Origin of the sequence: Geobacillus thermopakistaniensis (assembly GCF_000498995.1) — a bacterium.
GTDB classification, from domain to species: Bacteria; Bacillota; Bacilli; order Bacillales; family Anoxybacillaceae; genus Geobacillus; species Geobacillus thermoleovorans.
In genome coordinates, this window is the sequence record NZ_AYSF01000034.1 from 115344 (window position 1) to 172281 (window position 56938).

The 56938-nt window shown below is 55.3% G+C and carries 53 protein-coding genes, 1 tRNA gene, 1 other RNA gene and 4 pseudogenes (1 of these 59 running past the window's edge); 52 read left to right on the plus strand and 7 right to left on the minus strand.

Going from position 1 to position 56938, the window contains the following annotated elements:
- Positions 1-48: 48 nt before the first annotated feature.
- The 27 genes and pseudogenes from T260_RS133120 to T260_RS133000 all read left to right on the plus strand — a co-directional run bounded on the left by T260_RS133120 (position 49) and on the right by T260_RS133000 (position 26286).
- Positions 49-1221 carry a PDZ domain-containing protein gene (locus T260_RS133120; RefSeq protein ID WP_023633679.1) on the plus strand — a complete coding sequence of 391 codons (1173 nt, stop codon included), beginning with the start codon at positions 49-51 and terminating at the stop codon, positions 1219-1221.
- A 13-nt stretch (positions 1222-1234) separates the two neighbouring features.
- On the plus strand, positions 1235-1459 hold the full coding sequence (locus tag T260_RS133115; protein WP_011232557.1) for a CsbA family protein: 225 nt from the start codon (positions 1235-1237) through the stop codon (positions 1457-1459).
- Between the two features lie 249 nt (positions 1460-1708).
- Complete coding sequence (gene uvrB, locus T260_RS133110) at positions 1709-3685, plus strand: excinuclease ABC subunit UvrB (RefSeq protein WP_023633680.1); 1977 nt, start codon at positions 1709-1711, stop codon at positions 3683-3685.
- 7 nt (positions 3686-3692) lie between these two features.
- Positions 3693-6560, plus strand: coding sequence for an excinuclease ABC subunit UvrA (gene uvrA, locus T260_RS133105; RefSeq protein ID WP_023633681.1), 2868 nt, complete (start codon positions 3693-3695; stop codon positions 6558-6560).
- Positions 6561-6688: 128 nt separating this feature from the next.
- Positions 6689-7015 (plus strand): magnetosome magnetite crystal formation protein family, encoded by a 327-nt coding sequence (locus T260_RS133100; RefSeq protein ID WP_011232554.1) that lies wholly within the window; start codon positions 6689-6691, stop codon positions 7013-7015.
- Between the two features lie 102 nt (positions 7016-7117).
- A complete protein-coding gene (locus T260_RS133095; RefSeq protein WP_023633682.1) occupies positions 7118-7480 on the plus strand; it encodes a phage holin family protein in 363 nt (120 codons plus the stop codon).
- A 248-nt stretch (positions 7481-7728) separates the two neighbouring features.
- Entirely contained in the window at positions 7729-8664 is a 936-nt protein-coding gene (gene hprK / locus T260_RS133090; protein ID WP_011232552.1) for an HPr(Ser) kinase/phosphatase, read from the plus strand.
- 59 nt (positions 8665-8723) lie between these two features.
- Positions 8724-9536 carry a prolipoprotein diacylglyceryl transferase gene (gene lgt / locus T260_RS133085; RefSeq protein WP_011232551.1) on the plus strand — a complete coding sequence of 271 codons (813 nt, stop codon included), beginning with the start codon at positions 8724-8726 and terminating at the stop codon, positions 9534-9536.
- A gap of 99 nt (positions 9537-9635) precedes the next feature.
- On the plus strand, positions 9636-10574 hold the full coding sequence (locus T260_RS133080) for a nucleoside recognition domain-containing protein (RefSeq protein ID WP_011232550.1): 939 nt from the start codon (positions 9636-9638) through the stop codon (positions 10572-10574).
- Positions 10571-11239 carry a pyrophosphatase PpaX gene (ppaX, locus tag T260_RS133075; protein WP_011232549.1) on the plus strand — a complete coding sequence of 223 codons (669 nt, stop codon included), beginning with the start codon at positions 10571-10573 and terminating at the stop codon, positions 11237-11239. Before T260_RS133080 ends, ppaX begins: the two co-directional genes overlap by 4 nt.
- Positions 11236-11634: pseudogene (locus tag T260_RS0119910) on the plus strand (acyltransferase); the annotation flags it as partial. The gene ppaX and the pseudogene T260_RS0119910, both read left to right, overlap by 4 nt.
- A gap of 607 nt (positions 11635-12241) precedes the next feature.
- The gene (locus T260_RS133070; RefSeq protein ID WP_011232547.1) at positions 12242-13426 is read left to right on the plus strand and encodes an ATP phosphoribosyltransferase regulatory subunit; all 1185 of its coding nucleotides are present in this window, start codon (positions 12242-12244) and stop codon (positions 13424-13426) included.
- Entirely contained in the window at positions 13416-13577 is a 162-nt protein-coding gene (locus T260_RS1000000139790; RefSeq protein ID WP_156484087.1) for a hypothetical protein, read from the plus strand. The genes T260_RS133070 and T260_RS1000000139790 overlap by 11 nt, the downstream gene beginning before the upstream one ends.
- Positions 13578-13604: 27 nt before the next feature.
- Positions 13605-14228 carry an ATP phosphoribosyltransferase gene (gene hisG, locus T260_RS133065; protein WP_015375795.1) on the plus strand — a complete coding sequence of 208 codons (624 nt, stop codon included), beginning with the start codon at positions 13605-13607 and terminating at the stop codon, positions 14226-14228.
- A gap of 496 nt (positions 14229-14724) precedes the next feature.
- Positions 14725-15999, plus strand: a complete 1275-nt coding sequence (hisD, locus tag T260_RS133060) for a histidinol dehydrogenase (RefSeq protein WP_011232545.1) — start codon at positions 14725-14727, stop codon at positions 15997-15999.
- Positions 16000-16002: 3 nt separating this feature from the next.
- A complete protein-coding gene (hisB, locus tag T260_RS133055) occupies positions 16003-16590 on the plus strand; it encodes an imidazoleglycerol-phosphate dehydratase HisB (RefSeq protein WP_011232544.1) in 588 nt (195 codons plus the stop codon).
- A 225-nt stretch (positions 16591-16815) separates the two neighbouring features.
- Entirely contained in the window at positions 16816-17457 is a 642-nt protein-coding gene (gene hisH / locus T260_RS133050; RefSeq protein ID WP_014196729.1) for an imidazole glycerol phosphate synthase subunit HisH, read from the plus strand.
- Positions 17457-18194: a 1-(5-phosphoribosyl)-5-[(5-phosphoribosylamino)methylideneamino]imidazole-4-carboxamide isomerase gene (gene hisA / locus T260_RS133045; protein WP_015375791.1), complete on the plus strand. Its 738-nt coding sequence runs from the start codon at positions 17457-17459 to the stop codon at positions 18192-18194. Before hisH ends, hisA begins: the two co-directional genes overlap by 1 nt.
- Positions 18191-18949, plus strand: a complete 759-nt coding sequence (gene hisF / locus T260_RS133040) for an imidazole glycerol phosphate synthase subunit HisF (protein WP_011232541.1) — start codon at positions 18191-18193, stop codon at positions 18947-18949. The genes hisA and hisF overlap by 4 nt, the downstream gene beginning before the upstream one ends.
- Positions 18946-19593: a bifunctional phosphoribosyl-AMP cyclohydrolase/phosphoribosyl-ATP diphosphatase HisIE gene (gene hisIE, locus T260_RS133035; RefSeq protein WP_011232540.1), complete on the plus strand. Its 648-nt coding sequence runs from the start codon at positions 18946-18948 to the stop codon at positions 19591-19593. Before hisF ends, hisIE begins: the two co-directional genes overlap by 4 nt.
- Before the next feature lie 152 nt (positions 19594-19745).
- Positions 19746-21218 (plus strand): tetratricopeptide repeat protein, encoded by a 1473-nt coding sequence (locus tag T260_RS133030; protein WP_023633684.1) that lies wholly within the window; start codon positions 19746-19748, stop codon positions 21216-21218.
- A gap of 75 nt (positions 21219-21293) precedes the next feature.
- Positions 21294-22250, plus strand: a complete 957-nt coding sequence (gene trxB, locus T260_RS133025) for a thioredoxin-disulfide reductase (RefSeq protein WP_011232538.1) — start codon at positions 21294-21296, stop codon at positions 22248-22250.
- 339 nt (positions 22251-22589) lie between these two features.
- Complete coding sequence (locus tag T260_RS133020; protein WP_014196721.1) at positions 22590-23066, plus strand: NUDIX hydrolase; 477 nt, start codon at positions 22590-22592, stop codon at positions 23064-23066.
- 18 nt (positions 23067-23084) lie between these two features.
- Positions 23085-23981, plus strand: a complete 897-nt coding sequence (rapZ, locus tag T260_RS133015; protein WP_011232536.1) for an RNase adapter RapZ — start codon at positions 23085-23087, stop codon at positions 23979-23981.
- The gene (mgfK, locus tag T260_RS133010) at positions 23978-24931 is read left to right on the plus strand and encodes a gluconeogenesis morphogenetic factor MgfK (protein ID WP_011232535.1); all 954 of its coding nucleotides are present in this window, start codon (positions 23978-23980) and stop codon (positions 24929-24931) included. Before rapZ ends, mgfK begins: the two co-directional genes overlap by 4 nt.
- A gap of 120 nt (positions 24932-25051) precedes the next feature.
- Positions 25052-26014 (plus strand): DNA-binding protein WhiA, encoded by a 963-nt coding sequence (gene whiA / locus T260_RS133005; RefSeq protein WP_011232534.1) that lies wholly within the window; start codon positions 25052-25054, stop codon positions 26012-26014.
- A gap of 14 nt (positions 26015-26028) precedes the next feature.
- On the plus strand, positions 26029-26286 hold the full coding sequence (locus tag T260_RS133000) for an HPr family phosphocarrier protein (RefSeq protein ID WP_011232533.1): 258 nt from the start codon (positions 26029-26031) through the stop codon (positions 26284-26286).
- A gap of 126 nt (positions 26287-26412) precedes the next feature.
- On the opposite strand, the gene clpP is transcribed toward T260_RS133000, so the two are convergent.
- Positions 26413-27003, minus strand: a complete 591-nt coding sequence (gene clpP / locus T260_RS132995; RefSeq protein WP_011232532.1) for an ATP-dependent Clp endopeptidase proteolytic subunit ClpP — start codon at positions 27001-27003, stop codon at positions 26413-26415.
- Between the two features lie 314 nt (positions 27004-27317).
- Here clpP and T260_RS132990 point away from each other — a divergent pair.
- The 10 genes from T260_RS132990 (at position 27318) to eno (ending at position 37102) form a co-directional block, all read left to right on the plus strand.
- A tRNA-Arg gene (locus T260_RS132990) sits at positions 27318-27389 on the plus strand.
- A 240-nt stretch (positions 27390-27629) separates the two neighbouring features.
- Positions 27630-27794, plus strand: coding sequence for a hypothetical protein (locus tag T260_RS1000000139800; protein ID WP_014196720.1), 165 nt, complete (start codon positions 27630-27632; stop codon positions 27792-27794).
- A 519-nt stretch (positions 27795-28313) separates the two neighbouring features.
- Positions 28314-29621, plus strand: coding sequence for an RNA polymerase factor sigma-54 (gene rpoN, locus T260_RS132985; protein ID WP_023633685.1), 1308 nt, complete (start codon positions 28314-28316; stop codon positions 29619-29621).
- Between the two features lie 50 nt (positions 29622-29671).
- Positions 29672-29917 (plus strand): glutaredoxin family protein, encoded by a 246-nt coding sequence (locus T260_RS132980; protein ID WP_014196719.1) that lies wholly within the window; start codon positions 29672-29674, stop codon positions 29915-29917.
- Between the two features lie 123 nt (positions 29918-30040).
- A complete protein-coding gene (locus tag T260_RS132975; RefSeq protein WP_011232529.1) occupies positions 30041-31060 on the plus strand; it encodes a sugar-binding transcriptional regulator in 1020 nt (339 codons plus the stop codon).
- Between the two features lie 42 nt (positions 31061-31102).
- On the plus strand, positions 31103-32110 hold the full coding sequence (gap, locus tag T260_RS132970) for a type I glyceraldehyde-3-phosphate dehydrogenase (RefSeq protein ID WP_011232528.1): 1008 nt from the start codon (positions 31103-31105) through the stop codon (positions 32108-32110).
- Between the two features lie 122 nt (positions 32111-32232).
- Complete coding sequence (locus T260_RS132965; protein ID WP_023633686.1) at positions 32233-33417, plus strand: phosphoglycerate kinase; 1185 nt, start codon at positions 32233-32235, stop codon at positions 33415-33417.
- 61 nt (positions 33418-33478) lie between these two features.
- Positions 33479-34240, plus strand: a complete 762-nt coding sequence (gene tpiA / locus T260_RS132960; protein WP_011232526.1) for a triose-phosphate isomerase — start codon at positions 33479-33481, stop codon at positions 34238-34240.
- Entirely contained in the window at positions 34233-35768 is a 1536-nt protein-coding gene (gpmI, locus tag T260_RS132955; protein WP_020279529.1) for a 2,3-bisphosphoglycerate-independent phosphoglycerate mutase, read from the plus strand. The genes tpiA and gpmI overlap by 8 nt, the downstream gene beginning before the upstream one ends.
- A gap of 41 nt (positions 35769-35809) precedes the next feature.
- A complete protein-coding gene (eno, locus tag T260_RS132950; protein WP_011232524.1) occupies positions 35810-37102 on the plus strand; it encodes a phosphopyruvate hydratase in 1293 nt (430 codons plus the stop codon).
- 161 nt (positions 37103-37263) lie between these two features.
- On the opposite strand, the pseudogene T260_RS1000000139475 reads toward eno, so the two are convergent.
- A pseudogene (locus tag T260_RS1000000139475) lies at positions 37264-37410 on the minus strand (IS4 family transposase); the annotation flags it as partial.
- A gap of 356 nt (positions 37411-37766) precedes the next feature.
- Here T260_RS1000000139475 and T260_RS132945 point away from each other — a divergent pair.
- Positions 37767-39266 carry a carboxylesterase/lipase family protein gene (locus tag T260_RS132945; RefSeq protein WP_023633689.1) on the plus strand — a complete coding sequence of 500 codons (1500 nt, stop codon included), beginning with the start codon at positions 37767-37769 and terminating at the stop codon, positions 39264-39266.
- Positions 39267-39298: 32 nt separating this feature from the next.
- Here T260_RS132945 and T260_RS132940 read toward each other — a convergent pair whose 3' ends face one another.
- On the minus strand, positions 39299-39514 hold the full coding sequence (locus T260_RS132940; RefSeq protein ID WP_014196712.1) for a hypothetical protein: 216 nt from the start codon (positions 39512-39514) through the stop codon (positions 39299-39301).
- 499 nt (positions 39515-40013) lie between these two features.
- On the opposite strand from T260_RS132940, the gene secG reads away from it, so the two are divergent.
- From secG to ssrA, 5 genes are all read left to right on the plus strand, one after another.
- Positions 40014-40250, plus strand: coding sequence for a preprotein translocase subunit SecG (secG, locus tag T260_RS132935; RefSeq protein ID WP_011232516.1), 237 nt, complete (start codon positions 40014-40016; stop codon positions 40248-40250).
- A gap of 74 nt (positions 40251-40324) precedes the next feature.
- Positions 40325-41065 (plus strand): carboxylesterase, encoded by a 741-nt coding sequence (gene estA / locus T260_RS132930; RefSeq protein WP_023633690.1) that lies wholly within the window; start codon positions 40325-40327, stop codon positions 41063-41065.
- Positions 41066-41087: 22 nt separating this feature from the next.
- On the plus strand, positions 41088-43364 hold the full coding sequence (gene rnr, locus T260_RS132925) for a ribonuclease R (protein ID WP_023633691.1): 2277 nt from the start codon (positions 41088-41090) through the stop codon (positions 43362-43364).
- Between the two features lie 81 nt (positions 43365-43445).
- Entirely contained in the window at positions 43446-43913 is a 468-nt protein-coding gene (gene smpB, locus T260_RS132920) for an SsrA-binding protein SmpB (protein ID WP_011232513.1), read from the plus strand.
- Between the two features lie 365 nt (positions 43914-44278).
- Positions 44279-44630: a transfer-messenger RNA gene (gene ssrA / locus T260_RS1000000138630) on the plus strand.
- A gap of 470 nt (positions 44631-45100) precedes the next feature.
- On the opposite strand, the gene T260_RS132915 is transcribed toward ssrA, so the two are convergent.
- From T260_RS132915 to T260_RS132905, 3 genes are all read right to left on the minus strand, one after another.
- Entirely contained in the window at positions 45101-45550 is a 450-nt protein-coding gene (locus T260_RS132915) for a staygreen family protein (RefSeq protein ID WP_013524577.1), read from the minus strand.
- Between the two features lie 126 nt (positions 45551-45676).
- Complete coding sequence (locus T260_RS132910; protein WP_011232511.1) at positions 45677-46102, minus strand: DUF6114 domain-containing protein; 426 nt, start codon at positions 46100-46102, stop codon at positions 45677-45679.
- Between the two features lie 21 nt (positions 46103-46123).
- The gene (locus T260_RS132905) at positions 46124-46714 is read right to left on the minus strand and encodes a DUF6230 family protein (protein ID WP_011232510.1); all 591 of its coding nucleotides are present in this window, start codon (positions 46712-46714) and stop codon (positions 46124-46126) included.
- 227 nt (positions 46715-46941) lie between these two features.
- On the opposite strand from T260_RS132905, the gene T260_RS132900 reads away from it, so the two are divergent.
- The 4 genes from T260_RS132900 (at position 46942) to T260_RS132885 (ending at position 50914) form a co-directional block, all read left to right on the plus strand.
- Positions 46942-48117 (plus strand): helix-turn-helix domain-containing protein, encoded by a 1176-nt coding sequence (locus T260_RS132900; RefSeq protein WP_023633692.1) that lies wholly within the window; start codon positions 46942-46944, stop codon positions 48115-48117.
- 125 nt (positions 48118-48242) lie between these two features.
- Positions 48243-49613 (plus strand): PepSY-associated TM helix domain-containing protein, encoded by a 1371-nt coding sequence (locus T260_RS132895; RefSeq protein WP_023633693.1) that lies wholly within the window; start codon positions 48243-48245, stop codon positions 49611-49613.
- 144 nt (positions 49614-49757) lie between these two features.
- The gene (locus T260_RS132890; RefSeq protein ID WP_013144273.1) at positions 49758-49994 is read left to right on the plus strand and encodes a YuzF family protein; all 237 of its coding nucleotides are present in this window, start codon (positions 49758-49760) and stop codon (positions 49992-49994) included.
- A gap of 20 nt (positions 49995-50014) precedes the next feature.
- A complete protein-coding gene (locus T260_RS132885; protein WP_023633694.1) occupies positions 50015-50914 on the plus strand; it encodes a manganese catalase family protein in 900 nt (299 codons plus the stop codon).
- 126 nt (positions 50915-51040) lie between these two features.
- Here the strand turns inward: T260_RS132885 and T260_RS132880 are convergent, their stop codons facing one another.
- The gene (locus tag T260_RS132880) at positions 51041-51955 is read right to left on the minus strand and encodes a LysR family transcriptional regulator (RefSeq protein ID WP_011232505.1); all 915 of its coding nucleotides are present in this window, start codon (positions 51953-51955) and stop codon (positions 51041-51043) included.
- A gap of 156 nt (positions 51956-52111) precedes the next feature.
- Here T260_RS132880 and hpaB point away from each other — a divergent pair, with 156 nt between their 5' ends.
- The 5 genes and pseudogenes from hpaB to T260_RS132865 all read left to right on the plus strand — a co-directional run.
- The gene (hpaB, locus tag T260_RS132875) at positions 52112-53590 is read left to right on the plus strand and encodes a 4-hydroxyphenylacetate 3-monooxygenase, oxygenase component (RefSeq protein ID WP_021321751.1); all 1479 of its coding nucleotides are present in this window, start codon (positions 52112-52114) and stop codon (positions 53588-53590) included.
- A 42-nt stretch (positions 53591-53632) separates the two neighbouring features.
- Positions 53633-54391, plus strand: a pseudogene (gene hpaD / locus T260_RS0119920) (3,4-dihydroxyphenylacetate 2,3-dioxygenase); the annotation flags it as partial.
- 41 nt (positions 54392-54432) lie between these two features.
- Positions 54433-54789, plus strand: a pseudogene (locus T260_RS1000000140755) (VOC family protein); the annotation flags it as partial.
- Positions 54790-54920: 131 nt separating this feature from the next.
- Positions 54921-55862 carry a 2,4-dihydroxyhept-2-ene-1,7-dioic acid aldolase gene (hpaI, locus tag T260_RS132870; RefSeq protein WP_020278416.1) on the plus strand — a complete coding sequence of 314 codons (942 nt, stop codon included), beginning with the start codon at positions 54921-54923 and terminating at the stop codon, positions 55860-55862.
- A 357-nt stretch (positions 55863-56219) separates the two neighbouring features.
- Positions 56220-56938, plus strand: the 5' portion of a protein-coding gene (locus tag T260_RS132865; RefSeq protein ID WP_025039297.1) for a fumarylacetoacetate hydrolase family protein. 61 nt of this gene lie beyond the right edge of the window; only the first 719 of its 780 coding nucleotides appear in the window; its start codon is at positions 56220-56222; its stop codon lies off the right edge, out of view.

Below are 56938 nucleotides of genomic sequence, written 5' to 3' on the forward strand. Positions count from 1 at the left end.
GGTAGAATAGAAGATAAAGAATGATGAACGACGCAAGGGGTGAAGCGGATGGCAACATGGTGGCTGGAATGGCTTGAGGGCGTCGCGTCGGTTTGGCGGCAGCCGCTTCTTTATTATGGCGCCGCGCTCGCTTTGGCCGTCGGTTGGCGGCGGGTGAAGCGGGAGCGCCGCGATTTTCATGTGCGCGTCTACAGCCTATGGCAAGAGTGGCGCGGGCTTTGGACGAAGGGATGGATGGCTGGAGCGATGTTGTCGGCGGCGGCCGTCGGCATCGGGATCGCGGTGCCGCAGGAAGCGGTTTGGACGGTGACGGTGCTGACGGTGCTCTTTAGTTTGACGATGGAAGCGCGGTTGCTGTCGCCTGCTTATACGGTTGGCGGCGCGCTTCTCGTGCTCGGTTTGGCGGAGCGAAGCAGCGCGTTGTCCCGATGGCTTCCCGATGGCATGGCGGCCGCGCCCGCTTTGGCGGTGTGGCTTGCGTTGCTTTTGCTTTCGGAAGGATGGCTCATCATTCGCACGCGAAACGAGGCGGCCTCGCCGCAGCTTGCGAAAAGCAAGCGAGGGATGACGGTCGGCCTGCAATGGACGCAACGTCTTTGGTTTGTGCCGGTTGTGCTGCCCGTATCAGGCGGCGCGCTGCCTCCGGCTTCCTGGTGGCCGCTCGTTTCGACGGGAGACAGCTATTCATTTTGGCTCGTGCCGTTTCTTCTCGGCTTTTCCCAGCGCCGCCAGCACATGCTGCCGGCGGAAGCGGCGCGCGCGGAGGGGCGGCTTGTTGTTCGGCTGGCGTTCGTTGTCGCCCTGTTGGCCGCTTCCGGTATATGGTATCCACCGCTCGCGGTGGCGGCGGGGGCTATGGCCATCATCGGCCGCGAATGGATCGCGTTTTCCGGGCATCGCGCCGACCGCGCCCGCCCGCCCCGCTTTGCCCGCCATCCGCACGGCTTGGTGATTGTCGGCGTGCTTCCCGGCTCGAAAGCGGAAAAAATGGGGCTTTCGATCGGGGAAGTCATCATCAAAACAAACGGCGCCCCGGTGCGGAGTGAAACCGAGTTTTACGAGGCGCTCCAACGCAACCGCGCGTTCTGCAAGTTGGATGTCGTCGGACATAACGGCGAAGTCCGTTTCGTCCAAGGGGCGCTCTATGAGGATGAGCATCATGAACTCGGGCTGCTGTTCGTCCGTGATCGGAACGCATCAGCGTCTGAAGCTGTTTCGTAAAGGAGAATGGATCATGTGGTTTTTGGCGGCACTCATCATTCCGTGCCTATTGGTGCTGTTGTTTGCGCGGGTGACGTACAATCGGTACATCGCTGTGCTGTTGACGACGGCGCTGCTTGTCGCTTCCTACTTGAAAGGCTATACGGACGAGCTGCATGAAATCGTCGCTGACATTGCATCGACGATCGCCGGCTTTCTTTGGGCCGGCCGCATGCTCGACTATCTGAAGCAAAAATGAAGCGGCGTTGTCGGTTCAACCGTCTGTTTTTGGAAAAAGGCATCGTCGGCTGAACCTCGGATTGTCGAAACGGAACGGAGCGAAGACGCGGACCTTGGGCATAAATGGGTCCGCTTTTTCGCGTTTTTCGGTGCGAAGCGATGGAAAACACTGAGTGGGTTGGTACGAATATGAGTTCGCATTTTTGATGCATGGATCATCACGATGTGATACAATGGGGAAAGATGGTACGAAGGAGGAGGCGAAACGGTGGAGGGCCGTTTTCAATTAGTGGCGCCATACGAACCGCAAGGCGATCAGCCGCAGGCGATCGCCAAGCTCGTTGACGGCCTGCGCCGCGGGGTGAAGCATCAAACGCTGCTTGGGGCGACGGGGACGGGCAAAACGTTTACGATCTCGAACGTGATCGCCCAAGTCAACAAACCGACGCTTGTCATCGCCCACAACAAAACGCTCGCTGGCCAATTGTACAGCGAGCTGAAAGAGTTTTTCCCGCACAACGCCGTCGAATATTTTGTCAGCTATTACGATTACTATCAGCCGGAAGCGTATGTGCCGCAGACGGATACCTACATTGAAAAAGACGCGAAAATCAACGATGAAATCGACAAATTGCGGCACTCGGCGACATCAGCCTTGTTTGAGCGCCGGGACGTGATTATCGTTGCGAGCGTGTCGTGCATTTACGGTTTAGGGTCGCCGGAAGAGTACCGCGAACTGGTCGTATCGCTGCGCGTTGGGATGGAGATCGAGCGCAACGCGTTGCTTCGGCGGCTCGTTGACATCCAATACGACCGCAATGACATCGATTTTCGCCGCGGCACGTTCCGCGTCCGCGGCGATGTTGTCGAAATTTTCCCCGCGTCGCGCGATGAACATTGCATCCGCGTCGAATTTTTCGGCGATGAAATCGAGCGCATCCGCGAGGTGGACGCCTTAACCGGCGAGGTGCTCGGCGAGCGCGAGCATGTCGCCATTTTCCCGGCGTCGCACTTCGTGACGCGCGAGGAGAAAATGCGGCTCGCCATTCAAAACATCGAACAAGAGCTTGAGGAGCGGCTTGCCGAACTGCGCGCGCAAGGGAAGCTCTTAGAGGCGCAGCGGCTTGAGCAGCGGACGCGCTATGACCTTGAAATGATGCGCGAGATGGGCTTTTGTTCCGGCATCGAAAACTACTCGCGCCATTTGGCGCTGCGGCCGCCGGGCTCAACGCCGTATACATTGCTTGACTATTTTCCGGACGATTTTTTGATCATCGTTGATGAGTCGCACGTCACCTTGCCGCAGCTGCGCGGCATGTACAACGGCGACCGGGCGCGCAAGCAAGTGCTTGTCGACCACGGCTTCCGTCTGCCGTCGGCGCTTGACAACCGGCCGCTCACGTTTGAAGAGTTCGAGCAAAAAATCAATCAAATTATTTACGTCTCAGCGACGCCGGGGCCGTATGAGCTTGAACACAGCCCGGGCGTTGTCGAACAAATCATCCGCCCGACCGGGCTTCTCGACCCAACGATCGACGTCCGCCCGACGAAAGGGCAAATCGACGATTTGATCGGCGAAATTCGCGAGCGCGTCGAGCGGAACGAGCGGACGTTGGTGACGACGCTGACGAAAAAGATGGCGGAAGATTTGACCGATTATTTGAAAGAAGCGGGGATCAAGGTGGCGTATTTGCATTCGGAAATTAAGACGCTCGAGCGCATTGAAATCATCCGCGATTTGCGGCTCGGCAAATACGATGTATTGGTCGGCATCAACTTGCTTCGCGAAGGGCTCGACATTCCGGAAGTGTCGCTTGTCGCCATTTTGGACGCCGACAAAGAAGGGTTTTTGCGCTCGGAGCGCTCGCTCATCCAGACGATCGGCCGGGCGGCGCGCAACGCGAACGGCCATGTGATCATGTACGCCGATACGATCACGAAATCGATGGAAATCGCCATTCAAGAGACGAAGCGGCGCCGCGCGATTCAAGAAGAGTACAACCGAAAGCACGGCATCGTGCCGCGCACGGTGAAAAAGGAGATTCGCGACGTCATCCGCGCGACGTATGCGGCGGAAGAGACGGAGATGTACGAGGCAAAGCCGGCGGCAGCGATGACGAAACAAGAGCGGGAAGAGCTGATTCGAACGCTCGAAGCGGAAATGAAAGAGGCGGCCAAAGCGCTCGACTTCGAGCGGGCCACCCAGCTGCGCGATATCATTTTCGAATTGAAAGCGGAAGGGTGATGGCCGGATGAACGGAATGGATAAAATTGTCGTCAAAGGGGCGCGCGCCCACAACTTGAAAAACATTGACGTCGAAATCCCGCGCGGCAAGCTCGTCGTCTTGACCGGGCTGTCCGGGTCGGGGAAGTCGTCGCTGGCGTTTGATACGATTTACGCGGAAGGCCAGCGCCGCTACGTCGAATCGCTGTCGGCGTATGCCCGCCAGTTTTTAGGGCAGATGGAAAAACCGGACGTCGATGCGATTGAAGGGTTGTCGCCGGCCATTTCGATCGATCAAAAAACGACGAGCCGCAACCCGCGCTCAACCGTCGGCACGGTGACGGAAATTTACGATTATTTACGGCTGCTGTTCGCCCGCATCGGCCGCCCAGTTTGCCCGACGCACGGCATTGAAATCCAATCGCAGACGATCGAGCAAATGGTCGACCGGCTGCTCGCTTACCCGGAGCGGACGAAAATGCAAATTTTGGCGCCGATCGTCTCGGGAAAAAAAGGGACGCACGCCAAGACATTGGAGGATATTCGCAAACAAGGGTATGTGCGCGTCCGCATTGACGGCGAGATGCGCGAGTTGACGGAGGACATTGAGCTGGAAAAAAACAAAAAACATTCGATTGATGTCGTCGTCGACCGCATCATCATCAAAGACGGCATCGCCGCCAGGCTTGCCGATTCGCTTGAGACGGCGCTGAAGCTCGCCGACGGCAAAGTGGTCGTTGACGTGATCGGCGAGGGGGAGCTCTTGTTCAGCGAAAAGCACGCTTGTCCGTACTGCGGCTTTTCGATCGGGGAGCTTGAACCGCGTCTGTTTTCGTTCAACAGTCCATTCGGCGCCTGCCCGGACTGCGACGGGCTCGGGGCGAAGCTCGAAGTGGATCTCGATTTGGTCATCCCGAACGATGAGCTGACGTTAAAAGAACACGCCATCGCTCCGTGGGAGCCGCAAAGCTCGCAATATTACCCGCAGCTGCTCGAAGCCGTGTGCCGCCATTACGGCATCCCGATGGACGTGCCGGTCAGAGATTTGCCAAAAGAGCAGCTCGATAAAATTTTGTACGGCAGCGGCGGAGAGCCGATTTATTTCCGCTATACGAATGATTTCGGACAAGTGCGCGAACAATACATCGCATTTGAAGGCGTCATTCCGAACGTCGAACGCCGCTATCGCGAGACGAGCTCGGACTACATCCGCGAGCAGATGGAAAAGTATATGGCGGAACAACCATGTCCGACATGCCAAGGCTACCGGCTGAAAAAAGAAAGCCTGGCCGTCCTTGTCGGCGGCAAGCATATCGGCGAGGTCACCGCCATGTCGGTGACCGAGGCGCTCGCCTTTTTTGACGGGCTCGAGCTGACCGAAAAAGAAGCGCAAATCGCCCGCCTTATTTTGCGTGAAATTCGCGACCGGCTCGGCTTTTTGCAAAACGTCGGCCTCGACTATTTGACGCTCAGCCGCTCGGCAGGAACGCTCTCCGGCGGCGAGGCGCAGCGCATCCGCTTGGCGACGCAGATCGGCTCGCGGCTGACGGGGGTGCTGTACGTGCTCGACGAGCCGTCGATCGGGCTTCATCAGCGCGACAACGACCGGCTGATCGCGACGTTGAAAAGCATGCGCGACCTCGGCAATACGCTCATTGTGGTGGAGCACGACGAGGATACCATGCTGGCCGCGGACTATTTGATTGACATTGGTCCGGGGGCGGGCATCCACGGCGGCGAGGTCGTCGCCGCCGGCACGCCGGAAGAAGTGATGAACGACCCGAACTCGCTCACCGGCCAGTATTTATCGGGGAAAAAATTCATCCCGATTCCGGCCGAGCGTCGCCGTCCGGACGGACGTTGGCTTGAGGTCGTCGGCGCGCGCGAGCATAACTTGAAAAACGTATCGGTGAAAATCCCGCTCGGCACGTTTGTCGCTGTCACCGGGGTGTCGGGCTCGGGCAAAAGCACGCTCGTGAACGAAGTGTTGTATAAGGCGCTGGCGCAAAAGCTGCACCGGGCGAAGGCGAAACCGGGCGAACATCGCGGCATCCGCGGGCTGGAGCATCTCGATAAAGTCATTGACATCGACCAGTCGCCGATCGGCCGCACGCCACGCTCGAACCCGGCGACGTACACCGGGGTGTTTGACGACATCCGCGACGTGTTTGCCTCGACGAACGAAGCGAAAGTGCGCGGCTACAAAAAAGGGCGGTTCAGCTTCAATGTCAAAGGCGGGCGCTGCGAGGCGTGCCATGGCGATGGCATCATCAAAATTGAGATGCACTTTTTGCCGGACGTGTACGTCCCGTGCGAAGTGTGCCACGGCAAACGGTACAACCGCGAGACGCTCGAGGTGACGTATAAAGGAAAAAACATCGCCGAGGTGCTCGACATGACGGTCGAAGATGCGCTCGACTTTTTCGCCTCGATCCCGAAAATCAAACGCAAGCTCGAGACGCTCTATGACGTCGGGCTCGGTTATATGAAGCTCGGCCAGCCGGCGACGACGCTCTCGGGCGGCGAGGCGCAGCGTGTCAAGCTCGCCGCTGAGCTTCACCGCCGCTCCAACGGCCGGACGCTCTACATTTTGGACGAGCCGACGACCGGGCTTCATGTCGATGACATCGCCCGGCTGCTTGATGTGCTCCATCGGCTCGTCGACAACGGCGATACCGTGCTTGTCATTGAACATAACTTGGACGTCATCAAAACCGCGGACTATATCATTGACTTAGGTCCGGAAGGCGGCGACCGCGGCGGACAAATCGTCGCCGTCGGCACGCCGGAAGAGGTGGCCGAGGTGAAGGAGTCGCACACCGGCCGCTACTTGAAACCGATTCTCGAGCGCGACCGGGCGCGCATGCAGGCGCGGTATGAAGCGGCGAAGGCGTAAAGGCCTTTGCGGCTTTGTCCGCCGCTTGGGACACCGGCGGCCGCCGCCTTTTTTTGCCGTCGGCAGGAAACTTTTCCTAGCGGCCGTCGTATATACAGGTAAAGGAAACTTGGAAAGGGGATTGCCGATTGTCGACGAACAAAGTGTTATCCGCGCTTTGTTATTTCAGCGTCTTTTTTGCGCCGTTCATTTTGCCGATTGTCGTCTATTTTGTTGTCGAAGATCTTGAAGTCAAACGCCATGCGAAGCGGTCGCTCGTGTCGCATTTGATTCCGGCCGTTACGATCCTCTTGTTCATTGCGTTGGCCGCGTCGCCGGTGCTGTTCGGCCATTGGGGCGAGGAATCGCTTCTTTTTGGCGGCGGGCTCGTCTGGCTTGGGTTCCTCGTTGCTGGGGCGGTGAATCTTGTTGTCATCGTTTGGAATGTCATAAAAGGGATTCAAGTGTTAAAATAAGAGAAAGCGCCCGTTTGCCGGCGAATGCCGTGGCCCCGTTTCTTTGGGACTGTAACAAGGTGTGGCCGGCGGGCGCGAGACTCGAATAAAGATGGTGATGGGATGCTCAATTGGCTGATCGGTGTGTTGATCAATACGGTGCTGCTCATGGCGATTGACGGCTATTTTGACGATATTCACTTCAGCGGCATCGGCGCGGCGTTTTTGGCGAGCGTCATTTTGGCGGTGCTCAACGCCGTCGTCCGCCCTGTGCTCATCTTGTTGACGCTGCCGGTGACCGTGTTGACGCTCGGTTTGTTTTTGTTTGTCATTAACGCCATCACGCTCATGATGACTGCAGGGCTGATGGGCGATGCGTTTCAAATCGGCGGCTTTGGCACGGCGCTGCTTGCGTCGATCGTCTTGTCGTTTTTCCACCTGCTCGTGCAAAAAGCGGTGATCGAGCCGCTGCGCAACCGGTCGTAACGGGGCGTGATCCATTGGAAGGCCGGTGGTGCCATGGTTTTCCGTGATCGTGTGAAAAGATGGCGAATGCGGCAAGGGGTTGCAATGGGAGAAACGATGCGGTGAAGATCGTTTCGGTTTGATGTGTTTGGCTTGATCGGGACGGGGGGAGCCGTCCCTCTTTTGTTTCTGCGGAATGTTTTCCATTCAACGGCGGAACGAAACGTGTTACAATGGAAAAAGATGAAGAAAGGAGCGAAAGGCGACGTATGCCGAAAGTGCGGACGAAAGACATCATTGAACAGTTCCAGCTCGAGCTTGTGAGCGGCGCGGAAGGCATTTACCGCCCGATTACGACGAGCGACTTGTCGCGACCGGGGATTGAAATGGCCGGCTATTTCGCCTATTACCCCGCTGAGCGCCTGCAGCTGCTCGGACGGACGGAGCTGTCGTTTTATGAAACGTTGACGCCGGAAGAAAAAAAATCACGGATGGAACGGCTTTGCACCGACATTACGCCGGGGATCATCGTCTCGCGTGGACTTGAGGTGCCGCCGGAGCTGATCGAAGCGTCGGAGCGCCAGTCGGTGCCGGTCATGCGCTCGACGATGAAAACGACCCGCCTGTCGAGCCGATTGACAAACTATTTGGAAAGCAAGCTCGCCCCCACCACCGCGGTGCACGGGGTGCTCGTTGATGTGTACGGCGTCGGGGTGTTGATCACGGGCAAAAGCGGCGTCGGCAAAAGCGAAACGGCGCTCGAGCTTGTCAAGCGCGGCCATCGGTTGGTCGCCGACGATTGTGTGGAAATCCGCCAAGAAGATGAAGATACGCTCGTCGGCAGCGCGCCGGAGCTGATCGAGCATCTGCTTGAAATTCGCGGCCTCGGCATTATTAATATGATGACGCTGTTCGGCGCAGGGGCGGTGCGGACGCATAAGCGCATTTCGCTCGTCGTCGACTTGGAGCTTTGGGATCCGGAGAAGCAGTACGATCGGCTCGGGTTGGAAGAAGAGAAAGTGAAAATTTTGGATACCGAATTGCCGAAATTAACGATTCCGGTCCGCCCAGGGCGCAACTTGGCGGTCATCGTCGAAGTGGCGGCGATGAACTTCCGGCTGAAGCGGCTCGGGGTCAACGCGGCTGAGGAGTTTTCGGCGCGATTGAGCGACGCCATCGAAGACGGCGCGCACGATTACGACTGATGTTTCTTGCGTCAAAGGAATGGATCTCGTTTGGGCATGGAGCATAGGAGGTGGAAACGATGGAATCGACGATTCAGCCGCTCGACCGCGTGTTTTTGCACCTTGGCCCCATTACGATTTATTGGTATGGGGTCATTATCGGCACCGGTGTGTTGATTGGGCTATGGCTCGCGACGCGCGAAGCGGTGCGGCGCGGCTTGCCGAAAGAGACGTTTGTCGATTTGGTGTTATTTGCCGTGCCGATCGCCATTGTCTGCGCGCGGGCGTACTACGTGCTGTTTGAATGGCACTATTATTCAAAGCATTTGTCCGAGATTCCAAAAGTTTGGCAAGGCGGCCTCGCCATTCACGGCGGTTTGATCGGGGCGGTGGCGACGGGCGCGGTGTTCGCCCGCGCGCGCGGGCTGTCGTTTTGGAAGCTCGCCGATATTGCCGCACCAAGCATCATTTTAGGCCAGGCGATCGGGCGCTGGGGCAATTTTATGAACCAAGAGGCGCACGGCGGCCCTGTGTCGCGCCAGTTTCTTGAAAATTTGCATTTGCCGGATTGGATCATCAATCAAATGTACATTGACGGCCGTTATTGGCATCCGACTTTTTTATATGAGTCCCTTTGGAACCTCGTCGGCTTTTTCTTGCTTCTTTGGCTGCGGCGCGTCAATTTGCGGCGCGGCGAGCTGTTTTTGTCCTATTTGATTTGGTATTCGGTTGGCCGTTTCTGGATTGAAGGGATGCGCACCGACAGCTTGATGCTGGCCGGCAGTCTGCGCGCGGCGCAAGTCGTATCCGTGACGCTGATCGTGTTGTCGATCGCGCTGTGGATCGTGCGCCGGGCGAAAGGATGGGCAAAAGCAAGGTATCAAGACGAATAGCCGTCCTTATCCGTTGACGGATGACTAGGGAAAAAGAGAGGCGGCGTGTGGTGAAAAGGTCACACGGCGGCATGAAGACAAGCGAAGGAGAGAGGAGATATGGTAGGAACATTGCAGCGCGGCGTCATCGCCGGACTGAAGACGTCATGGGCGCTCGGCAAAATCATTTTTCCAGTGACGCTCATTTTAGCGCTGTTGCAGCCGACCCCTTTATTTTCATGGTTGATCGACCTTGTCACTCCCCTGATGAAGTGGTTCGGCTTATCCGGCGACGCGGCCGTGCCGCTGGTGCTCGGCAATTTGCTCGGGCTGTACGCCGCGATCGGGGCGATGCTGACGATCGAGTTTACAGTGAAAGAAGTGCTCATTCTCGCTGTCATGCTTTCCTTTTCTCACAACTTGATCGTCGAGTCTTCCGTCGCTTCGCGGACGGGTATGAGCGTTTGGCTCATGCTCGCCGTGCGCATTGGCTTGGCCGTTGTCTCCGGTTTGTTGATCGCCCATCTATGGGATGGGGGGCAGGAACTCGCTCAATATGGGTTTGTCTCGCCTGAAGCCGCCTCGCCGTCCGGCTGGGGAGAGATCATCTTGGCGGCGCTGAAAAAAGCGGCGACCGGCATCGTCCAGCTGGTTGCGATTGTCATTCCATTGATGACGATCATTCAAGTGTTGAAAGAACGCCACTGGATTGAGACGTTTTCGCGCTGGATGGCGCCAGCGACCAAGATGCTCGGCATGAGCGCGAACACATCGCTCACCCTTGCCGCCGGTTTTGTGTTCGGCCTCGCTTATGGGGCGGGGGTGATGATTCAGGCGGCGAAAGAAGACGGCGTCTCGAAGCGCGATTTGACGTTGGCGTTTATTTTTCTCGTTTCTTGCCATGCGGTTGTCGAAGACACGCTCATTTTCGTTCCGCTCGGCATCCCGGTCTGGCCGTTGTTGGTCATTCGCCTCGTTACGGCTGTGCTGTTGACGATGGCGGTGGCGTTCCTTTGGCGCCGTTTTGAACACCCGATGAGAAAGGAAGCCGCATCATGACGATTCGCACGATTTTATTTGACCTTGACGGAACGTTGATTGATACGAATGAGCTGATCATCCAGTCGTTTTTGCATACGCTGGAGAAGTATTATCCGGGCCGCTACGGGCGTGAGGACGTCTTGCCGTTCATCGGCCCGTCGCTGTATGAGACGTTCAGCTCGCTCGATCCGGAACGGGCCGAGGAGATGGTGAAGACGTATCGCACCTTCAACCATGCCCGCCATGACGAACTGATCCGCGAGTTTGACACCGTGTATGAGACGATCGAAACGCTGCACCGCCATGGCTTCCGCCTCGGCGTCGTGACGACGAAAATGCACGACACCGCCCTGATGGGGTTAAGAAAAACGCGGTTGGAACCGTTTTTCTCGTGCGTCATCGGCCTTGATGACGTCAGCCGCCCCAAACCGGATCCCGAACCGATTCATAAGGCGCTTGAGGCGCTTCAGTCGAAATCGGACGAAGCGCTGATGGTCGGCGACAACTACCACGACATTTTGGCCGGCAAAAACGCCGGCGTCAAAACGGCCGGCGTCGCTTGGGCGATTAAAGGCCGCGGCTATTTGGAACAATATGAACCGGACTATATGCTGGAAAAAATGAGCGATTTGCTGGCCATTGTCGGCATCAACGAACGGAAGGAGGAAACGTCCTCCCAGTGAGACGAACGACAAAATACCCTGTCCACGGGGCGAACTCGCTCTGGCAATTGTACCGCACCGTATCGTTTTGGAAAGTGCTGAAAAACGTCATCATCATTCAAATCGGGCGCTACACGCCGTTTTTGCCGCTGAAAAACTGGCTGTACCGCACGTTTCTCGGCATGAAAATCGGCGAACAAACGGCGCTCGCCTTTATGGTCATGCCAGATATTCTCTTCCCTGAAAAAATCCGCATCGGCCGCAACTGCGTCATCGGCTACAACACGACGATTCTCGCTCACGAATATTTGGTTGACGAATACCGCCTCGGCGATGTGGTGATCGGCGATGAGGTGATGATCGGCGCGAACTCGACCATTTTGCCTGGTGTGGTGATCGGCGACCGCGCAAAAGTCGGCCGAAAATNAAGCAAGGCGATAAAACGGAGCCGAAAAATGAACCGCCTTCCAATTGAATGGGGGCGAGGTTTTGTTTGGAAAAATGAAGATTTCCAGAAAAAGTGATAAAAAGATTGGAACACAAAAAACATTTATAATGCGACTGATGAAGATCGTCTGACGGGCGTAGGTTTTCTATATAGGTGCAATTTGAATCTTTAACATTTGTAGTTTTTACAGAGCGATTGGATCGACTGTCGGGCGAGCGAACAATGCCGCTTCCGGAACCATGTATGGGGCTGCGAAGCGGGTGATTGTTCGGTCACCGCCAGTCGAAAAGTGGATAAGCGACTTTTCCGTCAATGATATGTTAAACTTTTTCGTTGCATGTATATAAATAAGTACTCTACTTTTTTAGGTATTTATTCCATTATTGTGGATAATCGCCTATGCGACATGGAACGAAATGGACAAGCGCTTCCTTTTTTGAAGCGATCTTGTCCGTTTTGTTATTTATAAAGCATTCCCCCCCTTGACGCTGTGGCCGCAAAGGAGTAAACTACTAATAACTTCACTTCTCTACCATATTAGCAAACTAAAGCATCTCGATAAAGGGCGTGGGGACATGGCAAAAAAGCTGTTCATGTTTGAAAAACCGTTAGGCATGCGCGATACGCTGCCGTTTTTATATGAGTTGAAAAAACAAGTGCGTTCGGTGATGGCGGAAGAAATTGAGCGCTGGGGGTACGAGTTTATCGAAACGCCGACGCTTGAGTATTATGAAACGGTCGGGGCGGCGTCGGCGATTGCCGATCATCGGCTGTTTAAGCTCCTCGATCAGCAAGGGCATACGCTCGTATTGCGGCCCGATATGACGGCGCCGATCGCCCGGGTGGCGGCGTCGCGGTTGTATGACGACGGCAATCCGCTCCGGCTGGCGTACAACGCCAATGTGTTCCGCGCCCAGCAGCGCGAAGGCGGGCGGCCGGCGGAGTTTGAACAGATCGGTGTGGAGTTGATCGGCGACGGCACGGTGACGGCCGACGCCGAGGTGATCAGTTTAATGGTCGCCCTGCTGAAGCGGACGGGACTCGGGCGGTTTTCGGTGGCGGTCGGCCATATCGGTTATGTCAATGCGCTGTTTTTGGAGATTTTAGGGAATGAGGAGCGGGCGAGTGTATTGCGCCGTTTTTTATATGAGAAAAATTACGTCGGCTACCGTGAACATGTGAAGTCGTGGCCGCTTTCGTCGATCGATCAAAAGCGGCTGTTGGATCTTCTTTCCTTGCGCGGTGGAACGGACGTGATTGAACAGGCGAAAACGCTCGTCACAAGCGAGAAGGGGCGGCGGGCGGCTGATGAGCTGGCGGTGCTCATGGCGGTGCTTCGGACGTATGGAGTGGCCGAGGCGGTGAAGCTCGATATGGCGCTTGTCAGCCATATGAGCTATTACACTGGCATTTTGTTTGAAGTGTACGCCGAGCAAGTGGGATTCCCGATCGGCAACGGCGGGCGGTATGATGATTTATTGGCGAAGTTCTCGCGCCCGGCGCCGGCGACGGGGTTTGGGTTGCGCGTCGATCGGTTGATTGAGGCGATTGGGGAAACGGATGTGCGCGATGACATCGAGTGCATCGTGTTCAGCCAAGAGCGGCTGGCGGAAGCGGTGGAATTGGCCGAAGCGAAACGGGCGGAAGGCAAGCGCGTCGTCTTGCAGCACATTGCCGGCATTCGTGATATTGACGCCTACAGCCAGCGCTACCGGTCGATCGTGTATTTGCTTGGCCGCAGCGGGCGCGATGGGCAGTGAACATAACAGAGAAGGCGCCGCCGGTTGGTCATCGACGCTGTTGAAAACGGCAGCGATTGGCGGGACAGAGCGGATGCGAAGAACGGACGGGAAAGGCTGCCCATGGCGGTGGAGAGCATGCGGTGTACTCGAGGCCCAGCGCCGCATTTGACATGATGAGGAGCAAGGAGGAAGAATGATGCTGACGATTGCCATGCCAAAAGGGCGCATTTTTGAAGAGGCGGTCGAGTTGCTGCGGCGGGCGGATTATGCGCTGCCGCCGGAATTTACCGAGTCGCGCAAGCTCGTCATTGATGTGCCAGAGGAAAACATGCGCTTTATTTTGGCGAAACCGATGGATGTCGTCACCTATGTCGAGCATGGGGTCGCGGATTTGGGCATTGCCGGCAAGGACGTGCTGATGGAAGAAGAACGGGATGTGTACGAACTGCTCGATTTGCACATCAGCCGCTGCCATTTGGCGGTCGCCGGGCTGCCCGGCGCCAAGATGAACGAAATCGCACCAAGGGTGGCGACGAAATACCCGAACATCGCGTCAACGTATTTTCGCGAGCAAGGCGAGCAAGTCGAAATCATCCGCCTGAACGGATCCATTGAACTCGCCCCGCTGATCGGCCTTGCCGACCGGATCGTGGACATCGTTTCCACGGGGCGGACGCTCAGAGAAAACGGGCTTGTCGAACTTGAACGGATCGCCGAGGTGACGTCGCGCCTGATTGTCAACCCGGCGAGCTACCGGCTAAACGGCGGGGACATTGAACGGTTGGTCGACCGATTGGCGGCGGTCATTCCCCAGCCGTAGGAAAAAAGGTGTGACAGAGCGGAAATGGGCGGTTTCCGAAGAATGGGTTGGTGGAGATTCGGGAATGGCGGAGCGGCGTTGACAACGCCGTTGGAAAATAGCATATAGATGCAACGAAGAACTTTAACATATCCTTGACGGAAAAGCGGTTTGTCCATTTTCGACTGACGGAGGATCGAACAACCGCCTGCTTCACAGACCCATATATGGGTCTTTAAGCGGCGTTGTTCGGTCGCCCGACAGTCGATCAAATACTCGGTAAAAGCTGCAAATGGTAAAGCTTCAAATTGCATCGATACAGATTGCCAATGGACGNGAGGATCGAACAACCGCCTGCTTCACAGACCCATATATGGGTCTTTAAGCGGCGTTGTTCGGTCGCCCGACAGTCGATCAAATACTCGGTAAAAGCTGCAAATGGTAAAGCTTCAAATTGCATCGATACAGATTGCCAATGGACGAAAACCGATGGACGTCACAGAAAGGGGAGCGAACGATGAAAATCGAACGGATCCGAGGCGGCGTCTCGCTGCGGCGCACGATTGAAAGCGGAACGGAGGAGCAGCGGCGCGCGGTGCTTGATATCATCGCCAATGTGCGCGACCGCGGCGATGCGGCGCTGAAAGAATATACGGAACGGTTTGACGGCGTCAAGCTGGATTCGCTCAAGGTGACGGAAGAGGAAATGAAGCGCGCGCATGCGGCGATGGACGCGGAGATGCTGGAGATCATTCGCCAAGCGGCGGCCAACATTCGCGACTACCACAAACGGCAAAAGCGCGAATCATGGTGGATGACGAAAGAAGACGGCACAATTCTCGGACAAAAGGTGACGCCGCTCGATGCGGTCGGGTTGTACGTGCCAGGCGGGACGGCCGCTTATCCGTCGTCTGTGCTGATGAACGTTATTCCCGCACAAGTGGCGGGGGTGAAACGGATTGTCATCACCTCGCCGCCAAACAAAGACGGCACGCTCCCGGCTGGGGTGCTGGCCGCCGCCTATGAACTCGGCGTGACGGAAATTTACAAAGTCGGCGGCGCGCAGGCGATCGCCGCGCTTGCTTACGGGACGGAAACGATCCGGCCGGTTGACAAAATTTTCGGGCCGGGCAATATTTATGTGGCATTGGCGAAGCGGGAAGTGTTCGGGCATGTGGCGATCGACATGATCGCGGGGCCGAGCGAAATTGTCGTGCTGGCGGATGAAACGGCCCGACCGGATGAGATTGCGGCGGATTTGTTGTCGCAAGCCGAGCATGACGTGCGGGCGTCGGCCATTTTGGTGACGCCGTCGATGAAATTGGCGCTGGCGGTGGCGAGCGAAGTCGAACGGCAGCTGGAAACGCTGCCGCGCCGCGACATTGCCCAAGCGGCGCTCGAGAACTACGGCGCCATTTACGTCACCGAGACGCTTGAGGAAGCGGTGGATGTCGTGAACGAACTGGCGCCGGAGCATTTGGAAGTGATGACGGCAGAACCGCTCGCGCTTTTCGGCCGGCTCCGCCATGCGGGAGCGATGTTTTTCGGCCGCTTCAGCTCCGAGCCGGTCGGCGACTATTTCGCCGGGCCGAACCACGTGCTGCCAACCAACGGCACGGCCAGATTCTCAAGCGGCTTGAGCGTTGACGAGTTTGTGAAAAAATCAAGCGTGATTGTTTACAGTGAAACCGCATTGAAACAACATGGCGACAAAATCGCCGCCTTTGCCCGCCTCGAGGGGCTGGAGGCGCACGCGCGCGCCATTGAGGTGCGGCTCGAGAAAGGGGAATGAATGATGGCAAGGGAAGCGATGATCGCAAGAACGACGAACGAGACGAGCATTCAGTTATCGCTTTCGTTGGATGGCGAAGGGAAGGCGGAACTGGAAACGGGCGTGCCGTTTTTAACCCATATGCTCGATTTGTTCGCCAAGCACGGCCAGTTCGATTTGCACATTGAGGCCAAAGGCGACACGCATATTGACGACCACCATACGACGGAAGACATCGGCATTTGCCTCGGGCAGGCGATCAAGGAAGCGCTTGGCGACAAAAAAGGAATCAAGCGGTACGGCAACGCGTTTGTGCCGATGGATGACGCCTTGGCGCAAGTTGTGATCGACTTGAGCAATCGCCCGCATTTTGAGTTTCGCGGCGAGTTTCCGGCAGCGAAAGTCGGCGCGTTTGATGTCGAACTCGTGCATGAGTTTTTATGGAAACTGGCGCTTGAAGCGCGGATGAACTTGCATGTCATCGTCCATTACGGGCGCAATACGCACCATATGGTCGAAGCGGTGTTTAAGGCGCTCGGGCGGGCGCTCGATGAAGCAACGATGATCGACCCGCGCGTCAAAGGCGTTCCGTCGACAAAAGGGATGCTGTAGCCGATGGAGTGGGGCGCCCCCCGTGGGGAAAGAGTTCCGCAGGCGCAGGAAAGGCGGTCGGATCGAGGCAGCGCTTCCTGCGGGAAAAGCTCCATGGATGCAGGAAAGGCGACCGGATGCCAAGGAGAGGTTTGCACATGGAAGGAGCGCCGTAAAAAAGCATGCCGCCATACCGTTGTTCATTGAACAAGGGGATGGGCATGGATCAGGGAAGAAAGGAATGGGATGACGATGATCGGGATCATCGACTATGGCATGGGCAACTTATACAGCGTCAGCAAAGCGCTCGAGCGGCTCGGCTGTCCGTATGTCCTAAGCGGCGACAAAGAGGAGCTCGAGCAGGCGCGCGGGCTGATTTTGCCCGGTGTCGGCTCGTTTCGCGATGCGATGCACATTTTAAATGAGACAGGCCTAGCTGCTTTCATCCGTTCGGCGGTTGAAAACGGCACGCCGCTGCTCGGCATTTGTTTAGGGATGCAGCTGTTGTTTGACGAAAGCGAAGAAAACGGGCCGACAAAAGGGCTTGGCTTGCTTCGCGGCCGCGTCGTCCGTTTTCCGGGCGTCACGAAAACCGGCGAGCCATACAAAGTGCCGCACATGGGCTGGAACCGGCTCCGCTTTCATCGTCCGTCGCCGCTCCTTCGTGGCGTCGAGGAAGGGCATGTCTATTTTGTCCATTCGTATTATGTCATTCCAGGGGATGAGGACGTCGTGCTCGCGAGCAGTGAATATGACGTTGATGTTCCGGCGGTCGTCGGGCGCGGCTGTGTGTTTGGCACACAGTTTCATCCGGAAAAAAGCGGTGCGGTCGGCATGAGCATCTTGAACAATTATGTCGGCATCGCCACGGGAAGGGGGAACGGCTGATGGCGGCGTTTACGATTTATCCGGCGGTCGATATGCGCGGCGGCAAGTGCGTCCGCCTGCTGCAAGGCGATTACAACAAAGAAACGGTGTACGGCGATTCGCCGGTCGCGATGGCCGAGCAATTCGCCGCTCAAGGGGCGGAGTGGATTCATATGGTCGATTTGGACGGAGCGAAAGAAGGGCGCCGCGTCAACGACCGGTTTGTCATTGAAGCGGCCCGTCGTCTTTCCGTCCATGTGCAAGTGGGCGGCGGCATCCGGACGGAAGAGGATATCGTGCATTATTTAGAAAATGGGGTCGCCCGCGTCATTTTAGGAAGTGCGGCCATTTCCGACCCGCCGTTTGTGAAAAAGATGCTCCAAAAATACGGCCGCCGCATCGTGATTGGCATTGACGCCCGCGACGGCTTCGTGGCGACGGAAGGGTGGCTTGCGACGTCGAACGTCAAGGCGGAAGAGCTCGGGCGGATGCTCGCTGAGGCGGGGGCGGAGACGTTTATTTTCACCGATATTGCGACCGATGGCACGCTGTCGGGCCCGAACATCGCCGCCGCGGTCCGGTTGGCCGAGGCGACGGGAAAAGAAGTGATCGCTTCTGGCGGCGTCAGCTCGCTTGACGATTTGCGCGCGCTCTGCCAATATGCTGGACAAGGCATCGGCGGCGCGATCGTCGGCAAGGCGCTTTATACGAATCAGTTTACGCTCGCGGAAGCGCTCAAGGCGGTGAACGAGCGATGATCACGAAGCGCATCATCCCGTGCCTCGATGTGAAAGACGGGCGCGTCGTCAAAGGAGTGCAATTTGTCCAGCTGCGCGATGCCGGCGATCCGGTGGAGCTCGCGAAGGCGTACGATGAGCAAGGGGCGGACGAGCTCGTGTTTTTGGACATTTCCGCTTCCCATGAAGGGCGGAAAACGATGGTCGATGTCGTCGAGCGCGTCGCCGCCCAGCTAGCGATTCCGTTTACGGTCGGCGGCGGCATCCACTCGCTTGAGGATATGAAGCGGATGCTTCGCGCCGGGGCCGACAAAGTGTCGCTCAACACCGCCGCGGTGCTCCATCCGACCTTGATCACCGAAGGGGCGGACTTTTTCGGCTCGCAATGCATCGTCGTCGCCATTGACGCGAAATACGATGAAACGCTTGGTTCATGGCGCGTCTATACGCACGGCGGCCGCAACGCCACGAACTGGGAAGTCGTCGCTTGGGCGCAGGAAGCGGTCCGTCTTGGCGCCGGGGAGATTTTGCTGACGAGCATGGACGCGGACGGCGGCAAAAACGGTTTTGATATTGAGTTGACGCGGCGGGTGAGCGAAGCGGTCCCGGTTCCGGTCATCGCCTCGGGCGGCGCCGGCAAGGCGGAGCATTTCCTCGAAGCGTTCGAAAAAGGGAAAGCAGACGCGGCGCTCGCGGCATCGATTTTCCATTACAAAGAAACGTCAGTCGGACAAGTGAAAGCGTACTTGAAAGAAAAAGGGGTGAACGTGCGATGACGGCGGACATTCGCTTTGATGAAAAAGGGCTTGTACCTGCCATCGTCCAAGATGCGCAAAGCAAGGAAGTGCTCACGCTTGCCTATATGAACAAAGAGTCGCTTAAAAAAACGCTGGAGACCGGAGAAACATGGTTTTACAGCCGCTCGCGCCAAGAACTATGGCATAAAGGGGCGACATCTGGAAACGTGCAGCGCGTTGTCGACATCCGCTACGACTGCGACGCCGACGCCCTGCTCGTTCTCGTCGAGCCGGCCGGCCCGGCTTGCCATACCGGGTCGTATTCCTGTTTTTCCCGCTCGCTGGACGGCGCGGCGCGCACGCCGGCGGCCGACCGGTTCGCGATTTTGCATGAGCTTGAACAAATCATCGCCCAGCGCGACGCCGAACGGCCGGAAGGGTCGTACACGACGTACTTGTTTGAAAAAGGCGTCGATAAAATTTTGAAGAAAGTCGGCGAAGAAGCGGCGGAAGTCATCATCGCGGCGAAAAACCGGAGCCATGACGAATTGAAATGGGAAGCGGCCGACTTGTTGTACCATTTGCTTGTACTGTTGCGCGAACAAAAGCTGCCGCTTGACGCGGTGCTTGCGACGCTTGCCGAGCGGCACGCGCAAAAGGTGGAAGCGGGCGACAAAAAATAACAAGATGGTTAGGTGAGAAAAAGGAACGTCTGCCATCGCGCCGGCGTTCCTTTTTTGCACGGAAAAACCGCATTCCTAAAGTTTCTTGCTTGTTTTCGCCGCCGATATGGTATACTGTTGTTCGACGAATTTTACGGACGACGGAGGACAGAATGGGAAAACAACTGAAGCGATCATCACGAAAAGCGACGATTGTACCGTTCATCCAAAGCGGAGATTACTTTTTTAAAAAAGGAATGAAAGCATACGACCGAGGCGATTTGGAAAAGGCGAGGAAATATTTTGAGCGCGCCGTCCGTTTGGATGAGCGCGACGCCTCATTCGCCTTGCAGCTTGCCCTTGTGCTGTCGGAGCTTGGTGAATATCAATTTTCCAATCAATGGCTGTTCAAAATTATCCATGATTTGGACGAAACGATGTACGACTGTTTGTATTTTTTGGCGAACAATTTCGCCTGCCTCGGCTTGTTTCGTGAAGCAAGGCAATACGCGGAACGTTATTTGGCGCATGAGCCGGCCGGAGAGTTTGCCGACGATGCTGCTGACTTGCTTGAGCTGCTTCGGCTCGATGGCTCGGAATGGACGGAAGAAGAGGAGCAGCTGATGGTGCTGGAGGATCGGGCTCGCCGTTTGCTTGAGGAGGAGCGGTTTGCGGAAGCGATTGAAGCGCTTGAAGCGCTCGTCGCGCGCTATCCGGACGTTTGGTCGGCGCATAACAATTTGGCGCTTGCTTATTTTTACAGCGGCGATGTCGACAAAGCGAAACAGAAAGTGCGTGAAGTGCTCAAACGCGATCCCGGCAATTTGCATGCGCTTTGCAACGCGCTTGTCTTCGCCTATTACTTGCGTGAGGAAGAACAGGCGGCCGCGCTTTGCGAGACGCTGGCCGGTTTGTATCCGTTTTTTCGCGAGCATCAATACAAGCTCGGGGCGACATTCGCGCTTGTTGGGCGGTTCGATTTGGCGTTCCGTTGGCTGCACCGTTTGTATAAACAAGGCTTTGGCGGTGATGGGCCATTTTATTATTGGCTCGCTTGCGCTGCCTACTATACTGGCCATGAGCCGCTCGCTCGGCAAATGTGGGAGGTGCTTGCCACCCTCCATCCCGAAAAACGGGGTGAGGAGCCGTGGGCCGTTTCAGCGCCGGTGGATGAGGCGCTTATCCGCTTGATGGCTTGGCTGGAGGGCGACGAGCTGGCCGACCGTCTGTACGGATTGTACTTGTTCAGCCGCTCGCCGCAGGCGAAAGAGCCATCGATGTCGCTTGCGGTATGCCGCCTCTTGCCGTCTGATCCCCGTCTGCGCCCGTTTATCGACTGCTTTTTGTTCGGCTTAACCGACGGCCCGTCCGCTTGGGTGGCGAACATCGGCCGCATGGTCGATGCGCTTTCGGCGCATAATGAGGAAAAGGAAGCGCTCTGCCGCTTCGCCTTCGCGATGGCCGTCCATCCGTCGGCTGATCGCGAGCCATTTGCGAACGGAGCCGCGTGGGCGGCGGCGATCGAATACATGTGGCGCCGACAGCAAGGAGAGCGTGTGACGCAAAGAGAGATGGCGGCCAAATACGGCGTGTCGGCGTCGACGGTGCAAAAATACGTGCAAAAAGCGCGCCGGCTCTATACATGAGCAAATCAATAGACAGGGCGAATCGACTTCTATACGATGAAAATGGAATGATTCTCAAGCGAGGGAGTGGACGGTGTGGCAGACGAAAAAATTTACGATGTCATTATTGCCGGAGCCGGGCCGGCTGGGCTGACGGCGGCTGTCTATACATCGCGCGCCAATTTGTCGACGCTGATGATCGAGCGCGGCGTTCCGGGCGGGCAGATGGTCAACACTGAGGAAGTCGAGAACTATCCCGGCTTTGAAACGATTTTAGGCCCGGAATTGGCGGCGAAAATGTTTGAGCATGCGAAAAAATTCGGCGCGGAGTACGCATACGGCGATGTGAAAGAAATCATCGACGGCGAGGCGTACAAAACGGTCATTGTCGGCGATAAAGAGTACAAGGCCCGCGCGGTCATCATCGCCACCGGAGCGGAATATAAAAAACTCGGTGTACCGGGTGAAGCGGAGCTCGGCGGCCGCGGCGTTTCGTACTGTGCGGTGTGCGACGGTGCGTTTTTCAAAGGAAAAGATTTGGTCGTCGTGGGTGGGGGCGACTCGGCGGTCGAAGAGGGCGTTTATTTGACGCGGTTTGCCAATAAAGTGACGATCGTTCACCGCCGCGACAAGCTGCGGGCGCAAAAAATTTTGCAAGACCGGGCGTTCGCCAATGAAAAAATTGATTTCATCTGGAACCATACGGTGAAACAAATCAACGAAAAGGACGGAAAAGTCGGCAGCGTGACGCTTGTGCATACGCAAACGGGCGAGGAACGCGAATTTCCGTGCGACGGCGTTTTCATTTACATCGGGATGGTGCCGCTCTCGAAGCCGTTTGCCAATCTTGGCATCACGAATGAAAACGGCTATATCGTCACGAACGAAAAGATGGAGACGAAAGTGCCGGGCATTTTCGCCGCCGGTGATGTGCGGGAAAAAACGCTCCGGCAGATCGTGACGGCTACCGGCGACGGCAGCATCGCCGCGCAAAGCGCCCAGCATTACGTTGAGGAACTGAAAGAAAAGCTCAATAAGCAAGGGGTCAGCTGATCCGGTAACCAAATCGCAATCAAATCGTAATGGTTATTTAACCCAGATGTAACACGGGCGCAACACATTTGTCGTATGCTATAAGTAAGTAATTGACCCCCTTTTATATAGATCCTTGATTCGGCGCGGGCGTTTGTCCGCGTCTCTTTTTTCTTTGCCTGCGCGCTTGCATCCTGCCGCCCCGCTCGAAACGGCGGGGGATGGCGTCTTTCGGCTGGAAGCGGAATGTTGGGCCCCCGAGGTTTTTGCAGACGGGAAGCGGACGGTTTCCAGCGGTTTGAAGGTGGAGCGGCCTAACTATTTATGGTAAAATAAAGATGATTATGTGCGTGTTTGCGGATGGTTGGGGTGAACGAATTGCAACGGGTGACAAACTGCGTATTATATAAAGACGGCCAAGTGCTGCTTTTGCAAAAGCCGAGGCGCGGCTGGTGGGTCGCTCCGGGCGGGAAAATGGAGCCCGGCGAGACGGTGCGTGAAGCATGCATTCGTGAATACCGGGAAGAGACGGGCATTTATTTGAAAAATCCAGAGCTGAAAGGCGTCTTTACGATCGTGATGAAAAATGGGAATGAAACGGTGTCGGAGTGGATGATGTTTACGTTTTTCGCCGACGACTTCATTGGTGAAAACGTGCCGTCTTCCGAAGAAGGGACGCTTGCTTGGCATCAGGTGGAGACGCTTTCGACGCTGCCGATGGCCCCTGGAGACTATCATATTTTGGATTACGCCTTGAAAGGCAAAGGGGTCATGTACGGGGTGTTTGTCTATACAGAGGAATTCGAGCTGCTTTCATATCGGCTCGATCCGAGCTGATGGAGAGGAGGGGCGGAGATGGGACAAAACGGGGCGCTGCAGCCGATTCAGCTCGTCATCATCACCGGTATGTCCGGCGCGGGAAAGACGGTGGCGATTCAAAGCTTCGAAGACCTCGGCTTTTTTTGTATTGACAACTTGCCGCCGACGCTGCTGCCGAAATTTTTGGAGCTCGTCAAAGAATCCGGGAATAAAATGAACAAAGTCGCCCTTGTCATGGATTTGCGCAGCCGCGACTTTTTCGATCATTTGTTCGCCGCGCTCGATGAGCTGGCTGAGCAAGCGTGGGTCATCCCACAGGTGTTGTTCTTGGACGCCCAAGATTCGACGTTGGTGGCCCGCTACAAAGAAACGCGGCGGACGCATCCGCTTGCGCCGAACGAGCCCCCGCTTGAAGGAATCCGTTTGGAGCGGAAGCTGCTCGAAGAACTGAAAGGGCGGGCGCAGATCATTTACGATACGACGGGGCTCAAGCCGCGCGAGCTGCGGGAGAAAATCATCCGCCAGTTCTCATCGCACGCTCAATCCGGGTTTACTATCAACGTCATGTCGTTTGGGTTTAAGTACGGCATTCCAATTGATGCAGATTTGGTGTTTGACGTTCGCTTTTTGCCGAACCCGCATTACATTGAACATATGCGTCCGAAAACCGGGTTGGATGACGACGTATCGTCCTACGTGCTCAAGTGGGGGGAAACGCAAAAGTTTTTGGAAAAGCTCATTGACTTGTTGTCGTTTATGCTGCCGTATTACCAGCGCGAAGGAAAAAGCCAGCTGGTGATCGCCATCGGCTGCACGGGCGGGCAGCACCGTTCGGTGGCGCTCGCAGAATATATCGCCCGCCATTTTTCAGATGATTATAAAACGGTTGTCTCGCACCGGGACATGGAGAGGAGAAAGGACATACACCGATGAGAAACGAACGAGCAGCGAAACTGGTCGTCATCGGCGGCGGCACCGGGCTTCCCGTCCTGCTGAGGGGGCTGAAGCAGCATGAATTGGATTTGACCGCCATTGTCACCGTCGCCGATGATGGAGGGAGTTCCGGGCGGCTGCGCGATGAGCTGCACATTCCGCCGCCCGGGGATGTCCGCAACGTATTGGCCGCGCTGTCTGACGTCGAACCGCTCATTGTCGAGCTGTTCCAGCACCGTTTTCAAAACGGCAACGGCTTATCCGGCCATTCGCTCGGCAATTTGATTTTGGCGGCGCTCACATCGATCACCGGCGACTTTGTGAAAGCGATCCGTGAGATGAGCAAAGTGTTGAACGTGCGCGGCCAGGTGCTGCCGGCAGCGAACAAGAGCGTCGTTTTGCACGCGGAGATGGAAGACGGTTCCATCATCTCTGGCGAGTCAAAAATCCCGAGTGCGGGAAAAAAAATTAAGAGGGTGTTTTTAACGCCGGAAGACATTGAGCCGCTGCCGGAGACGGTTGATGCCATCCGCCGCGCCGATTTGATTGTCATCGGGCCGGGCAGCCTATACACAAGCATCTTGCCGAATTTGCTCGTGCCGAAAATCGGGCAGGAAGTATGCAAGGCGAAGGCGAAAAAAGTATATATATGCAACATTATGACTCAGGCCGGCGAGACGCCGCACTATACGGTGAGCGACCATGTGGAGGCGCTTCATGCTCATCTTGGCGGCCCGTTTTTGGACGCGGTGATCATCAACAGCGGAGCGATCCCGGAAGCGATCCGCCGCCGCTACGAGGCGGAGCGGGCCGAGCCGGTGCGTGACGACAGCAGCGGGCTTTCGTTGCAAGTCATCCGCGACGATATTGTCACGTACGAGGATGGGGTCATTCGCCATAATACGGCGAAAGTCGCCGCCCTTCTTCTCGGGCTTCTCCCTCACCGTTAAAGGCGGGACCCGAGTAGGCCGCAAAGCGCCATTATGGGCGGTGATGCTCCCGATGGCCGCGCCGAAAGTCAGGCACCTCCAACCGGCCGGATGCGGGGAACGAATGGAGGTGGAGCGATCGTGTCTTTTGCATCGGAAACGAAAAAGGAATTGACCCATTTAGAGGTGAAGCCTTGCTGCTTGCGCGCGGAGCTGTCGGCGCTTTTGCGCATGAACGGTTCACTGTCGTTTTCCGGCGGGCGAATGGCCATCGATGTCCAGACGGAAAATGCGGCGATCGCTCGGCGCATTTATACGTTATTGAAAAAGGGCTACGATGTCGCCGTCGAGCTGTTTGTCCGCAAGAAAATGCGCTTGAAAAAAAACAACGTCTACATCGTCCGCGTGACCGACGGTGCGGCTTCTTTGCTTCGTGAACTTCACATTGTCAACGGCGATTTTTCGCTCATCCATGACATTTCCCCGGAGCTCGTCAAGAAAAAATGCTGCAAGCGCTCGTATTTGCGCGGCGCGTTTTTGGCCGGCGGTTCGGTCAACAACCCGGAGACGTCGTCCTACCATTTGGAGATTTTTTCGCTGTATGAGGAGCATAACCGGGCGTTATGCGAATTGATGAACAGCCACTTTTTTTTAAATGCGAAAACGTTGGAACGGAAAAAGGGGTTTATTACGTATTTAAAAGAGGCGGAAAAAATCGCCGAGTTTTTGAACATCATCGGCGCCCATCAAGCGCTGCTCCGCTTTGAGGACATTCGCATCGTCCGCGATATGCGCAACTCGGTCAACCGGCTTGTCAATTGCGAAACCGCCAATTTGAACAAAACGATCGGCGCTGCGCTTCGCCAGGTGGAGAACATCCGCTACATCGACGAGACGATCGGCCTTGATTCACTGCCGGCCAAGCTGCGGGAAATCGCGAAACTTCGCATCGAGCATCAAGACGTGACGCTGAAAGAGCTCGGGGAGATGGTTGCCGGTGGAAAAATCAGCAAATCCGGCATCAACCACCGGCTGCGCAAAATTGATGAGATCGCGGAGCGGCTGCGGGCTGGAAAGCCGGTCGATTTCCATAAATCGCTGTAAAGGGGAGATGGAGAATGGTGGAAAAACAAGTGGAAGTGAAATTAAAAACCGGGCTGCAGGCGCGCCCGGCGGCGTTGTTCGTCCAAGAAGCGAACCGTTTTTCCGCTGATGTGTTTTTGGAAAAAGACGGAAAACGGGTCAACGCGAAAAGCATTATGGGCTTGATGAGCCTCGCCATCGGCCATGGAGCGGTGATCACGCTCATTGCCGACGGTCCGGATGAGCAAGAAGCGATCGAAAAGCTCGCCGCCTATGTGCAAAAGGAAAAGTAAAGCAGCGTGTGGGGCTGGCGGGGAAAGGAATGGAAAAGGCTGCTCCGTTTTTGTCGGAAGCAGCCTTTTTTCGTCAATGTCGGTGCAGGCGCAGCTCTATAGCGGTTCTGCCAACGTGTGCATGCCTTATTTTTCATCAGCGCGCGTCAGCACGCGGTCAATGATGCCGTATTCCATTGCTTTTTGCGCGGTCATAAAGTTGTCGCGGTCCGTATCGCGCTCGATCACTTCGATCGGCTGGCCGGTGTTTTCCGATAAAATGCGGTTCAATTTGTCGCGCAAGAACAAAATGCGCTTCGCTGCGATTTCGATTTCCGTCGCTTGCCCTTGGGCGCCGCCGAGCGGTTGGTGGATCATGATTTCACTGTTTGGCAAGGCGAACCGTTTCCCTTTCGCACCGGCGGCAAGCAAAAACGCCCCCATGGAAGCGGCCATGCCGATGCAAATTGTCGATACGTCCGGTTTGATGAACTGCATCGTGTCGTAAATCGCCAGGCCAGCTGTGATCGAGCCGCCCGGGCTGTTGATGTACAAGGAAATATCTTTGTCCGGGTCTTCCGCCGCCAAAAACAACAGCTGCGACACGATCGAGTTGGCCACTTGGTCGTCGATCGGGCTGCCAAGGAACACGATTCGGTCTTTCAATAAGCGCGAATAAATGTCGTACGCCCGCTCCCCGCGGTTCGTCTGTTCGATGACAGTCGGAATCAAATACATCAAAAACGCCTCCTTTTCCATCCTAATGGATCAATATGTACGCCTTAATCATACACGAATGGTCAATGAAGGTCAAACAAAACGACCTTCCCCATTCTTTATAACATATTCGCGGCTAGCGGGAACATCCCTCTTTTCATCATAACCGCTTTTTTATTTTTTTAACCAGTTGCCTGTGGCGGTGGCATTGATGTGGAAGGAACAAAGGCCTAATTTTTCCTGTTTTTTTATTGCATTTTCCCCTTGCATTTTTGCACGATCCTGCTATAATAAAACATGCGACGGAACGAAATAGAGAAATCATGAACTTCCATGCCCTCGTAGTGTAGTGGATAGCACGAGAGATTCCGGTTCTCTTAGCGTGGGTTCGAATCCTGCCGAGGGCGTTCCAACGATCCGACAAGTTCGGATTGAGATTCCCAAATCCCTTGATACGACCGCGTTTGCGGTCGTTTTTCATTTTTTGGGAATCCCGAAAAAACCGATAGAATCCGAAAAAATTTTGTACGAATTTTGCACGGCTATTTGGTACGATCCAGTTCCGCCATCGCGAGATCGACCTGCCGGGATTCTTTTTGTTCCATCTCATCTAAAATATGCGAGTACGTTTGCAGAGTAGTGACAATATGGCGGAACAGGAAACGAGTTTGGAGCAGCTGGCTTCGATTCGGTTTCGCCAACCGTCGATCACAATTCGGACTTTGTCCGCAGACAAAGCGTATGGCGCCACGGAGTATCTGGAAGCGCTCTTTCTTCATCCAGACTACAGTTTTTTGTTTTTTGTCGTGTAAATGCCACTAATAAGTGAAAGGTGCAAACCGAATCCTCCTTCCGTTGCGTCACCCGATTGGGCGGCGCTGTAGGTGAGGTGATACACGTGTAGAAGTTGCACGAGGTATTGAACGATAACAAAAGCTAAACCACATGAAGAAAAAGGACGGAATGACCTGGGGCGACTGGATGGAGATCATGGGGTCCGGCGCGATACGTATAAACGAGTGCGCGGGGCGGTGAGGAGGAAATGGGAAGGAATAAAGACCCTTAGGTTAAAAAACATATACTTGGTATATGGTTGTAATCCTGCCGAGGCAAAACAGCCGCCTAGGCGGCTGTTTTTCTTTTAGATCAGCAGCGGACGCGCCGCTTTCCTCGAGAGGGTTCCCAAATCAAGGGCTCGGGCGGGGCATTGGGTTTTTTCGTCTGAACAGGCGCCGGTTCGGGCGGTCGCCAAGGCCGCTTTCCGCCGTCAAAAATTTCTCCTACCCCCTCCCGCTCCCGTTGTGTACAATAAAAGAAAGGGAGGCGTGACGATGAGGGCGGAGTTATGGCAAGAGCAGCGGCTGCAGTTGTCGCTGACAAAGGAACTTGTGCAGGCGATTGAACTGTTGCAATATTCCGCAGTGGATTTGGAAGCGTTTTTATATGAACAGTCGCTGGAAAACCCGTTTTTGGAAATTCGCCGCACCCGGGTGCGGCAACGGCCAAGCCGGACAGAAAGAGACCAAAAGCAATGGCTCGAGAACATTGGCGCCCGCGCAGAGACACTTGTTGGCCATTTGCTTTCTCAGCTGCCTGCGTTGAAGCTGGCCGATCGGGAAGAGCGCATCGTCCGTTATCTCATTGCCTCGCTCGATGAGGATGGCTATTTGCGCGTGCCGCTTGCCGAGCTGGCGGCGCGGTTTTCCGCATCGGAACAAGAGATGGAACGGGGGCTGCGCCTTGTGCAGTCGCTCGACCCGCCGGGAGTCGGCGCCCGCGATTTGGCGGAATGCCTCTTGCTGCAACTGGAACGTCTTCCTGAGCGCGACGAGCTGGCGGAGATGATCGTCCGCTACCATTTTGTCCCCTTTGCGGAAAAGTCGTGGAAAACGCTGGCCAAGCAGCTTGGCGTCAGCCTTGGAGAACTGCAACGCGTCTTCGAGCTCATTCGCACACTCGAGCCGCGGCCAGGCATTCACTATTCGAGCGAAACACCGCCTTTGGTCGTGCCGGATGTCATCGTCGTCCGCGGGGCGGAAGGGGACTGGATGGCCGCCTATAATGATGACATCCATCCGGAGCTCGGATGGAATCGGGATTACGAGCGGCGCATCGCTGCATCCGGCGACCGGCATGCCGAACAGTTTATCAAAGAAAAATATCGGCAGTTTACATGGCTCGCGAAAAGTTTGGAGCAACGGAAACAGACGCTTCTCCATTTGACGGCCGTCATCATCGACCGCCAGCGCTCGTGTTTGGAGTTTGGGCTTTCGGCGCTCAAGCCGATGACGATGCGCGAGGTGGCCGAGGAGCTCGGCGTTCATGAATCGACGGTGAGCCGCGCGGTCCGGCATAAATATGTGCAAACGCCGTTTGGCACCGTGGAGTTGCGCCGTTTCTTTTCAAACGCCGCGACGGCCGCAGGGGATGAAGCGGCATCGTCCGCCCGCGTGAAAGCGATCATTGAGGCCCTTATTTCCGAGGAAGATCGGCGGGCGCCGCTGTCTGACCAACAGCTTGCTGATTTGCTTCGCGATCGGCACGGCATCGCCATTTCGCGCCGCACGGTCGCCAAATACCGCGAGCAGCTGCGCATCCCGTCTTCGGCAAAGCGGAGGCAATATATCGGCCTGCCGTAACGGGCGGCCAATCGAAACGGCAACTGCTGTAGAAAGAGAGGAAGAAATGAATGCATATCCGATTGTATACGAAAACGAATTGCCCGCTCTGCGACAAAGCGAAAGCCGTTTTGACGGAGCTGCGGGCGGACTATTCGTTTACGCTGGAAGAAATTGATATTTACAAAGATGATGAACTGCTGGAAAAATATCAGCTGATGATCCCGGTTGTGGAATTGGATGGCGAAGAAATCGGCTGGGGAGCGATTGAAAAAGAAGCGGTGAGAAAACGGTTGCGGCGGGCGCAAAACAGTTGAACGGCTATCGTCCTCCTGCTATAATGAAAATGGCGCGGGAGGAATTTTTTATGGCACTGCGGGACATAATATGTCATACCGGGACATAAGATGTCCCTATATTCAATCGAGGAGAAAGGATCCATGCAGCCGTTATTGGAGGCACAAAAAAAATTATTGCCTGACTTGCTTGACGTTATGCAAAAACGATATCAAATTTTGCACTCCATTTCGCTTATGGCGCCGATCGGGCGGCGGGCGCTGGCGGCGAGCCTCGGCATGAGTGAGCGGGTGCTCCGGTCGGAAACAGAATTTTTGAAAGGACAAAACTTGCTTTCCGCCGATGTGTCGGGCATGCGGTTGACGGAGGAAGGCCAGGCGCTCCTTCATACGCTCAATGATTTGATGCGGGAAGCGCTCGGACTCAAAGAGCTGGAAGCCGCGCTGCAGGAACAGCTCGGCATTCCGCGGGTGATTGTCGTTGCCGGGGATAGCGACCGTTCCCCTTGGGTAAAAAAAGAAATGGGTAGAGCGTGTGTCGCCTGCATGAAGGAGCTGCTTGAGCCCGGGGACATCGTCGCCGTGGCCGGCGGAACGACGATGGCGGCGGTCGCGGAGATGATGACGCCGGATTCGAAGCTTCGCGATGTGTTGTTCGTGCCGGCGCGCGGCGGCCTTGGCGAAGATGTCGAGAATCAGGCGAACACGATTTGTGCGAAAATGGCGGAAAAAGCGATGGGCCGCTATCGGTTGCTGCACGTGCCTGACCAGCTGAGCGATGAAGCGTACGCGTCGCTTGTCGAAGAGCCGGCGGTGAAAGAAGTGCTTGAGCTCATCCAATCATGCCGCATGGTCGTCCATGGCATCGGTGAAGCGGTGACGATGGCCAAGCGGCGGAAGACGCCGCCTGTAGAGATGGAGAACATCATCGCCCGCCATGCGGTCGCCGAGGCGTTCGGCTACTATTTCAACGAGTACGGCGACGTCGTCCATAAAGTGAAAACAGTCGGCATTCAACTTGAACACCTCCCGCATGTCGAGCATGTCATCGCCGTCGCCGGAGGGGCGTCGAAGGCGAAAGCCATTCGCGCGTACATGAAACGGGCGCCGCACTCGCTATTGGTGACGGACGAAGGAGCCGCAAAAGCGTTCGTAGGGGAGTAATCTCCCTTGCTGATACAATCCAATCGCAAGGAGGAAAATAAGATGGCAGTCAAAGTGGGAATCAACGGATTTGGCCGCATCGGACGCAACGTCTTCCGCGCGGCATTGAAAAACCCGGACATTGAAGTGGTGGCGGTGAACGATTTAACCGATGCGAATACGCTTGCTCATTTGTTGAAGTACGACTCCGTCCATGGCCGTCTGGATGCCGAAGTGTCGGTGAACGGCAACAACTTGGTCGTCAACGGCAAAGAAATCATCGTCAAGGCGGAACGCGATCCGGCGAACTTGGCGTGGGGCGAGATCGGCGTTGACATCGTCGTTGAGTCGACCGGCCGCTTCACGAAACGCGAAGACGCCGCCAAACATTTGGAAGCGGGTGCGAAAAAAGTGATCATTTCCGCACCGGCGAAAGACGAGGATATTACGATCGTCATGGGCGTCAACCAAGACAAATACGATCCGAAAGCCCATCATGTCATCTCGAACGCTTCGTGCACGACGAACTGCTTGGCGCCGTTTGCCAAAGTGCTGCATGAAAAATTCGGCATCGTCCGCGGCATGATGACGACCGTTCACTCGTACACGAACGACCAACAAATTTTGGACTTGCCGCATAAAGATTTGCGCCGGGCTCGCGCGGCCGCGGAATCGATCATTCCGACGACGACCGGGGCGGCGAAAGCTGTTGCGCTTGTCTTGCCGGAATTGAAAGGCAAATTGAACGGCATGGCAATGCGTGTGCCGACGCCGAACGTATCAGTTGTCGACTTGGTGGCGGAATTGGAAAAAGAAGTGACGGTCGAAGAAGTGAATGCCGCGTTGAAAGCAGCAGCGGAAGGCGAGCTGAAAGGCATTTTGGCCTACAGCGAAGAACCGCTCGTGTCGCGCGACTACAACGGCAGCACCGCTTCGTCGACGATCGACGCGTTGTCGACAATGGTCATTGAAGGCAAAATGGTGAAAGTCGTTTCGTGGTATGACAACGAAACGGGCTATTCGCACCGCGTCGTCGACTTGGCCGCCTACATCGCCTCGAAAGGGCTGTAAAACCAGCTTGGCGTTGAGTTTTCCATCCGTTCAAGTCTATAATAGGGAAATGGAGGGGAGCGGGGAAATGATCCCCACTCCTTTTCCTTTGTCCAAACTGCAGCCAAAAGGGGGCACGAACGATGAACAAGAAGACGATCCGCGACGTTGAGGTGAGGGGAAAGCGCGTCTTTTGCCGCGTCGATTTCAACGTTCCGATGGAGCAAGGCGCCATCACCGATGACACGCGCATTCGCGCCGCACTCCCGACGATCCGCTATTTGATCGAGCACGGGGCGAAAGTCATTTTGGCGAGCCACCTCGGCCGCCCGAAAGGAAAAGTGGTCGAAGAATTGCGTTTGGATGCCGTTGCGAAGCGGCTCGGCGAGCTGCTTGAACGGCCGGTCGCCAAAACGAATGAAGCGGTCGGCGATGAGGTGAAAACGGCGGTCGACCGTTTGAACGAAGGCGACGTGCTCTTGCTTGAGAACGTCCGTTTTTACCCTGGCGAAGAGAAAAACGATCCAGAGCTGGCCAAAGCGTTTGCGGAGCTCGCGGATCTGTATGTCAACGATGCGTTCGGCGCCGCCCACCGCGCTCATGCGTCGACGGAAGGCATCGCCCATTACTTGCCTGCGGTGGCCGGGTTTTTGATGGAAAAAGAACTCGAAGTGCTCGGCAAAGCGCTCTCGAATCCGGACCGCCCGTTTACGGCGATCATCGGCGGCGCGAAAGTGAAAGACAAAATCGGCGTCATCGACAATTTGCTTGAAAAAGTCGACAACTTGATCATCGGCGGCGGACTGGCGTATACGTTCGTCAAAGCGCTCGGCCATGACGTCGGCAAGTCGCTGCTTGAGGAGGACAAAATCGAACTCGCCAAATCGTTTATGGAAAAGGCGAAAGAAAAAGGCGTCCGTTTTTATATGCCGGTGGACGTGGTCGTCGCCGACCGGTTTGCGAACGACGCCAACACGAAAGTCGTCGCCATCGACGCCATTCCGAGCGATTGGGAGGCGCTTGACATCGGCCCGAAAACGCGCGAATTATACCGCGATGTCATTCGTCAATCGAAGCTCGTTGTCTGGAACGGCCCGATGGGCGTCTTTGAAATGGAAGCGTTCGCCCATGGGACAAAAGCGATCGCCGAAGCACTGGCGGAAGCGCTCGACACCTATTCGGTCATCGGCGGCGGGGATTCGGCGGCGGCGGTTGAGAAATTCGGCTTGGCCGACAAAATGGATCATATCTCCACCGGCGGCGGCGCTTCGCTCGAGTTTATGGAAGGAAAACAGCTGCCGGGTGTCGTCGCGCTCGAAGACAAATGACCCACGGCGCCGGATTTGGCGCATGGCGGCTGACGCCGCCCATTGAAAGGAAGGGTGAACGATGAGAAAACGCATCATTGCAGGCAACTGGAAAATGCATAAAACATTGGCGGAAGCCGTTCAATTTGTCGAGAACGTAAAAGGGCACGTGCCGCCGGCCGACGAAGTCGATTCCGTCGTTTGCGCGCCGTTTCTCTTTTTGGATCGGTTGGTGCAAGCGGCAGACGGCACGGATTTAAAAATCGGGGCGCAAACGATGCACTTTGCCGATCAAGGGGCGTACACAGGCGAAGTGAGCCCGGTCATGCTGAAAGACCTCGGCGTCACGTACGTCATCCTCGGCCATTCGGAGCGCCGGCAAATGTTCGCCGAAACAGATGAGACCGTGAACAAAAAAGTGTTGGCCGCCTTCACCCGCGGGCTTATACCGATTATTTGCTGCGGCGAATCGCTTGAGGAGCGGGAAGCGGGGCAGACGAACGCCGTTGTCGCCTCGCAAGTGGAAAAAGCGCTCGCCGGCTTGACGCCGGAACAAGTGAAGCAAGCGGTCATCGCTTACGAGCCGATTTGGGCGATCGGGACGGGCAAATCATCAACACCGGAAGACGCCAACAGCGTCTGCGGCCATATCCGTTCGGTTGTTTCGCGCCTGTTTGGCCCGGAGGCGGCGGAAGCGATCCGCATCCAATACGGCGGCAGCGTCAAACCGGACAACATCCGCGACTTCTTGGCGCAAGAACAGATCGACGGCGCCTTAGTCGGCGGGGCGAGCCTCGAGCCGGCTTCATTCTTGCAATTGGTGGAGGCGGGCCGCCATGAGTAAACAACCGGTTGCGCTCATCATTTTAGACGGATTTGCGCTGCGCGACGAAACGTACGGCAATGCGGTCGCTCAGGCGAACAAACCGAACTTTGACCGCTATTGGAACGAATACCCGCACACAACGCTCAAGGCGTGCGGCGAGGCGGTCGGGCTTCCGGAAGGGCAGATGGGCAACTCGGAAGTCGGACACTTGAACATCGGCGCCGGGCGCATTGTGTACCAAAGCTTAACGCGGGTCAACATTGCCATTCGCGAAGGCGAGTTTGACCGGAATGAAACGTTTTTGGCGGCGATGAACCATGTGAAACAACATGGGACAAGCTTGCATTTGTTCGGCTTGCTTTCCGACGGCGGGGTGCACAGCCATATTCACCATTTGTACGCCCTCTTGCGCTTGGCGGCGAAAGAAGGCGTGAAGCGTGTGTACATCCACGGCTTTTTGGACGGCCGCGACGTCGGCCCGCAAACAGCGCCGCAATACATCAAAGAACTGCAGGAAAAAATCAAGGAATATGGCGTCGGCGAAATCGCGACGTTATCGGGCCGCTACTACTCGATGGACCGCGACAAGCGGTGGGACCGCGTCGAAAAGGCGTATCGGGCGATGGTGTACGGGGAAGGGCCGACGTACCGCGATCCGCTCGAATGCATCGAGGACTCGTACAAACACGGCATTTACGACGAATTCGTCCTGCCGTCGGTCATCGTCCGCGAAGACGGCCGGCCGGTGGCGACGATTCAAGACAATGACGCGATTATCTTCTATAATTTCCGCCCTGACCGGGCGATCCAAATTTCAAACACGTTTACGAACGAAGATTTCCGCGAGTTTGACCGCGGCCCGAAACATCCGAAGCATTTGTTCTTTGTCTGCTTGACCCATTTCAGCGAAACGGTGAAAGGGTACGTGGCGTTCAAGCCGACGAACCTTGACAACACGCTTGGGGAAGTGCTGTCGCAGCACGGACTGCGCCAACTGCGCATCGCCGAGACCGAAAAATATCCGCACGTGACGTTTTTTATGAGCGGCGGCCGCGAAGAGAAATTTCCAGGCGAAGACCGGATTTTGATCAACTCGCCGAAAGTGCCGACGTATGACTTGAAGCCGGAAATGAGCGCCTATGAAGTGACCGATGCGCTGCTCAAGGAAATTGAAGCCGATAAGTACGATGCGATCATTTTGAACTACGCCAACCCGGATATGGTCGGCCATTCGGGCAAGCTCGAACCGACGATCAAGGCGGTGGAGGCAGTGGACGAATGCCTCGGCAAAGTCGTCGATGCCATTTTGGCCAAAGGCGGCATCGCCATCATCACCGCCGACCACGGCAACGCCGATGAAGTATTGACGCCGGACGGCAAGCCGCAAACGGCTCATACGACGAATCCGGTGCCGGTCATCGTGACGAAAAAAGGCATCAAGCTTAGAGACGGCGGCATCTTAGGCGATTTGGCGCCGACGATGCTCGATTTGCTCGGCTTGCCGCAGCCGAAAGAAATGACGGGGAAATCGTTGATTGTCAAATAACGATGATCTTGAGAAAACGATACGAAAAGGAGTGTGTTCCCATGTCTGCCATTATCGATGTCTACGCTCGCGAAGTGCTCGATTCGCGCGGCAACCCGACGGTGGAAGTGGAAGTGTACACAGAAGACGGCGGCTTCGGCCGCGCCTTGGTGCCGAGCGGCGCCTCGACCGGGGAATATGAAGCGGTCGAACTGCGCGACGGCGATAAAAACCGCTACCTCGGCAAAGGGGTGTTAAAAGCGGTCGAAAACGTCAACGAAATCATCGCGCCGGAAATCATCGGCCTGGAGGTCGCCGACCAAGTGGCGATCGACCGGAAGCTGATTGAATTAGACGGCACGGAAAACAAAAGCAAGCTTGGCGCCAACGCCATTTTGGGCGTCTCGCTCGCCGTGGCCCGCGCGGCAGCGGACGAGCTTGGCCTGCCGCTGTACCAATACTTAGGCGGCTTTAACGCCAAAACGCTGCCGGTGCCGATGATGAACATTTTAAACGGCGGCGCGCATGCGGACAACAACGTCGACATTCAAGAATTTATGATCATGCCGGTCGGCGCGGAAAGCTTCCGCGAAGCGCTGCGCATGGGGGCGGAAATTTTCCACAGTTTAAAAGCGGTGCTGAAAGCGAAAGGCTACAACACCGCCGTCGGCGATGAAGGAGGCTTCGCCCCGAACTTGAAATCGAACGAAGAAGCGCTGCAAACGATCATCGAAGCGATCGAAAAAGCCGGCTACAAACCGGGCGAACAAGTGATGCTCGCGATGGACGTCGCGTCGTCCGAGCTGTACAACAAAGAAGACGGCAAATATCATCTTGAAGGCGAAGGCGTTGTGAAAACGTCGGAAGAAATGGTCGCTTGGTATGAAGAGCTTGTATCGAAATATCCGATCATCTCGATCGAAGACGGGCTCGATGAAAACGACTGGGAAGGCCATAAACTGCTGACCGAGCGGCTCGGCAAAAAAGTCCAGCTTGTCGGCGACGACTTGTTTGTCACAAACACGAAAAAACTGGCCGAAGGCATTGAAAAAGGCGTCGGCAACTCGATTTTGATCAAAGTGAACCAAATCGGCACGCTCACCGAAACGTTTGACGCCATCGAAATGGCGAAACGCGCCGGCTACACCGCCGTCGTCTCGCACCGTTCCGGCGAAACGGAAGACAGCACGATCGCGGACATCGCCGTCGCCACCAACGCCGGCCAAATCAAAACGGGCGCGCCGTCGCGCACCGACCGCGTCGCGAAATACAACCAGCTGCTCCGCATTGAAGATGAACTCGGCCACACGGCCATTTACCAAGGCATCCGCTCGTTTTACAATTTGAAAAAATAACGGGAACAGGCGTCCCCAACGGAGGGGGCGCCTGTCGTTTTGACGGAGGCGAAAAGAGAATCGAATGGCTGGCGGTGATCAAGACGTCTTGACGCATTCAGGAAAGCTGCGCCTCTTCATCAGATGGGATCGTAAATAGTCGTTTTATGATGACGCGCTTAATACATCTCGGCAATCTTTTCCGCCGATGCCTTCAAGAGGTTCGTGACCACACGGATGTCATGCTCGTTCGCATCCTGAAAGATCACGACGCGATGGCGCTTTTTGGAACGACATTGTTTTGTTCCGAATTGACAAGTAAAATCCGATCCTCATCAGAAACAATTTTTTGCATCAAATTTGGGAGTGTGGTATGCTTGTGCACAGAGAGCGCCTCCTAGGTTTGTTTGCGTCGTTACTTACATTCTACAGGAAAGGTGCTCTTTTTTCTATGCTTTTTATGGATATTATTGGTTAATCAACACGCCTGGAACGAAACCATCGATGCTTAGTATGATAGGGCTCATCATCGCCCAATTTGGCCTGGAAAGTAAGAAATCTTTAGGTGCTGTTCCCTTTCCTATTCAAATGAGCTGACATTGTCCCGCATAGGACAAAGCAATGGACGGAGGTGGTTTGTTCGTTTATAATATTTTTGAATCATCAGAATATTAAGGGGATGGGGATGGAACAAATGATTGTCGAGACGCGGTATGGACGGTTGCGCGGGGGGACGAATGAAAGCGTTTTCGTTTGGAAAGGAATTCCGTATGCGAAAGCGCCGGTCGGTGAACGCCGTTTTTTGCCGCCGGAACCGCCCGATGCGTGGGATGGGGTGCGTGAGGCCACATCGTTTGGGCCGGTTGTCATGCAGCCGTCGGATCCGATTTTCAGCGGATTGCTCGGGCGGATGAGCGAGGCGCCAAGCGAAGACGGGCTGTACTTGAACATTTGGTCGCCGGCGGCGGATGGGAAGAAGCGCCCGGTGTTGTTTTGGATTCATGGCGGCGCCTTTTTGTTCGGTTCGGGTTCTTCGCCGTGGTATGACGGGACGGCGTTCGCGAAACACGGCGATGTCGTTGTCGTGACGATCAACTACCGAATGAACGTGTTTGGCTTTTTGCATCTGGGGGATTTGTTTGGCGAAGCGTACGCGCAAGCCGGGAATCTCGGCATTTTGGATCAAGTGGCGGCGTTGCGCTGGGTGAAGGAGAACATTGAGGCGTTTGGCGGCGATCCGGACAACATCACGATTTTCGGTGAATCGGCCGGAGCGGCGAGCGTCGGCGTGCTGTTGTCGCTTCCGGAGGCCAGCGGGCTGTTTCGGCGCGCCATTTTGCAAAGCGGTTCGGGAGCGCTTCTCCTTCGTTCACCGGAGACAGCCATGGCGATGACCGAGCGTATTCTCGAGCGCGCCGGCGTTCGTCTAGGCGACCGCGGCCGGCTCTTGTCGATTCCCGCCGAGGAGCTGCTGCGGTCGGCGCTGTCGCTCGGCCCAGGAATCATGTACGGTCCGGTGGTGGACGGCCGCGTATTGCGCCGCCATCCGATCGAAGCGCTCTGCGATGGGGCGGCCAGCGGCATTCCGATTCTCATCGGCGTCACGAAAGACGAGTACAACCTGTTTACCTTGACGGATCCATCGTGGACAAAGCTTGGCGAAAAAGAACTGCTTGACCGGATCAACCGTGAAGTCGGGCCCGTGCCGGAGGCGGCGATTCGCTATTATGCAGAGACGGCGGAGCCGTCGGCGCCCGACTGGCAAACGTGGCTGCGCATCATGACGTACCGTGTTTTTGTCGAGGGGATGCTGCGGACAGCGGACGCCCAAGCGGCCCACGGAGCGGATGTGTACATGTACCGGTTTGATTATGAGACGCCGGTGTTCGGCGGACAGCTGAAAGCATGCCACGCGCTCGAGCTGCCGTTTGTGTTTCACAATCTCCATCAGCCGGGCGTCGCGAATTTCGTCGGCAATCGGCCGGAGCGCGAGGCGATCGCCAACGAAATGCATTATGCCTGGCTTTCGTTCGCCCGCACCGGCGACCCGAACGGCGCGCATTTGCCAGAGAAGTGGCCGATCTATACGAGCGAGCGCAAACCGGTGTTTGTCTTTTCAGCCGCCAGCCATGTCGAAGATGATCCGTTTGGCTGCGAGCGTGCGGCGTGGATGACGCGCGCATAAGGAAAAAGGAACGGCCAACCGCCGTTCCTTTGTTATTCGTTCGCCCCCTGAGAAGGAAGCCCGAACTGCTCCGCCAGCGCCGGGTCGCGGTCGATGGCCTCGATGAGCTTGCGCATGACGTTGACGTCAAACGTAAAGTTCGCCCCGATCGGCGAGGTGACGAAAATTTTTCCTTTCTTCGCCTCCCGCGCCCGTTTGAATTGATAGCCGTCAATCGCGATGATGACTCGTTCGTCTGGTCTTGCCATTGAAGTCCCTCCAGTCGTTGCCGATTTGCTTTCTATTGTAACGTATTTCGGCTGCGGACGACAATGATCATACCGCGCCCGAGGCATGGAGCGTCAAGCAGATGGAGGATGAAACGTTCCCCCATCTATGCAAAGGGGTAGAGGCAGGGAATTTTTTTGGCCCCCGCCCTCCGATTCAGCTGTCTTGCAAAGACAGGAAACGCAGTCTTTCCTTCAACACCGTTCCATTCTTCCGTTGCCTCCAGGCCGATCAGATCAGGTCAGATACGTTGCGATTTTTGCCAGGCATTCGTCAATGATTTCATCGATTTCCTCCATTTGAGCATCTTCTGGCTTGTATTTTTTTAAAATTTTTAGATGACGGGCTTTCCAATCTAATGTTTCACAAAAAAGTGAATTTGTGCCTTTCGTCGTGTTGAGACAGTCCCGCCAGTTGCCGCCAACGGCGATCTATGGTATAGTGAAATTATTGCAACGTCGGTCGTTGGAGGTGTCAGGCATGCATGCCTTGCTTGTGACGCTGCTTGTCATTGTGTCGATCGCGCTGATCGCGGTTGTCTTGCTGCAGTCGGGCCGCAGCGCCGGGCTGTCGGGGGCGATCACCGGCGGCGCCGAGCAATTGTTCGGGAAGCAGAAAGCCCGTGGGCTCGATGCGGTGTTTCAGCGCGTGACGGTCATATTGGCCATTTTGTTTTTCGTATTGACGATCCTGGTTACGTACGTACAGCCATCATAAGTCAAACATGGGGCGGTCCATAGAATGAAGGGCTGCCCTTTCTATTTCACACCAGAGAGGAAGGAGAACCTATGATGAAAATTGTTCCGCCGAAGCCGTTTTTCTTTGAAGCCGGGGAGCGGGCGGTGCTGCTTTTGCATGGGTTTACCGGCAATTCCGCCGACGTTCGGATGCTTGGGCGATTCTTGGAATCGAAAGGGTATACGTGCCACGCTCCGATTTACAAAGGGCATGGCGTGCCGCCGGAAGAGCTTGTCCACACCGGACCGGATGATTGGTGGCAAGACGTCATGAACGGCTATCAGTTTTTGAAAAACAAAGGCTACGAAAAAATTGCCGTGGCTGGATTGTCGCTTGGAGGCGTATTTTCTCTCAAATTAGGCTACACTGTACCTATACAAGGCATTGTGACGATGTGCGCGCCGATGTACATCAAAAGCGAAGAAACGATGTACGAAGGTGTGCTCGAGTATGCGCGCGAGTATAAAAAGCGGGAAGGGAAATCAGAGGAACAAATCGAACAGGAAATGGAACGGTTCAAACAAACGCCGATGAAGACGTTGAAAGCCTTGCAAGAACTCATTGCCGATGTGCGCGCCCACCTTGATTTGGTTTATGCACCGACGTTCGTCGTCCAAGCGCGCCATGATGAGATGATCAATCCAGACAGCGCGAACATCATTTATAACGAAATTGAATCGCCGGTCAAACAAATCAAATGGTATGAGCAATCAGGCCATGTGATTACGCTTGATCAAGAAAAAGATCAGCTGCATGAAGATATTTGTGCATTTCTTGAATCGTTAGATTGGTAATGGAGAAAGGAGGGGATGGCCAATGGATCATGTGTTGGCCGAACGCATTTTAACGTTTATGCGCGATGAGGCGTACAAACCGCTGACCGTTGAGGAACTGGAGGAAGCGTTTGGGATTGCGGATGCTGAGGAGTTTAAAACGTTTGTCAAAACGCTTGTCGCCATGGAAGAGGAAGGTCTTGTCGTCCGGACGCGCAGCAACCGCTACGGCGTGCCCGAGCGGATGAATCTCGTGCGCGGCAAGGTGATTGGCCACCCGAAAGGATTCGCGTTTGTCACATCGGAGGAGCCGGGACTGGATGATATTTTCATCCCGCCGTCCGAACTGAAAAACGCCATGCATGGCGACACGGTGCTTGTGCGCGTCCAAGCCGATTCATCCGGGGCGCGCCGCGAAGGAACGATCGTCCGCATTTTGGAGCGCGGGGTGAAAGAAGTCGTCGGCACGTACACGGAAAGCAAATATTTCGGCTTTGTCATCCCCGATGACAAACGGATCGTCAATGACATTTTCATTCCGAAAAACGCGGCGAACGGCGCGGTCGAAGGGCATAAAGTCGTCGCCCGGCTCACCTCGTACCCGGAAGGACGAATGAGCGCTGAAGGGGAAGTCGTGCGAATTCTCGGCCATAAAAACGACCCGGGCGTCGACATTTTGGCGATCATCTATAAATACGGCCTTCCGCTTCAATTTCCAGAAGACGTGATCGAGCACGCCAACCGGGTGCCGGATGTCATTACGGAGAAAGACTTGGAAGGGCGCCGCGATTTGCGCGGCGAGATGATCGTCACGATCGACGGGGAAGATGCGAAGGATTTGGACGATGCCGTCACCGTGACAAAGCTTGAAAACGGCAACTATAAGCTCGGCGTTCATATCGCCGATGTCAGCTACTATGTTGAGGAAGGCTCGCCTATTGACCGCGAGGCGTATGAACGCGGCACGAGCGTTTATTTGGTTGACCGCGTCATCCCGATGATCCCGCATCGGCTGTCGAACGGCATTTGCTCGCTCAACCCGAAAGTCGATCGGCTGACGCTCTCGTGCGAAATGGAAATCACCCCGCAAGGAGAAGTCGTCCGCCATGAAATTTTCCCAAGCGTCATCCGCACGGCGGAACGGATGACGTATTCCGATGTCAATAAAATTCTCGTTGACAAAGACGAAATCTTGCGGGAAAAATATGCGCCGCTTGTGCCGATGTTTGAGCTGATGGCTGAGCTTGCCGACATTTTGCGGGCGAAGCGGATGAAGCGCGGGGCGATTGATTTTGATTTTAAGGAGGCGAAGGTGCTTGTCGATGAAAACGGCAAGCCGTACGATGTCGTCTTGCGAGAGCGGTCGGTCGCTGAGCGGTTGATTGAAGAGTTTATGCTGGCGGCGAACGAAACGGTGGCTGAGCATTTCCATTGGTTGAACGTGCCATTTATTTACCGTGTTCACGAGGATCCGAAACCGGAAAAACTGCAGCGCTTTTTAGAGTTCATCACGAACTTCGGCTATGTCGTGAAAGGAACGGGCAACCAAATCCATCCGCGCGCTTTGCAACAAATTCTCGAAGCGGTGCGCGGCGAGCCGGAAGAAATGGTGATCTCGACCGTCATGCTTCGGTCGATGAAGCAGGCGCGCTATGACGCCGAGAGCCTCGGCCATTACGGCCTGTCGACTGAGTTTTACACCCATTTTACGTCGCCGATCCGCCGCTACCCGGATTTGATCGTCCATCGGTTGATCCGGACGTATCTCATCAACGGCCAGATGGATCTTGACACCCAGCAAAAATGGGCGGAAAAGTTGCCTGAAATTGCCGAACACGCTTCCGATATGGAGCGGCGCGCCGTTGAGGCGGAGCGGGAGACGGACGATCTGAAGAAAACCGAGTTTATGGAAGACAAAATCGGGATGGAGTTTGACGGCATTATCAGCTCGGTGACGAACTTCGGCTTGTTCGTTGAGCTGCCGAACACGATCGAAGGCTTGGTGCACGTCAGCTACTTAACGGACGACTATTACCGCTATGACGAACGCCACTACGCATTGATCGGCGAACGGACCGGGAAAATGTACCGCATCGGCGATGAAATCACCGTCCGCGTCATCAACGTCAACAAAGACGAACGGATCGTCGATTTTGAAGTCGTCGGCATGAAGGGACGCCGTCCGCCGAAAGCGAAAGCCGCTCCGGTCGTCATTGAAGGGAAAAAGCAAAAGAAAGGAAAAGCGAAGGCGGAGCCGAAAGCGCAAAGCGGCTCAAACCGCAGCGCGAAGGCGAAAAAGAAGAAAAAGAAAAAACGGTGAGGAAAAGCCGAACGGGCGGCTTTTCCTTCTTTTTCGTTTTTGGTAAAATAAGAAACGCTACGATGAGGAGGGGGAAAACGGATGCCCAAAGGCGAAGGAAAAGTGATCGCCCAAAACAAAAAAGCGCACCACGACTATTTCATCGAAGAAACGTATGAAGCCGGCCTCGTTTTGCAAGGGACGGAAATCAAATCGATCCGCAACGGCCGGGTGAACTTGAAAGATTCGTTCGCCAAAGTGGAAAAAGGGGAAGTGTTTCTCCATAACATGCATATCAGTCCGTATGAACAAGGCAACCGCTACAACCATGATCCGCTGCGGACGAGAAAGCTCCTTTTGCACCGCCGCGAAATCAACAAGCTGATCGGCTACACGAAAGAGCAAGGGTATACGCTCGTGCCGCTCAAACTGTACATTAAAAACGGCTTTGCCAAAGTGGAGCTCGGGGTGGCCAAAGGGAAGAAAAAATACGACAAACGGGAAGACATGAAGCGGAGAGAAGCGCAGCGCGAAATCGAGCGGGCGTTTCGCGAGCGGCAAAAACTATAGAGGGTTGGTGATTCAAAGAAAAAACGGGAGATCCCAATTCTTTTTCTATTAGAGAAACTTTGTCAGATCGACATGCCTTTCTCGTCCAGCGCCGCCGATCTGGGCGCAAAACCCGTTTTTCACCAGCCTTATAGGGAGTCGGTGGTGTATGGGAAAAACAGTTCTCAATCGAATCTTCTCAAGTGGAGAAGCATTGAAACATCGGCTCTTCTTTCCTGGCGAACTCCATCGCTTTGGCAAAAATGACCGTTTTTCACCGGGGTTGAAAACATTCCCATTGAAAATGCGCATCGCCATGGTATAATAAATAATGCAACAGCCAGTTATCCATCGCTTACGCTATTCCGATCTTTCTTCGCCACCGCGGGGACGATCCGGATTCGACAGGGGTAGGTCGAGCTTAAGCGGCGAGCCGAGGGGGACGTCCTCGTAAAAACGTCACCTAAAGATAACTGGCAAACAAAACTACGCTTTAGCTGCCTAATTGCTGCAGCTAGCTCCTCCCGCCATCGCCCGCGTGGCGTTCGAGGGGCTCATATGAAGCGGGCTACGCCCAAATCCGCTGCCTGAGGATGAGGGAAGAGACGAACCAGGCTAGCCGCCGGGATGCCTGTCGGTAGGCGGAACGGACGGCGAAGCGAAATATACCGACTACGCTCGTAGATGCTTAAGTGGCGATGCCTCTGGACGTGGGTTCGACTCCCACCGTCTCCATTTCCAACATCCGAACGGTTCGGATGCGAAATCGTGAAACCCTTGATGCGACCGCGTTTGCGGTCGTTTTTCATTTTTGGGGAATCCTAAAGAGATCGATAGAATCCGAAAAAATTTTGCACGGATTTTGCACCGCGTTTTTACCTTGCATTGTACGTTGTTTTTGAAGATGTAACATATTTTGAAACAGATTGCGTTAAAGACTTTGATGCTGATGAAATATTGGAAGTAGTGCTTATTTCCGCCACTCAATCGCTTGAAAAAGTTCAAATAGTAACCGACGGGGTGAACATCATCATGATTGAGGCGGGGAATGTAGAGTGGCACTCACTTTGAGCGCAATGCTTAAGGGTAATTCTTACAATGCGCGCATACCGTTGGCCCGATATTTTTATACAGTTTTGAGAAACAGAAAGAGATTTGTCGGCTGCCCAAAAACGCGGCGATGCATGGCCCCATCACTGAAGTGGTTGTCAGCGGTACAAATACGGGGTGCCGTAGTATTCCGTCCGGTTGAGCTCCGGGTATTCCGAAGTGAAATGAATGAAAATCGGGCACCAATCACAAAACGGGTACGTGTGAAAAAAAGCGCGGTCGCCATAGCGAATGGCTTCGAGCGCCAACGGCAATTCTTTCTTGAATACGTTCGCCCGGCGCGCATTTTCTTGCCGGCCCATTTGCCGGTTGCCAATGAATACATAGAGAAACAATACTAGCTGTTGCCCGGCTTGTTTCCATTCACCGAGCACTTCATCGCGTTGAGAAGTGAGCTGATCAGTGACAAATGCGCGGGAGACGGTGAGAAATAAGGCGCCAGTCGTGTCCGAGTGGGTTAAGGTGTACAGACGGCCGTTCACTGGTGACAGCTGGGTGATTCCAGCGGTCTGGGTGACGTGCAGTCGCTCGGGAGAAAGGTGTTTCATGGCGGTCCTCCTTCTGTTCTGGAAAGTGGATGATCTCATTCATCTATATGTGCCTTTATTGGCGGCGATGACAAAACAAAACCGAACGGGACGGTCGATCCGCGTTCGGTTTTGCTTTATGGTTTTTCATGAGGTGGCGGTGGTTGCTTCTTTGTCCGCAGCGGCTTCATGATGGGCCAGCGGGGCGGCAGGATCGGCCCATTGCGGGCGCCAGGCGATGCAAAGCGCCCCGCCGATGATGCCGAGAATCGTGCCGACTAAGAAGCCGCCCAAGGCGCCCATGATCGACAGAATGGCACTGAACATACCGATGATGCCGAGCAAGGTGGATAGCCGCGGCATGGCGTAGGAAAGAATCCCCATCAACATGACCATGCCGCCAAGGAAAAAGCCGACGAACACCATGCTTCCGGGAACGAGAGAAATTTCGTATAGCTGCATCGGAACCCATAAAATCACAAGGCTTGATAACAAGAGAAACGTTGCCCCCCAAAATGGGCGGCGTTTCCGCCAGCGACCGAACGCCTGCCAGCTAGAACGAATGATGCCCAATGTTTCTCATCCTTACTGAAATTAGTTGAGTTTTTCAAAGTACACTTTCATGCCCGGCAGCGACACTTTTTGCTGGAATAAGTAGACGGTTTTGATATCACCGTTTTCGATCGTAATGCTGTCGGCTCCTTGTGTGAATTCTTTGGCCGCTTTCTCGACTGGGTTGCTGGTATCGCCGACATAGCTTTCTTTCATCGTCAAGCTGCCGAAGGAGATGTTGCCGTTGATTTGCGTCGCTTTTTGCACGAGGCCGTCAATGGAGACAGGCTCGCTCGCGACAATGACGACGCGAATGCCCAAGGCCGGGAAGTCTTTCGAAATCCGAAGACCTTGAATCGTCGCTTTATCCATTTCATTGACGAAGACCGGCGTCTGCGGCGCATTGCCTGCTTCCGCCACGCCGCCGTACATTTTAAACCCGCTGCCATTCAGTTTGTCAAATTGAACGGTAAATTCGCCGACCCCGCTGATTGGTACGGCATAGGCGACGCCTGTCAGCCCGAAGATCGACAGCAAGGCTCCGAGAAGCAGGAACCCTCCCAACAGTGCGGCGATCAGCGGCTTTTTCGCCGTGCGCCCCCCAATGATGACCGGTTTTGTTGCCATTTCCATGGCGTTTCTCCTCCCCCTTTTTTTGAATGATCAGCGCTGTAAGCGCTTTAGTGAATCTGTTTAAATTTTATGACAATTATACATTCCATCACATCCCTATGTTTGTCGGATTTTTTAAGTGCTCTTGGACAACCGTGACGGGCAAAAGAAGGAATTGACCGATCGAATTAAGAAAGTAGATGATCAAAGTAGTCGATCACTAGCGGGGATGCGGGGGGAGGATGGGGATGTCGAAGGAATTAAATGATCATTTGCTTCGTTTGCTTCATGAAGCGGCCGACATCTTGCACAGGTATGCGGCGGAATTGAACCGGGAATGGAAGCGGATCGGCGAAGCGCTTGGCAAGCGGAATGCGCGGGTTCAAGAGGTGTTTTCCACGCTGTGCGCATTCGTTCAGGCAAGATTGCTCCCGTACGGGGGCGAACATCCAGCGAATGGGCATCTCGAACGCATTGCGGCGTTTCATCCGGAGATGATCATATTTTCCCTGAATTTAATGGAAAATACGGTTCATCAAGTGTTGAAGGCGCATGCGTCAGCGGCTGCTGCGCTGCACCCAGCCGTGCGGTATTTGTTTTTCAAATGGAATGAATGGTTGTTGTATGAAGTGAATGAGCAATCATTCAAAATCGGCGGCGATTCCTCGTGGAAAAAAGAATCCTTGTGGAAAGATGCCGTCATTTTGTTCAACGAATGGATTTTGCGGGCGCAGACGTTTGAGGAATCGGCGGCGCATATTTGTTTTGGTTTTTCCTATTTTCTTCCTTTCAGCCGCTGCGCTCTGTTTCAATTTGTCAATCAGGAGAGCACAGCCATCGGTCTGCACGGGCATGGCGTGGACAATGGGCAAATTCAGCGCTTGCGCGTGGAATTGGACAGCATTCCGATGTTGAAAGAAAGCGTGGGGAAATTGAAAGCGGAAGTGCATGAATTTCGCCATTTTCGTCCGATTTATGTGCCGAGGGCGAGCGAACAGTTTCCGCGCCTGTATGTGGATTTGTTCGGTTTGGCCTCACTGGTGATCGTTCCGGTGTATGTGCCGACGGAAGGGCGGATGATTGGAGGCGTCGTTCTCGATCGTGGGTCAGGCCGTTTCTTTGAGGTCGACCGCCGCCTGTTTCCCGCGCTGATGAAATTTGGCCAAAGCGCGGGGGAGTTGCTGTTGAAATGGATCAAGGCGCCAAAAAAAGAATGGGAAGGGATGGCGGAATCCTTGTCGCCAAGAGAAATCGAGATTTTGAAGCTGCTCGCCGACGGAGCCTCGACATTGGAAGCGGCCTGTCAGCTTTATTTGAGCGAATTTACGGTGCGCGACTACATTTCCAGCGCCTTAAGGAAACTCAACGCGAAAAATCGGACGGAAGCGGTGGCAAAAGCGCTGCGTCTTGGGTTGATCGGATGATGAGGCGGACCGGTCTGTCCGGCCGTTTCATTTCACACCATTTTCGCCGATTGCTCACCGTTTGGACACAGTTTTGTTCTATACTGCCTACTGAAAAACATGAAAACATGGCAGGGGGGAAAACTGTGGAACAAACGGTGAAGGCGGCGGACAAACAGCGGCCGATGTATGCGGCGGTCTGGAGGTGGCATTTCTATGCCGGGATCATCTTTGCGCCGTTTCTGATCATTTTGGCGTTGAGCGGGGCCGTCTATTTGTTTAAGCCGCAGATCGAATCGGCTCTGTACGGCCATTTGTACGAGGTGGACAAGGTAGGGGAAAAAAGGCTGTCTCTCGTTGAGCTGACGGAACGGGTCAAGGAGAAATATCCGCATGATTCCGTTGTCTCTGTGACGCTTGAGAAAGAAGCGAATCGGACCGTGAAAATCGGGATGATGGACAAAGGGGAAATGGTGTTTGCTTTTGTCAATCCGTATACCGGCAAAGTGCAGGGGGCGCTGCGCGCGGATGAGAATTGGACGGAAATCGCGAAAAAAATCCACAGCGAGCTATTGATTGGCGGAACGGCGGCCAACCGTTTTGTAGAGCTGGCGGCTTGTTGGGGCTTTATTTTGTTGGCCACGGGCCTCTATCTTTGGTGGCCGCGGCAATCATTCTCTGTTCTCGGGACGTTTTGGCCGCGCTGGCGGGCGAAAAAACGGTTGGCTTGGCGCGATTGGCATGCAGTGACAGGCATATGGTTGAGCATCGGCATTTTGCTGCTCATTGTGACGGGGATGCCGTGGACAGGGGTCATGGGGGAAGCGATCAACCGCGTGGCGACGGCGACAAACACCGGGTATCCGCCGTTTGCGTTCAGCTTCGGACCGAAGCCGGAATCGAAAGTGGTCACCAAAGACGTGGCGCAAGACGTGCCATGGGCGGCCGAGCAACTGCCGGTGCCTTCTGTTCATACACACAACACGACTTCGTTGTCGCTCGATGACGTGTATGCGATCGCCGAGGCGAAAAAGGTGAAAAAGCCGTTCACGATTTCGCTGCCGCAAGGGCCGAAAGGGGTGTTTACCGTTGCGACATCGAAGACGAAGCCGTGGGATAACGCCACCTTGCATATTGACCAATATTCGGGACGGGTGCTGAGCGATGTCCGCTTTTCCGACTACGGCGCATTGGCCAAAGCGATTACGATTGGCATCGCGTTCCATGAAGGGCGGTTGTTTGGGCTGGCCAATCAGCTCGTCAATCTCGTTTTTTGCCTCGGGCTTGTGTTTTTGTGCGTCAGCGGCTTTGTCATGTGGCGCAAGCGCAAGCCGAAAGACGGTTTCGGCGCTCCGGCGCGGGTGAAAGACCCTCAAGCGGCGAAAACGGTGTGGGGCGGCATGATCGCTGCAGGAATTGTGATGCCGTTATTTGCTTTGTCGCTCGCCGCAATTTGGCTGTTTGATCGTTTTGTTGTGCAAAAGATTCCGAGCATTCGCCGCTTTCTAGCGGCGTAAACATCTTTGGAAGCGGCTTGAATGTCCTTGAGCATCAGGCCGCTTTCTTTTCTCGACGTTGGGTTTTTTTGTCATGTTCTGCATGGGGCGGCATATGGATAAAAAGGGAATCTTCTTCAGCGCATCAAAAGGGAGGAAATGAGAATGAACCAGCCCTACGCGTCCCATGCTTCGTCACCGCAGCTCATTGCCCTGGTTGACCCGTATGTGTACCACGCTTTCCAAGCTTTGAACGGCAAAGAAGTGGTGGTGGAAACAGTCCGCGGTTCGATCCAAGGAACTGTGAGGGATGTGAAGCCGGACCATATCGTCATCTCGGCGCATCAGGCGGTTTATTACATCCGCTTGGCGCAAGTGGTGTCTGTTCGCCTCAGCAATTAATGGAGAGGAGGAAAAGAGTCGTGGTATTTCAGCGGATCGACCGGCTGGCGATCGAATTGCCGAAGCCCAAGTACGCGGACCCCAATGCGGCTGCCGCTGTCCAGGAGCTGCTTGGCGGCCGTTTCGGAGAAATGTCGACGTTAAACAATTATTTGTTTCAGTCATTCAATTTTCGGCAAAAAAAGAAGCTGCGCCCGTTTTACGAGTTGGTGGCGAGCATCACCGCCGAAGAGTTTGGCCATGTGGAGCTCGTGTCCAATGCGATCAACCTTTGCTTGACCGGCTCCACCCATCCGGGTGATCCGGATGCAGCGCCGATGAAGGATGCGAAAGACAAGCGCAATACGTATCATTTTATCGCGACGGCGCAGACGGCGTTTCCCGGCGATTCGATGGGGAAGGCGTGGACGGGGGAGTACGTGTTCAACAGCGGCAACTTGATTTTGGATTTGCTTCACAACTTTTTCCTTGAATGCGGAGCGCGCACGCATAAAATGCGCGTCTATGAAATGACGGACCATCCTACCGCCCGCGAGATGATCGGCTACTTGCTTGTGCGCGGGGGCGTTCATATTTTGGCGTACGCCAAAGCGATCGAAGTGGCTACGGGGGTCGATGTGACGAAACTGCTGCCGATCCCGAAGTTGGATAACCGTGTGTTCGACGAGGCGAGAAAGTATGAGGATCAAGGCGTCCACCGCCGGCTTTATACGTTCAGCGATCGCTATTACAAAGAAATCGTCCGCATTTGGCAAGGAACCCATCCAAGCGATGGACAGCCGCTCGAGGTGGTCGAAGGAGCGCCCCAAGGGGGGGCGATCCCCGATTTGGACGAAGTGCCGGAAGAATTCGCCCCCGGGATTTCGGCTGAAGATTTTTTCGAAATCGCCAAGCGGCTGCAGCGGTCGGCAGGGTTGTGATGAGGCGCCCAACGGCGCCTGATTTTTTTGGAAAGCCGGTCGTTGAACAAAAAGGGCGGCGCAACGAAGAGATGACGCCAATGTTGTTTTTTCCCTTCACTTGAGCGTCCACGATTGGAGGAATCGCTATCTTTCTTCATGTTGTCCGCCGGCGGCGCGGGCCGCAGCGGTTTGGAGCACGTCGAGGAATGTTCGGGCGCTTTTCGGCAAATACCGTTGTCGGTCGAGGATGGCGGCGGCTTCCGCTGTCATGGAAGAGTCGATGATCTCAAGCACCTTGATGCCGGGGAGGCGAAACAAGGCTACAGTGGATTGCGGCACAATGGTGGCCCCGAGGCCTTGGGCGACAAGGGAGAGCAATATGGTCGCGTCCGGGCATTCGCATAGAACGTTCGGTTCAAAACCATGGCGGCGGCATTCCTCGATGACCCGCTCGTACTGTCCGGCGCCGTGCACCCGGTGGAGAAGGAGAAGCGGCCAATCAGCAAAATCGCGCATGCATAACGCGGTTTGGCCGGTTTTCCATTGCGCCGGCAGCACGCCGACATAACGTTCGCCGGGCAGACGGATGACGTCGTAATCAGCCGAGTCGATCGGCAGGCGGACGATGCCGATGTCAATGTGCCGCTCGTAAAGCAGCTGGCAAATGGAAAATGTATCTCCTTCACGGAGATGAAAGGTCACGTTCGGGGCTTGTTCATGGAAGTGACGGATGGCTTGGGCCAAATAGTAAAAGCACGATTTGACGCAGCCGATCGACAGCGTTCCCGCCGTTCCCTCTTCGATTTCTTTTACTTCCGCTACGGCGTCATCCAGCTGGGCGAGCAGCCGTTTCGCCTTTTCGTAAAACGCTTTGCCCGGTGCGGTGAGCTCCATTTTTTTTGCCTTCCGGTCAAATAAAGGAACGCCGAGCTCTTCTTCGAGCTGCTTCAGCTGCTGGCTGAGCGGCGGCTGGGCGATATGAAGCTTTTGCGCCGCTTTGGTGATTTGCCCCTCTTCGGCAATCGTGACGAAGTATTTCAGCTGCTTCACATCGATCATGGCCGTGACTCCTCTCTTGCTTCCATATCTTTTTCGTATAGGATGGTTGATCATTTTTGTATTTTTCATATATGAAATCATATGTTATATTAATTTTGAACATTCTGAATGATAGCGCTTCCTTATCTATTATACGTGAAAACGGGGGGAATGAAAATGCCGGCCAAAACAGGTCAGGAGTATATGGAGCGGCTCAAGCGGGCGAAAAGCAGCGTGTACATCCACGGGGAAAAAGTTGAGGATGTCACTGTTCATCCGGCGTTCCGCAACGTCGTCCGTTCGATGGCGGCGCTTTACGACCGGCAATATGAAAAGCCGGAGAAAATGTTGTACCGGTCGCCGACAACCGGGCAGTTCGTCGGCATGACGTTCATTCAGCCGACAACCATTGACGAGCTCATCGCCCGCCGCGAGGCGACGCAAGAATGGGCGCGTATGTCGGCGGGGATGATGGGCCGTTCTCCCGATTATTTAAACGCGGAAGTCATGGCCATGGGCGTCGCCAATGATCTATTTGCCGAAGATGATCCGATGTTTGCCGAAAACGCGAAAAACTACTATGAGTACGCGCGTGAAAACGACATCAGCTTGACGCACACGCTCATCCATCCGCAAATGAATCGCGCCAAGGCGCTTCATGAACAAAACGATGCCGATGTGCCGCTCCATTTGGTGGAACGGCGAAAAGACGGGATCATCGTCAGCGGCATCCGTCTGTTGGCGACGCAAGGCGGGATTACGGACGAAATTTTAGTGTTTCCATCAACCGTGAAAAAATCGACAGCTGGTGAAGACCCGTACGCGCTCGCCTTTGCCATTCCGAACAATACGCCGGGCGTCAAGTTCATTTGCCGCGAGGCGTTTGACTACGGGCGGAGTGCGTGGGACCATCCGCTGGCGTCCCGCTTTGAAGAGGGCGATGCCATCGTTTCGTTTGAAAACGTGTTTGTGCCGTGGGAGCGCGTGTTTGTTTGCGGCAATTCATCGATTTGCAACCGGACGTTCCGTGAGACGAACGCGGTCATTCATATGTCCCATCAAGTGGTGGCGAAAAACATCGTCAAAACGGAGTTTTTGCTCGGTGTCACGCTTTGTCTGATCGAAGCAATCGGCATCGGCGAATTCCAGCATGTGAAAGATAAAGGGGCGGAAATCATGCTCGTCCTCGAGACGATGAAGAGCCACCTGTACCGGGCTGAGCACAATGCGAAGCGAGACCGCTGGGGAACGATGACGCCGGATTTTGCCGCGCTCGATGCCGCGCGCAACTGGTATCCGCGCATTTATCCACGGCTTTCGGAGATCATCCGCATTTTAGGAGCATCGGGGTTGATGGCGATTCCGACTGAAGCCGATTTCCATCATGAAGAAATTGGAGATATCGTCCGCCGCGCGATGCAAGGGGCGACGGTGGACGGCTATGAACGCGTCCAGCTGTTCCGTCTCGCCTGGGATCTCACGATGAGCGCGTTCGGAGCCCGACAGACGCATTACGAATATTACTTTTTCGGAGATCCCGTTCGGATGGGGATGGCGTATTTTGACGGCTACGAAAAAGAGCCGTATAAACAGTTTGTACGCGAATTTCTGCGCGGCGCCAAAAGCGTGTTCATTCCTTCCGACAGCCAGCGGTGACAGTGCAAATTGAGTTGGATTTTTCGAAAGGGGAGAAGGATGATGACATTTTCCATTATTCGCTGCGCCCGCGCGGTGCTGCATGTGACCGATTTGGCCGCCGCCCGCGATTTTTACGAACGGGTGCTTGGGTTTGTCGTGACAGAAGCGGATGAGAGCCATTTGTATTTGCGTGGACTTGAAGAATATCATCATCATAGCCTTCTATTGAAAAAGGCGCCCCGCCCCGCGGTCGAGGCGCTTGGCTACAAAGTCGGTTCCGAGCAGGAATTGGAAGCGCTTTATGAATGGTTTGCGGCGCAAACGCTGCAGCCGAAATGGCTGGAAGACGGGAGCCAGCGCGCCGTCGGTCGGGCATTTCGCGTTCAAGATCCGTCCGGGCTGCCGCTTGAGTTTTTTGCCCAGATGGAGAAAACAGAGCGGCTTTTGCAGCGGTATGACTTGCACCGCGGCGCCCGCGTGCAGCGCATCGATCATTTCAACTGCGCGGTTAGAGATGTAAAGAACGCGTACGACTTTTATGTCCATGGTTTGGGCTTTGCCTGCTCGGAGTATACGGAAACAGAGGATGGGAAACTTTGGGCTGCATGGCTGCACCGGAAGCAAAACGTCCACGATTTGGCGCTGATGAACGGAAAAGGGCCGCGCCTTCACCATATCGGGTTTTGGCTGCCGGACCCGCTCAGCCTGATCCATGCGTGCGATGTGCTGGCGGCGGCCGGATATGCGCCGAACATTGAACGCGGGCCGGGCCGCCACGGATTGTCGAACGCCTTCTTTGTCTATTTGCGCGACCCGGATGGCCACCGAATTTTTCGGCCCTGTTTTTTTAGAAAAGACNGCTGCCGGACCCGCTCAGCCTGATCCATGCGTGCGATGTGCTGGCGGCGGCCGGATATGCGCCGAACATTGAACGCGGGCCGGGCCGCCACGGATTGTCGAACGCCTTCTTTGTCTATTTGCGCGACCCGGATGGCCACCGAATTGAGCTGTATAACGGCGATTATTTGACGAGCGACCCCGATTTTCCGCCGATCCGCTGGGATTTGGACGATCCGCGCCGTCAAACGTTCTGGGGGCATGCGGCGCCGGACAGCTGGTTTGAAGAGGCGTCCGTCGTTCTTGACGTTCACAGCGGCCAGCCGATCGAGCCGAACGAACCGACATTGGCGAAGCGGAAACCGACCTTCCTGATTTAGAAAAAGACCGCCGCCCTTCTGCTCGGTTTTCGGGATCATGATTATATATGATTTTATCGTTGATTTCATATATAATAGTGTGTACAATATAAATAAGATTCAGAAAAATAAAGCCAATAGGGGGCAAGGGGATGGCATACCACGAGGCGAAAGAACGGCTGCGCGGCTCGATCGCGCCGGTCGTCACGCCGTTTGATGAGGAAGGAAACGTTGATTTTGCGGCGCTCGCCGCGCTCATCGATTGGCATATTGAAAGCGGCACGCACGGCATTTCCGTCACGGGAACGTCGGGAGAGCCGAGCTCGCTGACGCTTGAAGAGCGAAAACAGGTGATGGAAACGGCGAAAAAAGCGGTGGAGGGTCGGGTGCCGTTCGTGCCGGGGACGGGCTCGACCAACCATGCGGAAACGATCGAGCTGACCAAATTTGCGCAAGAGATTGGGGCCGATGCCGCGATGGTCATCGTCCCGTATTACAACCGTCCGTCCCAGCAGGCGCTGTATAAACATTTTAAGGCGGTGGCCGAGGCGGTCGACATTCCGATCATCGTCTACAACATTCCGGGGCGGACGGCGGTCAATTTGGAAGTCAAAACGTTGGCGCGGCTGGCCGAAGATTGTCCGAACATTATCGGCGTGAAAGAGTCGAACAAAGACTTCGAGCATGTCAACCGGGTGTTGTGGCATTGCGGGCGCGATTTCCTTCTCTTTTCCGGCATCGAGCTTTTGTGCTATCCGATGCTGGCGATCGGCGGCGCCGGATCGATCAGCGCGACGGCGAACGTCGTGCCGCATAAAGTGGCCGAGCTGCACGACGCTTGGTTTGAAGGCGACATCAAGCGGGCGCAAGATCTTCATTTTGAACTGATGGAGCTCAATGATGTGCTGTTCATTGAAACGAATCCAGGTCCGGTGAAAGCGGCGCTCGGGATGATGGGGAAAATCACCCCGAAGCTCCGGCTGCCGCTCGATTTGCCAAGCGAAGAACATCAGCAGCAAATCCGCCGCACGCTCGTCAAATACGGCTTGCTGGCCGAAGAGACGCGGGACGAAGAAATGCAAAAAGCGACATAAAACAAGCGCGTGCAACCGGTCACGAGTGTTGATGATTCGTTGCTTCCCGAAAACAGAGCGCCATGCAGCTGCACGCTCCGTCGGCAAGCGAACCGCTTGCCGACGGCGGCAGAAAAGCCGGGAACAGTGCTTTCTCAACTGATTTTGATTGGTTCATCAACACGCCTGGCAACAGGCATATTAGATGCAACGAAATCGTTTAACATATCCTTGACGGAAAAGTGGCTCATCCATTTTTGACTGTCGAAGGCAAGCCGCAGGCTTGCCTCCGTCACGCCAAAGCGCGATCAAATGCTCGGTAAGAGCTGCAAATGGTAAAGCTTCAAATGGCATCGATACAGATGAGGAGGATACATGATGGCGAATGTGCGCTTGCGTCTGGCCGGCATGAGGCGGACGATTGAGGCAAAGGCGGATCCGCACGGCGGGACGGTGTCGTTTGGCGGGCAGACGCACCGCATTGATGAATTGGAATGGGACGCGCCTATTGGCGGGGCGATGTACGGGGTGGCGCTGAATGATGGAAAGGAGTGGGCGGCGCTGTCAAAAGAGATGAACGCCCCGCCGTATGAAAAGCCGCCGGAAGGCCCGGTGCTGTATATGAAGCCGGCAAACACCATCAACGCCCATCGGCGTCCGGTGCTTTTGCCTCGTTGGGTGAAGCATCTTCAGGCTGCTCCGGCGCTCGGGCTGGTGATCGGGCGGACGGCGGCGCGCGTGCGGCGCGAGCAGGCGCTCGATTTTGTATTCGGCTATACGATCGTGAATGATCTGTCGATTCCACACGAGCAGCGGCACCGCCCGGCGGTGAAGGAGCAGGCGCGCGACGGGTTCGCCCCAGTCGGCCCGTGGATCGTGCCGAAAGAGGAAGCGTCGCCGCTGTCATCCTTGACCGCACGCGTATACGTCAACGGGCGCCTCGTCCAGCGTGCAGACCCGAGCCGCTTTCGCCTTCCAGTCGAACAATGGCTTGCTGAGGTGACCGAATTTATGACCCTTTACCCAGGCGATGTGCTGTTTTTCAGCTGGCCGGCCGATGCGCCGCTTGTTACAGCAGGAGATGTGGTGCGCATCGA

Excerpts from the sequence above, each read along its gene's own strand:
- T260_RS133120 (WP_023633679.1), top strand. The coding sequence starts at position 49 with ATGGCAACATGGTGGCTGGAATGGCTTGAGGGCGTCGCGTCGGTTTGG.
- T260_RS133115 (WP_011232557.1), top strand. The coding sequence starts at position 1,235 with ATGTGGTTTTTGGCGGCACTCATCATTCCGTGCCTATTGGTGCTGTTG.
- uvrA (WP_023633681.1), top strand. The coding sequence starts at position 3,693 with ATGAACGGAATGGATAAAATTGTCGTCAAAGGGGCGCGCGCCCACAAC.
- T260_RS133095 (WP_023633682.1), top strand. The coding sequence starts at position 7,118 with ATGCTCAATTGGCTGATCGGTGTGTTGATCAATACGGTGCTGCTCATG.
- hprK (WP_011232552.1), top strand. The coding sequence starts at position 7,729 with ATGCCGAAAGTGCGGACGAAAGACATCATTGAACAGTTCCAGCTCGAG.
- lgt (WP_011232551.1), top strand. The coding sequence starts at position 8,724 with ATGGAATCGACGATTCAGCCGCTCGACCGCGTGTTTTTGCACCTTGGC.
- T260_RS133080 (WP_011232550.1), top strand. The coding sequence starts at position 9,636 with ATGGTAGGAACATTGCAGCGCGGCGTCATCGCCGGACTGAAGACGTCA.
- ppaX (WP_011232549.1), top strand. The coding sequence starts at position 10,571 with ATGACGATTCGCACGATTTTATTTGACCTTGACGGAACGTTGATTGAT.
- T260_RS133070 (WP_011232547.1), top strand. The coding sequence starts at position 12,242 with ATGGCAAAAAAGCTGTTCATGTTTGAAAAACCGTTAGGCATGCGCGAT.
- T260_RS1000000139790 (WP_156484087.1), top strand. The coding sequence starts at position 13,416 with ATGGGCAGTGAACATAACAGAGAAGGCGCCGCCGGTTGGTCATCGACG.
- hisG (WP_015375795.1), top strand. The coding sequence starts at position 13,605 with ATGCTGACGATTGCCATGCCAAAAGGGCGCATTTTTGAAGAGGCGGTC.
- hisD (WP_011232545.1), top strand. The coding sequence starts at position 14,725 with ATGAAAATCGAACGGATCCGAGGCGGCGTCTCGCTGCGGCGCACGATT.
- hisB (WP_011232544.1), top strand. The coding sequence starts at position 16,003 with ATGGCAAGGGAAGCGATGATCGCAAGAACGACGAACGAGACGAGCATT.
- hisH (WP_014196729.1), top strand. The coding sequence starts at position 16,816 with ATGACGATGATCGGGATCATCGACTATGGCATGGGCAACTTATACAGC.
- hisA (WP_015375791.1), top strand. The coding sequence starts at position 17,457 with ATGGCGGCGTTTACGATTTATCCGGCGGTCGATATGCGCGGCGGCAAG.
- hisF (WP_011232541.1), top strand. The coding sequence starts at position 18,191 with ATGATCACGAAGCGCATCATCCCGTGCCTCGATGTGAAAGACGGGCGC.
- hisIE (WP_011232540.1), top strand. The coding sequence starts at position 18,946 with ATGACGGCGGACATTCGCTTTGATGAAAAAGGGCTTGTACCTGCCATC.
- T260_RS133030 (WP_023633684.1), top strand. The coding sequence starts at position 19,746 with ATGGGAAAACAACTGAAGCGATCATCACGAAAAGCGACGATTGTACCG.
- T260_RS133020 (WP_014196721.1), top strand. The coding sequence starts at position 22,590 with ATGGTTGGGGTGAACGAATTGCAACGGGTGACAAACTGCGTATTATAT.
- rapZ (WP_011232536.1), top strand. The coding sequence starts at position 23,085 with ATGGGACAAAACGGGGCGCTGCAGCCGATTCAGCTCGTCATCATCACC.
- mgfK (WP_011232535.1), top strand. The coding sequence starts at position 23,978 with ATGAGAAACGAACGAGCAGCGAAACTGGTCGTCATCGGCGGCGGCACC.
- T260_RS133000 (WP_011232533.1), top strand. The coding sequence starts at position 26,029 with ATGGTGGAAAAACAAGTGGAAGTGAAATTAAAAACCGGGCTGCAGGCG.
- clpP (WP_011232532.1), bottom strand. The coding sequence starts at position 27,003 with ATGTATTTGATTCCGACTGTCATCGAACAGACGAACCGCGGGGAGCGG.
- T260_RS1000000139800 (WP_014196720.1), top strand. The coding sequence starts at position 27,630 with ATGGCGGAACAGGAAACGAGTTTGGAGCAGCTGGCTTCGATTCGGTTT.
- rpoN (WP_023633685.1), top strand. The coding sequence starts at position 28,314 with ATGAGGGCGGAGTTATGGCAAGAGCAGCGGCTGCAGTTGTCGCTGACA.
- T260_RS132980 (WP_014196719.1), top strand. The coding sequence starts at position 29,672 with ATGCATATCCGATTGTATACGAAAACGAATTGCCCGCTCTGCGACAAA.
- T260_RS132975 (WP_011232529.1), top strand. The coding sequence starts at position 30,041 with ATGCAGCCGTTATTGGAGGCACAAAAAAAATTATTGCCTGACTTGCTT.
- gap (WP_011232528.1), top strand. The coding sequence starts at position 31,103 with ATGGCAGTCAAAGTGGGAATCAACGGATTTGGCCGCATCGGACGCAAC.
- T260_RS132965 (WP_023633686.1), top strand. The coding sequence starts at position 32,233 with ATGAACAAGAAGACGATCCGCGACGTTGAGGTGAGGGGAAAGCGCGTC.
- tpiA (WP_011232526.1), top strand. The coding sequence starts at position 33,479 with ATGAGAAAACGCATCATTGCAGGCAACTGGAAAATGCATAAAACATTG.
- gpmI (WP_020279529.1), top strand. The coding sequence starts at position 34,233 with ATGAGTAAACAACCGGTTGCGCTCATCATTTTAGACGGATTTGCGCTG.
- eno (WP_011232524.1), top strand. The coding sequence starts at position 35,810 with ATGTCTGCCATTATCGATGTCTACGCTCGCGAAGTGCTCGATTCGCGC.
- T260_RS132945 (WP_023633689.1), top strand. The coding sequence starts at position 37,767 with ATGGAACAAATGATTGTCGAGACGCGGTATGGACGGTTGCGCGGGGGG.
- T260_RS132940 (WP_014196712.1), bottom strand. The coding sequence starts at position 39,514 with ATGGCAAGACCAGACGAACGAGTCATCATCGCGATTGACGGCTATCAA.
- secG (WP_011232516.1), top strand. The coding sequence starts at position 40,014 with ATGCATGCCTTGCTTGTGACGCTGCTTGTCATTGTGTCGATCGCGCTG.
- estA (WP_023633690.1), top strand. The coding sequence starts at position 40,325 with ATGAAAATTGTTCCGCCGAAGCCGTTTTTCTTTGAAGCCGGGGAGCGG.
- rnr (WP_023633691.1), top strand. The coding sequence starts at position 41,088 with ATGGATCATGTGTTGGCCGAACGCATTTTAACGTTTATGCGCGATGAG.
- smpB (WP_011232513.1), top strand. The coding sequence starts at position 43,446 with ATGCCCAAAGGCGAAGGAAAAGTGATCGCCCAAAACAAAAAAGCGCAC.
- T260_RS132915 (WP_013524577.1), bottom strand. The coding sequence starts at position 45,550 with ATGAAACACCTTTCTCCCGAGCGACTGCACGTCACCCAGACCGCTGGA.
- T260_RS132905 (WP_011232510.1), bottom strand. The coding sequence starts at position 46,714 with ATGGAAATGGCAACAAAACCGGTCATCATTGGGGGGCGCACGGCGAAA.
- T260_RS132900 (WP_023633692.1), top strand. The coding sequence starts at position 46,942 with ATGTCGAAGGAATTAAATGATCATTTGCTTCGTTTGCTTCATGAAGCG.
- T260_RS132890 (WP_013144273.1), top strand. The coding sequence starts at position 49,758 with ATGAACCAGCCCTACGCGTCCCATGCTTCGTCACCGCAGCTCATTGCC.
- T260_RS132880 (WP_011232505.1), bottom strand. The coding sequence starts at position 51,955 with ATGATCGATGTGAAGCAGCTGAAATACTTCGTCACGATTGCCGAAGAG.
- hpaB (WP_021321751.1), top strand. The coding sequence starts at position 52,112 with ATGCCGGCCAAAACAGGTCAGGAGTATATGGAGCGGCTCAAGCGGGCG.
- hpaI (WP_020278416.1), top strand. The coding sequence starts at position 54,921 with ATGGCATACCACGAGGCGAAAGAACGGCTGCGCGGCTCGATCGCGCCG.